46 protein-coding genes and 1 pseudogene (1 of these 47 cut by a window edge) are annotated in these 57671 nt (G+C 43.4%); 11 read left to right on the forward strand and 36 right to left on the reverse strand.

Translation table 11 applies throughout. From position 1 onward, the window contains the following. The 12 genes from CXF60_RS02880 to CXF60_RS02935 all read right to left on the reverse strand — a co-directional run. Nucleotides 1-612: the 5' portion of a GNAT family N-acetyltransferase gene (locus CXF60_RS02880; RefSeq protein WP_057760177.1), read on the reverse strand. The gene continues 15 nt to the left of window position 1, outside the view; 612 of the gene's 627 nt are visible here — the first part of the coding sequence; it begins with the start codon at nucleotides 610-612; its stop codon lies off the left edge, out of view. 71 nt (nucleotides 613-683) lie between these two features. Next, nucleotides 684-2537, reverse strand: a complete 1854-nt coding sequence (locus tag CXF60_RS02885; protein WP_102090703.1) for an ABC transporter ATP-binding protein — start codon at nucleotides 2535-2537, stop codon at nucleotides 684-686. Between the two features lie 38 nt (nucleotides 2538-2575). Beyond that, nucleotides 2576-3829 carry a 2-methylaconitate cis-trans isomerase PrpF gene (prpF, locus tag CXF60_RS02890; protein WP_102090704.1) on the reverse strand — a complete coding sequence of 418 codons (1254 nt, stop codon included), beginning with the start codon at nucleotides 3827-3829 and terminating at the stop codon, nucleotides 2576-2578. 80 nt (nucleotides 3830-3909) lie between these two features. Then, complete coding sequence (locus CXF60_RS02895) at nucleotides 3910-4170, reverse strand: Txe/YoeB family addiction module toxin (protein ID WP_180958073.1); 261 nt, start codon at nucleotides 4168-4170, stop codon at nucleotides 3910-3912. Between the two features lie 35 nt (nucleotides 4171-4205). Further along, nucleotides 4206-4493, reverse strand: a complete 288-nt coding sequence (locus CXF60_RS02900) for a type II toxin-antitoxin system Phd/YefM family antitoxin (RefSeq protein ID WP_102090705.1) — start codon at nucleotides 4491-4493, stop codon at nucleotides 4206-4208. A gap of 258 nt (nucleotides 4494-4751) precedes the next feature. Then, nucleotides 4752-7385, reverse strand: coding sequence for a Fe/S-dependent 2-methylisocitrate dehydratase AcnD (acnD, locus tag CXF60_RS02905; RefSeq protein WP_180958079.1), 2634 nt, complete (start codon nucleotides 7383-7385; stop codon nucleotides 4752-4754). Between the two features lie 57 nt (nucleotides 7386-7442). Beyond that, nucleotides 7443-8075 carry an MltR family transcriptional regulator gene (locus CXF60_RS02910; RefSeq protein ID WP_102090707.1) on the reverse strand — a complete coding sequence of 211 codons (633 nt, stop codon included), beginning with the start codon at nucleotides 8073-8075 and terminating at the stop codon, nucleotides 7443-7445. A 139-nt stretch (nucleotides 8076-8214) separates the two neighbouring features. Continuing rightward, nucleotides 8215-9342, reverse strand: a complete 1128-nt coding sequence (prpC, locus tag CXF60_RS02915) for a bifunctional 2-methylcitrate synthase/citrate synthase (protein ID WP_102090708.1) — start codon at nucleotides 9340-9342, stop codon at nucleotides 8215-8217. Between the two features lie 93 nt (nucleotides 9343-9435). Next, nucleotides 9436-10092, reverse strand: a complete 657-nt coding sequence (locus CXF60_RS02920) for a DUF2059 domain-containing protein (RefSeq protein ID WP_102090709.1) — start codon at nucleotides 10090-10092, stop codon at nucleotides 9436-9438. Nucleotides 10093-10192: 100 nt separating this feature from the next. Then, on the reverse strand, nucleotides 10193-11086 hold the full coding sequence (gene prpB / locus CXF60_RS02925) for a methylisocitrate lyase (protein WP_102090710.1): 894 nt from the start codon (nucleotides 11084-11086) through the stop codon (nucleotides 10193-10195). 372 nt (nucleotides 11087-11458) lie between these two features. Then, nucleotides 11459-12745, reverse strand: a complete 1287-nt coding sequence (locus CXF60_RS02930) for an NRAMP family divalent metal transporter (protein WP_102090711.1) — start codon at nucleotides 12743-12745, stop codon at nucleotides 11459-11461. Nucleotides 12746-13029: 284 nt separating this feature from the next. Further along, on the reverse strand, nucleotides 13030-14055 hold the full coding sequence (locus tag CXF60_RS02935) for a LysR family transcriptional regulator (protein WP_102090712.1): 1026 nt from the start codon (nucleotides 14053-14055) through the stop codon (nucleotides 13030-13032). A 234-nt stretch (nucleotides 14056-14289) separates the two neighbouring features. Between CXF60_RS02935 and CXF60_RS02940 the strand changes: the two genes are divergently transcribed. Both CXF60_RS02940 and CXF60_RS02945 read left to right on the forward strand, forming a co-directional pair. Then, entirely contained in the window at nucleotides 14290-15264 is a 975-nt protein-coding gene (locus CXF60_RS02940; protein ID WP_102090713.1) for a hypothetical protein, read from the forward strand. A 162-nt stretch (nucleotides 15265-15426) separates the two neighbouring features. Beyond that, nucleotides 15427-15876, forward strand: a complete 450-nt coding sequence (locus tag CXF60_RS02945; RefSeq protein ID WP_102090714.1) for a hypothetical protein — start codon at nucleotides 15427-15429, stop codon at nucleotides 15874-15876. Nucleotides 15877-16029: 153 nt separating this feature from the next. Here CXF60_RS02945 and CXF60_RS02950 read toward each other — a convergent pair whose 3' ends face one another. The 4 genes from CXF60_RS02950 to CXF60_RS02965 form a co-directional block, all read right to left on the reverse strand. Further along, nucleotides 16030-17196, reverse strand: coding sequence for a TauD/TfdA family dioxygenase (locus tag CXF60_RS02950; protein WP_102090715.1), 1167 nt, complete (start codon nucleotides 17194-17196; stop codon nucleotides 16030-16032). 257 nt (nucleotides 17197-17453) lie between these two features. Continuing rightward, nucleotides 17454-20234: a phosphoenolpyruvate carboxylase gene (ppc, locus tag CXF60_RS02955; protein WP_102090716.1), complete on the reverse strand. Its 2781-nt coding sequence runs from the start codon at nucleotides 20232-20234 to the stop codon at nucleotides 17454-17456. 213 nt (nucleotides 20235-20447) lie between these two features. Next, nucleotides 20448-21713 (reverse strand): tyrosine-type recombinase/integrase, encoded by a 1266-nt coding sequence (locus CXF60_RS02960; RefSeq protein ID WP_102090717.1) that lies wholly within the window; start codon nucleotides 21711-21713, stop codon nucleotides 20448-20450. Between the two features lie 1308 nt (nucleotides 21714-23021). Continuing rightward, nucleotides 23022-23513 (reverse strand): hypothetical protein, encoded by a 492-nt coding sequence (locus CXF60_RS02965; protein ID WP_228707021.1) that lies wholly within the window; start codon nucleotides 23511-23513, stop codon nucleotides 23022-23024. Between the two features lie 202 nt (nucleotides 23514-23715). Between CXF60_RS02965 and CXF60_RS02970 the strand changes: the two genes are divergently transcribed. Beyond that, nucleotides 23716-24384 (forward strand): hypothetical protein, encoded by a 669-nt coding sequence (locus tag CXF60_RS02970; RefSeq protein ID WP_102090718.1) that lies wholly within the window; start codon nucleotides 23716-23718, stop codon nucleotides 24382-24384. 155 nt (nucleotides 24385-24539) lie between these two features. Here the strand turns inward: CXF60_RS02970 and CXF60_RS02975 are convergent, their stop codons facing one another. From CXF60_RS02975 to CXF60_RS02995, 5 genes are all read right to left on the reverse strand, one after another. Next, entirely contained in the window at nucleotides 24540-24710 is a 171-nt protein-coding gene (locus CXF60_RS02975; protein ID WP_228707022.1) for a hypothetical protein, read from the reverse strand. A gap of 19 nt (nucleotides 24711-24729) precedes the next feature. Next, nucleotides 24730-24909: a RhuM family protein gene (gene rhuM / locus CXF60_RS14710; protein WP_102090719.1), complete on the reverse strand. Its 180-nt coding sequence runs from the start codon at nucleotides 24907-24909 to the stop codon at nucleotides 24730-24732. Further along, nucleotides 24885-25628: a M90 family metallopeptidase gene (locus tag CXF60_RS02985; RefSeq protein ID WP_102090720.1), complete on the reverse strand. Its 744-nt coding sequence runs from the start codon at nucleotides 25626-25628 to the stop codon at nucleotides 24885-24887. Before CXF60_RS02985 ends, rhuM begins: the two co-directional genes overlap by 25 nt. 174 nt (nucleotides 25629-25802) lie before the next feature. Beyond that, nucleotides 25803-27857 (reverse strand): autotransporter domain-containing protein, encoded by a 2055-nt coding sequence (locus tag CXF60_RS02990; protein WP_102090721.1) that lies wholly within the window; start codon nucleotides 27855-27857, stop codon nucleotides 25803-25805. Nucleotides 27858-28090: 233 nt separating this feature from the next. Continuing rightward, nucleotides 28091-28678: a TetR/AcrR family transcriptional regulator gene (locus CXF60_RS02995; RefSeq protein ID WP_102090722.1), complete on the reverse strand. Its 588-nt coding sequence runs from the start codon at nucleotides 28676-28678 to the stop codon at nucleotides 28091-28093. Nucleotides 28679-28796: 118 nt separating this feature from the next. Here CXF60_RS02995 and CXF60_RS03000 point away from each other — a divergent pair, with 118 nt between their 5' ends. Together CXF60_RS03000 and CXF60_RS03005 are read left to right on the forward strand one after the other, a co-directional pair. Further along, nucleotides 28797-30236 carry an NAD(P)-binding protein gene (locus tag CXF60_RS03000; protein ID WP_102090723.1) on the forward strand — a complete coding sequence of 480 codons (1440 nt, stop codon included), beginning with the start codon at nucleotides 28797-28799 and terminating at the stop codon, nucleotides 30234-30236. A gap of 33 nt (nucleotides 30237-30269) precedes the next feature. Beyond that, on the forward strand, nucleotides 30270-31370 hold the full coding sequence (locus CXF60_RS03005; protein ID WP_102090724.1) for a DUF2855 family protein: 1101 nt from the start codon (nucleotides 30270-30272) through the stop codon (nucleotides 31368-31370). Nucleotides 31371-31545: 175 nt separating this feature from the next. Here the strand turns inward: CXF60_RS03005 and CXF60_RS03010 are convergent, their stop codons facing one another. Beyond that, on the reverse strand, nucleotides 31546-32184 hold the full coding sequence (locus tag CXF60_RS03010; protein ID WP_228707023.1) for a GDSL-type esterase/lipase family protein: 639 nt from the start codon (nucleotides 32182-32184) through the stop codon (nucleotides 31546-31548). Between the two features lie 221 nt (nucleotides 32185-32405). Between CXF60_RS03010 and CXF60_RS03015 the strand changes: the two are divergent. The 3 genes and pseudogenes from CXF60_RS03015 to CXF60_RS03025 all read left to right on the forward strand — a co-directional run. Continuing rightward, nucleotides 32406-33989 (forward strand): annotated as a pseudogene (locus CXF60_RS03015) (circularly permuted type 2 ATP-grasp protein); the annotation flags it as partial. Nucleotides 33990-34843: 854 nt separating this feature from the next. Further along, nucleotides 34844-35629 (forward strand): transglutaminase family protein, encoded by a 786-nt coding sequence (locus CXF60_RS03020; protein ID WP_102090727.1) that lies wholly within the window; start codon nucleotides 34844-34846, stop codon nucleotides 35627-35629. Between the two features lie 42 nt (nucleotides 35630-35671). Next, nucleotides 35672-36412 (forward strand): proteasome-type protease, encoded by a 741-nt coding sequence (locus tag CXF60_RS03025; protein ID WP_102090728.1) that lies wholly within the window; start codon nucleotides 35672-35674, stop codon nucleotides 36410-36412. Nucleotides 36413-36462: 50 nt separating this feature from the next. Here CXF60_RS03025 and uvrA read toward each other — a convergent pair whose 3' ends face one another. The 5 genes from uvrA to yghU form a co-directional block, all read right to left on the reverse strand. Beyond that, nucleotides 36463-39030, reverse strand: coding sequence for an excinuclease ABC subunit UvrA (gene uvrA / locus CXF60_RS03030; RefSeq protein ID WP_102090729.1), 2568 nt, complete (start codon nucleotides 39028-39030; stop codon nucleotides 36463-36465). A gap of 195 nt (nucleotides 39031-39225) precedes the next feature. Then, nucleotides 39226-40470 carry a DUF819 family protein gene (locus CXF60_RS03035; protein WP_102090730.1) on the reverse strand — a complete coding sequence of 415 codons (1245 nt, stop codon included), beginning with the start codon at nucleotides 40468-40470 and terminating at the stop codon, nucleotides 39226-39228. 278 nt (nucleotides 40471-40748) lie between these two features. Beyond that, a complete protein-coding gene (locus CXF60_RS03040; protein ID WP_101205896.1) occupies nucleotides 40749-42416 on the reverse strand; it encodes a DEAD/DEAH box helicase CsdA in 1668 nt (555 codons plus the stop codon). A gap of 604 nt (nucleotides 42417-43020) precedes the next feature. After that, nucleotides 43021-44313: a DUF1176 domain-containing protein gene (locus CXF60_RS03045; protein ID WP_228707024.1), complete on the reverse strand. Its 1293-nt coding sequence runs from the start codon at nucleotides 44311-44313 to the stop codon at nucleotides 43021-43023. A 264-nt stretch (nucleotides 44314-44577) separates the two neighbouring features. After that, nucleotides 44578-45399 carry a glutathione-dependent disulfide-bond oxidoreductase gene (gene yghU / locus CXF60_RS03050; RefSeq protein ID WP_102090731.1) on the reverse strand — a complete coding sequence of 274 codons (822 nt, stop codon included), beginning with the start codon at nucleotides 45397-45399 and terminating at the stop codon, nucleotides 44578-44580. 340 nt (nucleotides 45400-45739) lie between these two features. Here yghU and CXF60_RS03055 point away from each other — a divergent pair, with 340 nt between their 5' ends. Continuing rightward, nucleotides 45740-47116 (forward strand): DHA2 family efflux MFS transporter permease subunit, encoded by a 1377-nt coding sequence (locus CXF60_RS03055; protein ID WP_102090732.1) that lies wholly within the window; start codon nucleotides 45740-45742, stop codon nucleotides 47114-47116. Nucleotides 47117-47297: 181 nt separating this feature from the next. Here the strand turns inward: CXF60_RS03055 and bfr (CXF60_RS03060) are convergent, their stop codons facing one another. From bfr (CXF60_RS03060) to CXF60_RS03070, 3 genes are all read right to left on the reverse strand, one after another. Continuing rightward, nucleotides 47298-47777 carry a bacterioferritin gene (bfr, locus tag CXF60_RS03060; RefSeq protein ID WP_057760255.1) on the reverse strand — a complete coding sequence of 160 codons (480 nt, stop codon included), beginning with the start codon at nucleotides 47775-47777 and terminating at the stop codon, nucleotides 47298-47300. 68 nt (nucleotides 47778-47845) lie between these two features. Continuing rightward, nucleotides 47846-48334 (reverse strand): bacterioferritin, encoded by a 489-nt coding sequence (bfr, locus tag CXF60_RS03065; protein WP_057760257.1) that lies wholly within the window; start codon nucleotides 48332-48334, stop codon nucleotides 47846-47848. A 359-nt stretch (nucleotides 48335-48693) separates the two neighbouring features. Next, nucleotides 48694-48885: a (2Fe-2S)-binding protein gene (locus tag CXF60_RS03070; RefSeq protein ID WP_101205900.1), complete on the reverse strand. Its 192-nt coding sequence runs from the start codon at nucleotides 48883-48885 to the stop codon at nucleotides 48694-48696. A 388-nt stretch (nucleotides 48886-49273) separates the two neighbouring features. Between CXF60_RS03070 and CXF60_RS03075 the strand changes: the two genes are divergently transcribed. Beyond that, nucleotides 49274-49603, forward strand: a complete 330-nt coding sequence (locus CXF60_RS03075) for an ArsR/SmtB family transcription factor (RefSeq protein ID WP_102090733.1) — start codon at nucleotides 49274-49276, stop codon at nucleotides 49601-49603. 166 nt (nucleotides 49604-49769) lie between these two features. Here the strand turns inward: CXF60_RS03075 and CXF60_RS03080 are convergent, their stop codons facing one another. The 5 genes from CXF60_RS03080 to CXF60_RS03100 all read right to left on the reverse strand — a co-directional run bounded on the left by CXF60_RS03080 (nucleotide 49770) and on the right by CXF60_RS03100 (nucleotide 55136). Continuing rightward, nucleotides 49770-50492 (reverse strand): sulfate/molybdate ABC transporter ATP-binding protein, encoded by a 723-nt coding sequence (locus tag CXF60_RS03080; protein WP_082624600.1) that lies wholly within the window; start codon nucleotides 50490-50492, stop codon nucleotides 49770-49772. A gap of 96 nt (nucleotides 50493-50588) precedes the next feature. After that, nucleotides 50589-51539 (reverse strand): sulfate ABC transporter permease subunit CysW, encoded by a 951-nt coding sequence (gene cysW / locus CXF60_RS03085; RefSeq protein ID WP_102090734.1) that lies wholly within the window; start codon nucleotides 51537-51539, stop codon nucleotides 50589-50591. Between the two features lies 1 nt (nucleotide 51540). After that, entirely contained in the window at nucleotides 51541-52425 is an 885-nt protein-coding gene (gene cysT / locus CXF60_RS03090; RefSeq protein ID WP_057760265.1) for a sulfate ABC transporter permease subunit CysT, read from the reverse strand. 223 nt (nucleotides 52426-52648) lie between these two features. Then, a complete protein-coding gene (locus CXF60_RS03095; protein ID WP_102090765.1) occupies nucleotides 52649-53740 on the reverse strand; it encodes a sulfate ABC transporter substrate-binding protein in 1092 nt (363 codons plus the stop codon). A 268-nt stretch (nucleotides 53741-54008) separates the two neighbouring features. Then, the gene (locus CXF60_RS03100; protein WP_102090735.1) at nucleotides 54009-55136 is read right to left on the reverse strand and encodes a sulfate ABC transporter substrate-binding protein; all 1128 of its coding nucleotides are present in this window, start codon (nucleotides 55134-55136) and stop codon (nucleotides 54009-54011) included. A 405-nt stretch (nucleotides 55137-55541) separates the two neighbouring features. Between CXF60_RS03100 and CXF60_RS03105 the strand changes: the two genes are divergently transcribed. Next, nucleotides 55542-56084 carry a hypothetical protein gene (locus CXF60_RS03105; protein WP_228707025.1) on the forward strand — a complete coding sequence of 181 codons (543 nt, stop codon included), beginning with the start codon at nucleotides 55542-55544 and terminating at the stop codon, nucleotides 56082-56084. 133 nt (nucleotides 56085-56217) lie between these two features. Here CXF60_RS03105 and sat read toward each other — a convergent pair whose 3' ends face one another. Continuing rightward, nucleotides 56218-57468, reverse strand: coding sequence for a sulfate adenylyltransferase (gene sat, locus CXF60_RS03110; protein WP_102090737.1), 1251 nt, complete (start codon nucleotides 57466-57468; stop codon nucleotides 56218-56220). Nucleotides 57469-57671: the final 203 nt, after the last annotated feature.

Raw genomic sequence — 57671 nt, forward strand, 5'->3', positions numbered from 1 at the left:
CAACAGACCTAAAACAAATAAAGCGGCCATGATAAACAGCAGGAAACTTAACACTTTGGTCGTGGTTGACGCAGTGTCCGTGCTCTCTTTTTTGATTTTATTTTTCTTAGCAACGTATAGCACCATTTTTACATGCTCGATATTGTCCTCGAGGTAGTGCTCGCCTTCAGGCACAAAACCTAACGACTCATAAAAACTAAGTAAGTAAACCTGTGCCGAGATGATAATCGGACGCTTTTTACCGTACTTTTTGCGGCACTGTGCAATAGCCTGATTCATCATTTGCCGTGCTAGACCATCACCTCTGTGCTCTGATAGCACAAGCACTCTACCGATAGCAGGCATCGCAGTGTGGTTGGTCTTAATCGCAGGATCAGCTACTGATAGGTTGGATTTTAGCTTATTAAACTCAGGTGGGATAATACGGCAATAGCCCACCAATGCTGCGTTTTGATGAGCGATTAGGTGCAAGCAATCAAAATCCACTTCATCCATATCTTGATAGGCACAGTTTTGTTCGACGACAAACACTTGCGAGCGCGCCTTTAAAATATGATAAAGATCAACTGAGGTCAGCTCGTCAAAGGTTTTTAGAGAAAATTCACAAGTCATAATGGGCTAGCTTCTGGCAATAGGCAGTAAAAGATTGGCATTATAACGATTTAGGCAGGCATTAACCATTCCTAACCGTTTAGGGTCTGGCTGATTTTATCTAAGTTTAGGCTATCAGACATAGCGCTAAAGATTTCAAAGTATTTGCCGCGTTGGGCATAAAGTACCTCGTGGGTACCTGTCTCAACCACTTCGCCATTTTCTATCACCACGAGATCGTCGGCATCGATGATTTGGGCAATATTGTGCGAGACCATAATGACGGTACGGTCTTTTTTGATCAGATCAAGGCTTTTTTTGACCTGTTGGCTGGCAATGGCATCGAGGCTGGCTGTCGGCTCGTCCAAAAATACAATAGGTGGGTCTTTTAAAAACATCCTTGCCAGCGCAATACGCTGCTGTTGACCGCCTGATAAGGACTTAGCAGTGCTCTTATAGTCATCAGCTAACCCTATAATCTGCTCGTGGATAGAGGCTTTTTTTGCCGCAATGATGATGTCATCTTCGCTAGCATTCATATCGCCATAACGGATGTTTTCACTGATCGTACCCGAAAAAATATGATTACTCTGTAGGACTAGGCCGATGCGCTGACGCAACTCATGGGTATCACAGTCAGCCAAATCATGCCCATCTAGGCAAATCGTACCAGCGTCTGGGGCATAGAACTTGACCAATAGATTGATAATCGTGCTCTTTCCTGCGCCAGAAAGGCCAACCAACGCAGTGATACGATTAGGCTTGATGGTAAAGCTGACGTTTTTTAGCGCTTGCGTGCCATTAGGATAGGTAAAATCAACGTTTTTAAGCTCGATATGACCTTTGAGGTTTTCGCTACTGATGCCATCGATGTTTTCGACTTGTTTATCGTCTTCTAAAATATCGAAAAAACCTTCGGCATAGGTCAATGCATTATTAATCTGGTCGTAGATGCGGTGTAATTGACGGATAGGAGCGGCGACATTTTGAAACAGCATAACATGAAACAAAATCATGCCAATGGTCATCTCGCCTTGTAGGACAAAATAAGCGGTGAGAAGGATGATAACCACCACACCAATCTGCTCGATAAAGGTTTTGATGGCATCATAAATAAAGCCAATACTACGAATGCGTAGTTGATTGTCGGTCATTTCCTTTTGAATGGCTAGGTGTTTCTCAGCCTCGATAGATTCACGGACAAAGGATTTCACCACACTGATCGAATTAATCAAAGAGATCACCAAACCGCTTTTTGCTTCTCGAAACCCACGCATCTGCCGGCGAAACCCTTGCAAACGGCGTGCTTGCTTTTGGCTGATAAAGAAGTAAATGGGTATGATAATAAGACCGACCATACCAACCCAAAAATTGGTCGAAAACATGATGATAAGTGCCACAATTGCATTGGCAAATAGCGGTAGCATATCGATAAAGAAGTTTTGCACTAGGCTGGTTAAGCTGCTGACACCATAGTCAATACGGGTTTGCAACTTGCCACTATCGTTTTCACTACTGGTATAAAACGCCATGCGATAGGTAAGGATGCGCTCAATGATTTTTTGAGACAGATCACGAGACAAGTTGATACGAATCTTTTCACCAAAAAAACGCTGACCAAAAGAGATAAATATCGACAATATCTCTTTGGTTAGTAAGACCGCGCTAATAATACCTAACATACGCAGACCTGCTTGCCATGGCTCGGCAAGCGTAGCAATTTCAGTCAAGGTATCAACGGTATAACGTAGTACAAACGCATTTACCTGTGCGGTAAAGGAGCCTAAGACGGTCAACGCTAAGGTGGCGATGATAAGCAGACGATAAGGTTTAGCAAATACCGCCAGTTTTTTTAGAATATCCCACAGCAGCGCCCGCCGTTCTTTCTTTTCGACTGGAGGCTTTTTGTCTAATTGCACACGGCGTGGCTGGGGAGATGTTGGCATAAAACCCTATCAAAAATTAAAATAAGCCATGACTACGCTTAAAACGCATCCGCTGGCACAAAAACTTCACCAACCATGATACGCCTTGCTGAGCGGCTCATCGACACTTTTTTGGCCTGCCAGCGGCCATCGACCTGTTCGGTTTTCCCACCAACTAACAATGTGCCTGATGGATGGCCAAAACGCACCTCTGTCAGCTCGCCAGCGCCTGCTGCTTGATTGACGAGCGTGCCTTGTGTAGTTGCCGCAGCGGCGATAGCAACTGCTGCTGTACCCATCATGGCATGATGCAATTGACCCATACTCATGGCACGTACGACCAAATCAATCTCACTTGCATCGACCGATTTACCACTAGAGGCCGTATAGCTCTGTGCGTTACCAACCCATGCGAGTTTGGGAATGTGTTGGCTAGTCTGTGCTTCACTTATGTCTTTGAATAGCCCCATTGCCACGCCGCCTGTGGCACGGATTTTCTCAAGCTTGGCAAGTAGCTCACCATCGCTATTGATATCACCTTGTAATTCAGTACCGGTAAAGCCCAAATCTTCAGCTTTCATAAAGATGGTTGGGATACCAGCGCTAATAAAGGTCGCTTTGACACTATCAGCATCTAGACCGCAGCCTGACACATCAAAGTCATCGACCAAGTTACTAGTAGGGAACATGTCACTAGTGGCATCTACAGGGTCGATAAACTCAATTTTGACTTCAGCCGCTGGGAAGGTTACACCGTCTAATTCAAAATCGCCTGTCTCTTGAACCTGTACTTTGTCATTTGCATCCTTATAGACTGGCACATGGGCAATAATCGTTTTACCGATATTTTCTTGCCAAATGCGTACTTCACAAATACCGCTATCTGCATTGTCATCGATACTATTAGCAATTTTGTCAGCATCGACCAAACCCATATTAATGGCACAGGCACCGACGGCTGCAGTTAAGTTGCCACAGTTTCCTGCCCAGTCAATCATAGGCTTGGCGATATTGACTTGCCCAAACAGATAGTTCACATCGTGGTCTGAGCTAGAAGAGGCCGATAAAATAACCGTTTTTGAGGTACTAGAGCTGCCATTGCCCAAACCATCGATTTGCTTGCCGTAAGGATCTGGGCTGCCGATGACCCGTAATAGGAAGTTATCACGCGACTCACCAGCGACTTGGCAACGCTCAGGTAAATCAGATAACTTAAAGAACGTACCTTTGGAGGTACCACCGCGCATATAGGTAGCAGGGACAGATAATTGCGGGGCGAAAGAGGCTTTTGATTTAGTATTGGTTTGGGCCACTGTATTAAGTCCTTTTTATATTGTTATAAGATTGGGTATGGTGCCATCAGCAAGTAAACATGTACGATTAAAAACGCTCGTTAATAATGATAGCGACAAGAGATAATCGTAAGATAATTATCATCGACGGCATATACCAACCGATTGGCATCATCGATGCGTCTTGACCAAAATCCAGATAGATTTTCTTTTAGAGGTTCAGGTTTGCCAATGCCTTCAAACGGATTACGCTTGCATTCGATGATGAGTTTGTTAATACGTTTGAGTGTTTTTTTGTCTTGCGTTTGCCAGTATAGGTAGTCTTTCCACGCAGCGTCTGTCCATGCTAGTTGTTCACTCATTATCAGACCCTTTGCATTGATTAAAGCCTTTGAGTTCAAGCGTTCTCAGCGTTGACATCATTATTTTCTGCCGTATCAATTAGCTCACGCGTAACCGTCTTGCCAGCTTTATATTGGGCAATAGAGTCCGCTAAGTGCGCTGCATTGGCAGGAGATTTTAGCAGATAGACGGTTTCCATCAGGCTATTGTAGTAATCAAGCGACATCACAACGGCATCATCAGCGTCACGGCGGGTCACGATAGTGGCGTTGGCATCATCATTTACCGTGTCTAGAACGGACTTTAGGTGCTTTCTGGCTTCTGAAAAACTAACGACTCTCATGGCTTACTCCCTTCATGATATTCTGCATAACTTGTACAATATATCGTACATATTACGCTATTGGTGAAGTAAACTCAATATTTAGCTATTTTTCAATATTAAGATATAAGTAAGAAGGCTCAGTGTGTAGCTTGCAAACCATGTTTTGAACCAAGCTTTAACATTAGCAAATAAAAGCCGATGTCATATAAACAAGTTATACAACATCGGCGATTTTTATACTTTACTGCTTATCACACTAAAAACTACAGGATAGCCTTAGACAATATCAAGTGTACCTTCGATAAACTCTTTAGCAAAGCGTTGTAGCATACCGCCTGCATTGTACATTTTTACTTCGTCAGCAGTATCTAAACGGCAGATAATTGGCGTCTCAGTGGTACTACCATCAGCACGATGGATTACCAACGTCATTAACCCGCCAGCAGAGACTTCGCCTGTGACATCAAAGGTTTCCGTACCATCGATATTTAGCGTATGGCGAGTCGTGCCTTCTTCGAACTGTAGAGGTAGGGCACCCATACCGACTAAGTTTTGACGATGAATACGTTCAAAGTCTTCAGCAACGACGGCTTCCACGCCAGCGAGACGGACGCCTTTGGCAGCCCAGTCACGGCTTGAGCCTTGACCATAGCCATCACCTGCGATGATGATCAGCGGCTGCTCCCGGTTCATGTAGGTTTCAATCGCTTCCCACATACGCATGACTTGACCTTCTGGCTCTACGCGCGCCAGTGAGCCTTGGATGACTTCACCGCTGTCGTCGAGTACCATCTCGTTCAATAGTTTAGGATTGGCAAAGGTGGCACGTTGCGCAGTTAAATGGTCGCCGCGATGGGTCGCATAAGAGTTATAGTCTTCAGCAGGCAAGCCCATAGTATCGAGATACTCGCCAGCTGCCGATGCACCAAGAATAGCATTCGACGGTGACATATGGTCGGTTGTGATGTTGTCACCCAATACTGCTAATGGACGCATACCTTTTAGTTTGTTCATCGCTGCCATTTTACCTTCCCAATACGGTGGGCGACGTATATAAGTGGTCATTTCACGCCAGTCATATAGTGGGCTTAACGCTTTACCTGTGTCTTTTTTGGCTTCATCAAACATTGGGATATATACGGCACTGAACTGCTCAGGCTTCACGGCAGCAGCGACGATGGCGTCAACCTCATCATCATCAAACCAAATGTCTTTTAGATAGACATCATTGCCGTTCTGATCTTTACCCAATGAGTCTTTTTCGATATCAAAACGGATGTTACCAGCGATGGCATAAGCAATAACCAGTGGCGGCGATGCCAAAAATGCTTGCTTAGCATACGGATGGATACGACCATCAAAGTTACGGTTACCAGATAGCACTGCCGTGGTAAATAAATCATTGTCGATGATTTCTTTTTCGATATCAGGGTCTAGCGCACCGCTCATGCCATTACACGTCGTACAGGCAAAACCAACCACATCAAAACCGATTTCTTGTAGCTCAGGCATCAGGCCTGCTTCTTCTAAGTACATTTTGACGGTTTTTGAGCCAGGCGCTAAGGATGACTTCACCCAAGGCTTACGTAATAATCCTTTAGCATTGGCGTTACGAGCGACAAGACCTGCTGCTACCATGTTGCGTGGGTTTGAGGTGTTGGTACAGCTGGTGATAGCAGCGATAATAACCGCGCCATCTGGCATGAGACCATCTTTAGGTTCAGGCAATTTTTCGTCAGCGCCATGAGCAATACCTTTGGCAACCAAGTCCGTAGTCGATACACGGGCATGTGGGCGCGATGGGCCTGCCATATTACGTACCACTGATGACAAATCAAACTCAAGGACGCGTGCGTATTCGGCTTTTTCCATGCCGTCAGCCCATAGGCCCGTTTGCTTGGCGTATTGCTCAACCAATTTAATCTGCTCTTCAGAGCGACCAGTCAGGCGTAGATAGTCAGTGGTTTGCTCATCAATATAGAACATCGCGGCAGTGGCACCATATTCAGGCGTCATATTGGAGATAGAAGCGCGGTCACCGACACTGAGCTGGCGTGCACCGTCACCAAAGAATTCGATATAGGTAGAGACCACACCTGCGTCGCGTAAAAATTCCGTCATCGCCAGTACGAGATCCGTACCAGTAATGCCTTTTTGCAATTTGCCTGTTAATTTAACACCAACGTAATCAGGCAGGCGCATATATGAGGGGTTACCTAGCATGACGCTTTCGGCTTCTAGACCGCCAACACCAATTGAGATCACACCTAGTGCATCGACCATCGGCGTGTGGCTATCAGTACCAACTAAGGTGTCGGCAAACGCGACTTCTTCACCGGATTTATTGTGCACGACCTGTACGACAGGTGACATTTTTTCTAGGTTAATCTGATGCATGATGCCGTTACCAGGCGGTACGACATTCACATTGTCAAAGGCATACTGACACCAGTTGATAAAGTGAAAACGGTCATCGTTGCGGCGCTCTTCAATCGCACGGTTTTTCTCAAACGCGTCATCTTCGAAGCCTGCGTGCTCAACGGCCAATGAATGGTCAACGATAAGCTGAGTTGGCACGATAGGGTTTACCTTAGACGGATCACCGCCTTGCTCAGCGATAGCATCACGCAATCCTGCCAAATCAACAAAGGCCGTCTGACCCAAGATATCATGACATACCACGCGGGCAGGGTACCAAGGAAAGTCTAGATCTTGCTTGCCTTCGATATGCTGCTTTAGCGCATCGGTTAACTCTTCTGGTGGGCAACGGCGTACTAGGTTTTCACACAATACTTTTGAGCAAAATGGTAGCTTGTCATACGCGCCAGCTTCGATACTCTCGACAGCCTCGCGGGTGTCAAAGTAATAAAGATCAGTACCGGGAAGTGGCTTTTTGAATTGTTCGTTCATTGGTTGTACTAGGGCGTTGTCCATAAGTCACCTTTGGCTGTTAGCTGTTTCTAATTTTTAAGAATTGTCTTTAGTTGTCTGATCTAATAAACCTTTGGAATAGTTGAAAATCGCATCAAAACCATCCTTTCTCTCTTTTATATTGACGCTTTCTAACTCTTCAAATTTCTTTGATTTAATATTAGCTCCGTATAGAAGTCCAGAAATCCCTGACACTACATTCATGAATTTAATACGAGATGATGAATTTTCAGGTTGAACATTCAATTGCAAACTATTGCATAAGTTTTTGTTCTTTTTAGTTTCAAAACTAAGAGGTTGATTAGAGTGAGCAAACTCATTTCTTATCTTTCTCAAAATATTAATGTCATTCATTGTCACTTTACTAATTAAACCTAAAGAGTAGGATAATTTAATTTTAGATGAGAATGTGCCAAGTGGACCACTAAAAGAAAAAAGCTCATTTAAATGTTGGTTACTTCCAACAAGTATATTTCTCAAAATATTTTCAAGCTCATTATCAATATGAGCAGTAGCATATAGTGCTAATCCTCTATCAGACTCCTTAAGCATTTCTCTTCTTAGTTTTACAAATTCATTTGATGAATCCTTAGCAAGCTTAGGAAGTGGAAGCCCATCCATTACTTTTTCTAAAACTTCCTCAATAGTTAAATCTGTCTTGTCATTCATTTTTAAAAACTCATGTCAGTATAGAAGTTAGTGAGAGTAGATGAGATAAATTTTAAAAATAACCAAAACAAGCATAAATTCAGAGAATCGCTCATTTTGGTTAAAAGGAAAAAAACTCCTAATATATAATTTCGGTAAATTAACGAGCACTCATATCTGGTACAGGACGCAGCTCTTCACCAGTATATTCTGCACTTGGGCGAATGATACGGTTGTTAGCACGTTGCTCAAACACGTGAGCAGCCCAACCTGTCAGACGTGAGCAGACAAAGATAGGGGTGAATAGCTTGGTTGGAATACCCATAAAGTGATAGGCAGACGCATGGAAAAAGTCAGCATTACAGAAAAGTTTTTTCTCACGCCACATGACTTCTTCACAGCGTACCGATACTGGGTATAGTACTTCGTCACCAACGTCAGCGGCTAGCTTCTCAGCCCAGCCCTTAATCACCACGTTACGTGGATCTGACTCGCTATAGATCGCATGACCAAAGCCCATGATTTTGTCTTTACGAGCCAGCATACCCATCATCTCTTCTTCAGCCTCATCAGGTGAGCTAAAGCCTTCAATCATATCCATCGCCGCTTCATTCGCTCCGCCATGTAATGGGCCGCGTAGTGAACCGATTGCACCAGTGATACAAGAATGAATGTCAGATAAGGTAGATGCACACACACGAGCAGTAAAGGTCGAAGCATTAAACTCATGCTCTGCATAAAGGATAAGCGAGACGTTCATTACTTTTTCGTGCAGCTCGTTTGGTTTTTCGCCTTTGAGCAAATGTAAGAAATGTCCGCCAATAGTGGCATCATCTGTATCGGTCTCGATACGTACATTGTCGTGGGTAAAACGATACCAATAGTTGATAATCGATGGGAAGGCCGCTAGCATACGGTCAGTTTGATCGTTTTGCTGAGCAAAATCAGTTTCGGTCTCAAGGTTGCCAAGCATAGAGCAGCCAGTACGTAGCACGTCCATTGGATGCGCATCAGCTGGGATACGTTCAAGTACGTCTTTTAATGCTTGTGGTAGGCCGCGCAGGCTTTTGAGTTTGGCTTGATAGGCGTCAAGCTCGCTTTGAGTAGGCAAGTTGCCGTATAACAGCAAATACGCCACTTCTTCAAAAATACACTTATCCGCCAGCTCTGATACATCATAACCGCGATAGGTCAGACCAGAGCCTGATTTGCCAACGGTAGATAGAGAGGTTTTACCAGCGACTTGCCCGCGTAGACCTGCGCCTGAAAGTTCTTTTTGTGCTGCCATGTTTACATTCCTTTTGTTGGTAGCTTTTTTTGAGTGAAAACGATGTTTCTGATAATAAATTTATTGATTAATGACTATAGCGCTAGTTTAGCGTTAAGCAGGCTGTTCAGGCTGTGGACCGTCTAAATCGACGTTACAACGCTCAAATTCAGCTTCAATAGGGCCATTCAAGACTTCCATTGCACTGCCTTCACCTTCAGCATTGTTGATCTCCATATATTTGACACCAAGCGGAGATTCCATGAAAGTCTGAATTTCAGCCATTTCTTCTGGAGTAGGGTCAGCCATTGGCGTTGCCACTTCTTCACCATTCATGACGCGTAATTGCTCATTTCCAAAAGCAAGCATCTTTTTTCCTACATCCGACGTATAAAAGTCATCTAACTCTTTTAACTCTGCATCGGTAAACTGACTCTTATAAAAACGATCGACTTCGGCTTTACCCAAGTCTTTGTCGCGAGACTCAAGGCAGCTGACTTGCTCTGCACTGAGCGCACCGCTATTGATAATTGGTGCAAACAATAGGCTGTTGACGGTATCTAGCGTAATCGTTGTCATAATCAAGTCATTTTGAGCATCAGTTCCTGATGGCGCAGTTTCGCTTTCGCTAACCACAGTTTCGGTCGTATCACTGGCAGTATCGTCAACGGTTTCTGGTGTTTTATCACAACCTGTCATGAATAACAGCGCCGCTAGCGTGCTACTAAGTAGTGAGGATTTGACAACCGTATGAGCAGTAAAAAATGGCATAAATAACCTAAAGGTAAATAAAGACGGGTTTTGAAACGATAAAGCACACAGAGGTGGTTTATCGTTTCGGCGTTGCTAATTGGCAATTATTAGTTGTTAACTACTTATTATCAGCAAATAGCTTGTCTAGTGTCTGCTCAAACTCATGATAGTTCAAGAAATCATATAGCTCTATGCGAGTCTGCATGGTATCGACGACTTTGTCTTGTGTACCATCATCTAATAAATGCTGATAAACGTTCAATGCTGCTTTGTTCATAGCGCGGAAAGCGGATAGTGGATATAGCACCATCTCGACACCCACACTATACAACTGGTCAGTGGTATATAGATCTGTTTGACCAAACTCTGTCATGTTTGCCAGTACTGGAATATCCAACACATCAGTGAACTTACGATACATCTCGATATCAGTTAGCGCTTCTGCAAAGATCATATCTGCGCCTGCTTCTTGGAATGCGACGGCACGTTCAACAGCAGCGTCCAAACCTTCTACTGATAGGGCATCTGTACGAGCCATCACTACAAAGTCAGGGTCAGTTTTTGCGTCTAACGCCGCTTTTAGACGATCAACCATCTCTGAGATACTAACGATTTCTTTGTTAGGGCGATGACCACAACGTTTTTGCGCGACTTGGTCTTCAATATGCACCGCAGCGACACCTGCTTTTTCCATCTTTCTGATGGTTTGGGCGATGTTAAACGCGCCACCAAAACCAGTGTCGATATCGACAAGCAGTGGTGTATCAACGGCATCAGTGATACGGCGCGCATCTTCTAATACATTATCTAGGCTGGTCATACCGAGATCAGGTAAACCAAACGAGGCATTGGCCACGCCAGCACCAGAGAGGTACAACGCTTGATGACCAACTTGGGTCGCCATCATCGCTGTATAGGCATTGATAGCGCCTGCAATCTGTAATGGCTGGTTGTTATTATTTTTTTGAGTGAGAGCACTGCGAAAGCGCGCGCCTGCTGAAGATGAAGTCATGTGATTGTCCTTACATGGAGGGGAAATATTCTAATTGTTGTAGCTGATTATACTCAATTATTCATGCCTGAAAAGTTTGGGTTATCAATTAATATTTAATTTAAATAATAATAAAATGTAGTATTTTTAATAGTATTCATTATTCAAATAGCATTATGCAGTTATTGGTAATTTCTCACAATAAGTATTCATATTGCTTAAAATCACAGCTTTTAGAATCTTCTATTTTTTACATTTAGTTACAATTACTAAAGCTGCCTTGCCTTATTGATATAATTACACTCATTAAAAAGCCCCAACAGCTAGGCTATCAGGGCTTATGTTTTGCTTGAATAAGATTGTTAAGTGCTGAGTTTTAAATTAAGCAAAAGCTTAAGAAAATAGACCTGCCATATTGGCCAAGAACAATAATGCGAAACCTGCCAAGAATATCAAGCCCGCGATAGACAGAGCATTCATACCTGCTGACAGTTTCTTATGCTTTTTAACCAATGAGTAGTTTAACCAACCAAAAATAGGCGCAGAGACGAACGCCGATATCATGGCAAACTTAAGCATAGCGCCTAGTTGTCCTGTGAAGAAAGTGATAATTACTAGACCACCACCGATGGCATAGGTCGTCCAAAAAGCGATTTGCTTTTTATTGATCTCGCTTTCACCTTTTAGCAGGCGCCAGCATTCAGCATTAGCGCGTCCATAGCCATCAGCACAGGTAATGGTCGTGCCGAACATACACATAAAGGCGACGAAAGCGACCAGCAATCTCGACCATTCACCAATGGTTGCGGTATACATATTGATCAACTGGTTGATATAAGCACCGCCGACCAACTCAATCTCTTGTCCTGATCCGTACTGGACAAACACGCCTAACGATAAGAAGAACAAGGCCAATATCGCTGAGACTGCATAGCCAACATTAAAATCTAACAAGCCTTGGCTATGCGTGGTGTGATCTGCTTTGACTTTGGCAGAGGTCCACATAGAGGTAATTGCTGCAAACTCTAGCGGTGCTGGCATCCAGCCCATGAGTGCTACGATGAAGCCCAACGTGGCTAAATTCCAAGGAGAGGCCGCCACAAAATCTACTGCCATAACGGTTGGCTTGCCAGCAGCAATGATAACTGCAGCAACAGTAGCCGTGGTAAGCGCAATCATAATCCACTTAGTCACACCATCGAGCAACTTATAATGCCCTGCAATCAAAAAGAACCAAGAGACTGCGACGATAATGAGAGATAACGCCATTGTCGACAGACCAAGTGATGCTGGCAACATAAAGCCCAAAATTACGGCCGCAATAAGTGAAACCGCACCCGTACTAATAACCGCTGACAAGATAGAAAGAATAAAATATACCCAAAGATATACCTTTGAGCGTTTGGCATAGCCTGCAATCAAACTCTCGCCAGTATCGTAGACGTAGTCAGTTGCAAAGCGAAAAAACGGGTACTTAAACACGTTGGCCAATACAATCATAATAGCCAATTGCCAGCCATAGATAGCACCCGCCTGTGTTGATGAAATCAAATGCGAACCACCAATGGCAGCAGTCGCCATCAAAATACCTGGGCCAAAGATGCGCCAGCTAAAGCCCTCTTGTTGCGAGGCAACGCTATCGTCAGGGGCGCTTGGGTTATTGAGTTGTTGTGTGGACATGAATACCTCGAAATGGTTAAAACAGCAAATTATCACTTACCTGTGTCAGCTTGCCAATGATCATGAAAGAACGTCCTATAAACCGTCTGAATATAAAACGATTTACATCGTATCGACTTTATCACACCAACACTGTCTAGGAGAATGATTATTCTAGTTATTATTACTATTTGTTTGCATTGCTATTCTTGTTAGTTAGCATACTTATAAAATAATATCAATATTTAAAATGAATTATTTTTGGCGGTTCTTTATAACACAATATTCATCGGATATCTGCCCATTTAGGCCTGTGACACAAAATTTTGCTGCCGATAAGTGATGCCGCGCTGTTCGTAGACGTGATAAATGGCTGTGAGCAAGTCAGGTATTTTGGGATGTACAAAGTCTTTGAGGGTGTGTAAATAAATAGGGGAGGTAACATTTTCATGAACCAAACGTTGGTAGCTGATCTGTTCCATACGTACGGTTTGCAAACTGGCAGGCACCAATGTAATGCCTTCGCCTGCCGCGACCAGTCCCAATGCTACCTGCAAATCACTGACTGTCGTGGTCATAAAAGGTGAGATGCCATACTGGGCAAAAAGATGTAATAAAGGCTCAGTAATAGGCTCGCTAGATGCTGCTTCGTGAGTAACAGCACGGTTGACTCTGCTTGTAGACAGCTTGTCGTTTGCTTGGGTCGCTATTTCTGTCGTCACCGTGGACGAGACTGGCAAATGTGTTTGATGATATAAAATTAAGCGATTGTTCGCTAGGTCTATCAAGCGTTGCTTACGTACATTGGCAAGCGGGTGTGATTTTGGCAATGCCACCACGTAGCGTTCATGACGTAGCAGAATCTGCTGAATCCATGGATCTTGGTGTGCAAATCGGCCAAAACCAACATCAATCTCACCAGACTTGAGGGCATCCATTTGTTGATATGAGCTAATGTCTTTTAAATTAACATCGATATCAGGGCTGAACTGTTTAAGCGTGGCAATGATTTCAGGTAACAGGCCATATAGTACTGAGGGCACAAAACCTATATTTAAAACGCTGCTAGGTGCTGATAGACGCTGAGTCATACTGGTTACAGTATCAATCTCGGTCAGTATGGTGCTTATTTTATCGTAGAAAAAACTGCCCGCTTCTGTCAGATGTAGTGGCCTGTGGTAGCGATCAATAAGCACCACGCCCATGTCAGTCTCTAACTGTTTTAGCAAGCGACTCAGACTCGGCTGTGACAGTCCTGTTTTGGTGGCGGCAGCGCTAAAGCTGCGCAAATCTGCAACCGCGATAAACGCGTTAAGCTGTTTTAAATCCATACTATTGAGCCTGTCATAGTCTATGCTATCTCTACATAGAACAGTTCTTAAGGTTGATTTATCATATTATTTAGAATAGTTCTTATCTATATTAGCGCTATCCCATAAATTGTGCTTGAAGATAATAGGTCGAGCAACTATATTGTTGGCTAATAACACTGTTACACTATAGTAAGAAAATTCATTCTAGCAATCATTTAACACCAGTAGAGAAAACTGGTTTGGTATTATTCTATGAGCGACGAAAAAGAAGACGCTGGCACCGATTTTGAAGAAAAATTGGCTAGAATTATTGACCAAAAGTCGCGTAAGCGTAATAACAATGATATCTATGAACGCTTTATTAATCGAGTCCATGGCTCCGAAGAGAACGATCAGGCTGAGTTTGAAACACTAGAAAGTGCAAAGAACCTTGCCGCTTTCGAACCCTTGAGCACAGAAGAGTTGCAACTGTTTGAAGATCAAAGCAGTGAGCAAGAATTATTGCTAGAAACAGAAAATGCTACAGTAGCAAACACTACCTCTGAAGCTTCAGATACAAATGTTGAAAATATATCTGAAAATAATGTGCTGAATATCGCTAACGATAGCGACAGTATTAGTATTGATGTCAATGATGTAAGTGCAGATACAGAAGCCTCAGAATATATAGATCGCAACAATATAGATAGTAGCAATCAAACAGAGTCATCCTCTACGATTGACCATAGTGAATCTAACATAAATGAGATATCGGATGATGATTCTTTAAACATCTCTTTAAAAATTGAGGATGTGCCTAAATCAGCTATCGAAGAGCCAGTCATAGACAATAAAGTGATCAAAAGCAAGAAACCTCTCATGATGGCTATGTCGATTGGTTTAATCGTATTGGTTGCTATTGGATTAATGCTTATATTTTCAGGAGTCTTATCTACTTCTGCGGTTGATAGTATAGACAACAGCACTGATGGTAATGTAGAGATAGACAGTACACCAGCTGTTAGTGCTGATCCAGCACTGTCTACTGATAGTCAAACAACTACGGATAGCGTTGACCCTGTAAGTACGCAACCAGCCACTACTCAGCAAGATGCTTTGGACAACAATAGACAGGACCTGCCAGCTGCTAATGATGCCACTGTTATAGCTATTGAAGAAGCTGCCATAACTTATGAGGACTTTAGGCAAGAGTCACAGACCACCTTATACCGCGAAACCAACGATTAAAGGGGCTATGTTGTATACCATTTCAGAAAGTTAAATAACCGTCTATCAATTTATTCGAGACGTTCGTACTAAAAATTGTTGCAACACAATATAAAATTCGTATCATTATGTAAAAGGCGCGGTTATGTGCCATTGATGATATGAATTATACGGTACGCAACTATGAATGAATCAGAAAACGTGAATAATAATATTGAGCCAAAAAGCATCAGACCACGTAGTCTTGTTTTTGCTATTATCAGTGTCATCTGTACTGTTCTAATATCCGCCTTCTATATGTCTAACCGTATTTCTTCCACGCTATCTCAAGCATCGACTAATAACGGTTTAGCAGTAAGCAACATTACTAAAGAGGCTAATGCTAATCAGACTGTACAACAGCATTCGAATAGCCAAAACCAACCTAACAAACCTATAGTTATTGATGGTCATGAAGATGACACCGCAATTAGCTATTATGACTTCAAGCAAGAAGCGCAAAATGTGCTATTTCGTGAGGAAGAACAGATCATACAAGCTAAGTACAGTGCACACGGTATAATGCCTGCTGTCAGCGCTGAAGACTTTAGAATAGAAGCACATAAAACCTTATATCGTGAATCCAGTTATTAGGGCCACTATTAGTGCTATAAGATTATGTTGATAGCTATAAGTCAGTAAGTGAATAACATGAAGCCCCATTTCTCCTCTCTAAACATAAGAGAAGAGGAATGGGGCTTTTTTGTGGAGTCAGTGCTCCATGCTTTAGCTAGCTTGTGAATCGTCTTAAGCCAGTTGCTTTTTGAGCGTTCTTAAGCGGCTTTTAAATTCTGAGCGGTCAACATAACAGCCTTTGAGACGACGTTCACCGACGTTTTCATCAAATGCGTTACGCCCATGCAGGACTCGGCGGTTATCAAAAACGACCATTTGACCCGCTGCTAATTTTAATTCAATCTTATAGCGACTGTCTTTTAGTCGGGCCATTAGCTCTCGATAAGCAAGGTAGTAGTCGTACATAACGTCACTTGGTAAATCGAAAACATCTGCAAGATGGGCGTTGTATTTGATTTCTACAATATTGCCAAAGTTGTCTAGATTGATGACAGGGTGGTGCTCACGGATATCATGGGCAGTGTCATGAAAACGAAAGGGGATGGCATATTCGGCCAGCAAGCGAAAATACTCAGGCTGTTCTTCTCGTAACCCTTCTAACACCTTTAATCCGTCTACGAAAGTAGATTCGCCGCCTATGCTTTCATTACTCAAAAAATGCAAAAATTGATAGCCTGGAGGTAACTCCTGATTTGGCAAGTCGGTATGCAAAGGTAATGAGAGCGAGGTATAAGCTAAATTGATCGGCGACTTCTCTGATATCACATCAAAGGTCATGCCAAAATTAGTCTGCCGCAGGTAATCAACTCGCATGGCGGTCTGTACGCCAGCATCAGCGTCATCTGGCATATTATCAATGATAGTAAGCCCATATTTATCCAGCGCACTCATCCACTCATATAAAGCGCTGTCACTGGTCATGATGCTCTGCTGGTCATACATGGGGATGTGGTCAATAAACGTGCCATCCCAACTTTCATAAGGACTGCTATGGTCCTTGGTCAATGCACTAGAATACCCAAACTCACGTAACCAGCTTTGTTCAAAGTGGCTGATATGCGCCTGTTCTGACCATTCAATCGTCAGCGTTGTCTCATCAAAAGAGACAGAGAGTGGATGGATATCTTTTGAGATACTCAGCAAATCAAAGCTACGCTCGCCAGTTTGCGGATGGAAAGCCGATGGGCAGTTATCACGCAGCCAGATATAGTGATAGGTGCTGTCGATACCATCATTCCAGCGTATTTGAATGGCGCGATCAATGAGCGCAACGGATTCTATTTGATAGTCAGTTGCTACGGCGATGTCTAGAGCTGGCGTTGCTTGAGGCGTTTCCATTGGAGCAGACCCTACATATACATGAAGTAAAAATATATTTTACGGTATCTTGTTCGGATCGGTTATTCAAACAATGAATTACGAATCACCTAATAGGCAATATCAATCAACGCAGTACTAAACTGCGATTGATATCTGGCGAGATATTTTTTGAAGGGTTTTGAATAATATTAAGGCTTCGCGAACGAAGCCTTAATATTTGCGACAATTGGTATAAGCTTTTTATTTATCCGAAAGCTACTTATCGAAAAGCTACCCTAACCAGTATTACGTAAACCCGCTGCCAATGCATTGATACTACGGATTAATGGGTCTTCTACATTAAGGTCGTCATGTGCCGCATCGTTCGGGATATCCTGTTGTCTAGCACGCTTCAACAGCTCAATCTGGATATAGTTAATAGGATCTAGATAAGCGTCTCGCCACTGCAGGGATGAAGCAAGGTTTTGCTGATTGGACAATAAAGAGTCTTGCTCAAGCAGAGAGTTTAATCCTGAATTGGTCAGCGTGTATTCATCGGTGACCGATGTCATGATTTTTTCGCGTAACGGCTCATCATCACACAGTTGGCTATAAGCCTCGGCAATATTCATATTGGCTTTGGTAAAGGCCATTTCGATATTACTGATAAACACGCTAAAAAACGGCCAGTGCTTATTCATCTCTTTCATTAATGCCTCGTCAGCTTTGACACTATGCAGCGCACTACCGACGCCATACCAAGCAGGTAGGGTAAAGCGTGCCAATGACCAACCAAACACCCAAGGAATCGCTCGCAAGGTGGTTTTACTTGGTAGGCCTTTTTTGCGATGGGCTGGACGTGAGCCGATGTTTAATAAAGAGATTTCTTGAACAGGGGTGACCTCGGAGTAGAATTTATAAAACCCTTCGGTATGATCGGTTAGCTCGCGATAGCGCTGCTCACCTGCATCCGCTAAGCGTGCAAACAGCGCTTCATAATTTGGTAACTCAGTAGGTTGCACCACAAATCTGGACGAGCAGGCTTTGAGTGTGCCCGTGATACCCATGGTAAGCTCAAATACAGCGGTGTCAGTATTGGCGTATTTGGCATATAGCACTTCGCCTTGTTCAGTCACTTTAATCTGACCATGTAGCGTGCCAGCGGGCTGTGCGGCGATGGCATTATGCGTTGACCCACCACCACGGCTCACAGATCCGCCGCGACCATGGAACAGTCGTGTTTTTATACCATATTGCTCAGCGATATGGTTGATGGTTTGCTGTGCACTATAAAGCTGCCACGCCGAGGTGATAATGCCGCCATCTTTCGATGAGTCTGAATAACCTAGCATGATCTCTTGCGTGTTGTCCGTGTTCTGTAGCAGTCCACGATACAGCGGATTGTCTAGCACAGCAGGTAATATTTGATCGATGTTTTTAAGATCTTCGATGGTCTCGAACAACGGTGCGACAGGTAGGTCAGCAGACAATTGACCGTCAGCATCAATCGTACATAAGCCTGCAAACCGCATCAATAGCAATACTTCTAGTAACTGGCTAGCATTATTGGTCATGGAGATGACGTAACTGCCAAAGGTGTCTTGACCAACCAATTTGCGTAGAGTAGCGACCGAATTCATCAGTGACAATTGCTCACGCGTTTTGTCTGTCAGGTTATCAGTATAGATAAGCGGCGTGCCTGGTTTTTCTAGCAATCGTGTGAGCCATTCCTGACGTTCGGTTTCGCTTAGCGTTTGATAATCAGGCAGGTTGGAGGCACTAGCAAAGATATCGGCAATCACCTCACTATGATATGAGGACTCTTGACGGATATCGAGCGCCGCCAAATGAAAGCCGCAGGTTTTGACCAGACGAATCACATCGAGTAATAACCCATCGCTATGTGCCGTATCGTGTGTATTGACACTTTGACGGATAATGCGCAGGTCTTCTAGTAACTCTTCTGGATTGCGATAAGCATCTTTTTCGGCCTCGATATCCGTACCTTTGCTTTGAATGCGGCGATTGGTGGCTTTGACTTTAGTGAGGATTATCGAGAGCAGGCGACGATAAGGCTCATTGCCATAGTCATCGAGATTGTAATCAAACACACGTTGATCGAGCTCATCGTAACTTTTGATTTTGGCATATACGTCAGGTTCGACCGTCACAATCGTATCGCTATGAATGAGCTGGCGTCGCAGTTTTTTGAGTAGCACTTGATAGTGACGTAACACGGTATCCGCATGCATCAATACGGCAAGCTCTGTGGTCTCAAAAGTCACAAAAGGATTGCCATCTCTGTCGCCGCCGATCCAAGAGCCAAAACTCATGAACGCTGGTAATGGGTAATCCGTCAGCTCTGGATAGATATCAACGATGGCTTTTTTGATATTACGATATACTTTAGGAATGGCATTGAACAAACTGGCATTAAAGTAATGCAAGCCATTGTTAATCTCATCATATACCAACGGCTTACGGGTGCGCACTTCGTCAGACGACCATAATAGATCAATCGTTTGCGCCGTTTGTTCTTTAGCTTGCTCGTAGGCGAAGCTGTTTTCAGACACGTTATTTAAAGCGTCGCTATGCGTGAATAGACTTTGTAAGATATTCATCGTAGTACGGCGACGCGCTTCGGTAGGATGCGCCGTAAATACAGGTGTAAACTTCAGCTGATCAATCAGCTCTTGCATTTGAGCAGGCTCAATATTGCGTTCACGACACTCAAGTAAAGTACGACGAAATGATCCTTCCCAGCTTTGCTCAGATTGCATACGCTGCGCGTGACGCTGCTCACGCAAGTAATTCTCTTCGCTTAGATTGGCTAGGAAAAAATAGATAGAAAAGCCGCGTATGACGTTTTTTAAGGTTTGATTGTCTAAAGAAGCAATAAAATCGATAAGCTGCTGTTTATGTGCCTCATTCGGCTCACGACGCTGTTGAATAAAGCCTTTGCGCAGCGTCTCAATCGTATCTAGCGTCTGCTCACCAGATTGGCGAGAAATAGCATCACCTAATAATGAACCCAACAAGCTGGTGCGTTTACGTAGTACGTTGTTATCTAGTGTCATCTTCAACCTTCCTATCAAATGAATGGATACAATACTATGGTTATCTTATACGTAATATCCTTATGGTTTTTTGCAATTTAACATAAATAGGTGAGGCCTGCTTGATGTTGATAACAACTTTTTTTGCTAATCAACCTTTATGACACTATTACTAATATATGGCGAAGTCTGTTTTTCAGCAGTTATTAGAAAAAACTTATTTAGATTATTTCTCTAACGACTCCGAAGATTATCTATATAATCTGCCCAATCTTGCATCATCTGTACCCTAGTGTCGATTTCATCGAGTCTGTTGTAAGCCCCGCCATGTGTGTCTTTTATCCTGTGACCTAGCTGTAATTCTGTGACGATATCTGAATAGCGTAGCTCAGGCTGTTCCATGAGCAAGGTTTTAGCCGAAGCTCGAAATCCATGCGCACATTGCACGTCTTTGTATCCAAGTCGGTGGAATATCTGCACCAACGTCGCTTTACTAATATAAGCATTGCTTGAACCGCGCATCGACGCAAATACATGCTCTTTATGCCCTGTAATTGACTGAATGTTTCGTAATCGAGAAATCACTTGCGTGGCCAAGGGGACAACTAAGTGAGAGACCATATCGTCACGACCTTCGCCTTTGGTCGGGGAGAACGCCCATGTATTATTATCCCAATCGATGTCATCCCAACGCATCGAGCGCAGATCGATACTACGTACAAATACATAAGGCAATAAGTTCATCGCCTCTAATGTAATCTTACTTGCACCTCTAAAATCAGACATATCTTTTAGAAGCGTCGCAAATTGATCTGGTTTGGTGATGGCTGGCAAGTGATTGCCTGAGTTGGCAGGTGCAAGCTCACCACGGGTATCAATTGCCACATTTCTATCGCACAACCCTCGAGCAACAGCGAATGAAAAGACTTTTTCAGTATACAGACGAGTGCTTGCACCAACGAAAGTCGCTTGATTGCCATTGTTTTGAATCGACTCGCACACACTCAGTATCATCTCACTGGTGATATCGTCCATTCTTAAATCACCAATCTCTTGGCACATATATCCTAGACATAAATCCCAGAACTTGAGGGTTGACTCACTGTATGACGGTTTTTTAGATTTACTTTGATTGCGACCTGCTGTTTTGTGTTCTCGCCATGCTTTTGCAATCTCAGAAAATGGTGCGTTTTTTAGGTGAGTATATTTATTGGTTTGTTCTTTTTGCTGGATAGCTTTAGGGTCAGAGCCTTTTGCGACCATATCAAGAATGGTGTCTGCTTTATACTTAACCTCATGGAGACTGACATCCTCAATCTTACCCAACATCATCCTAGGGCGTTTGCCCTCGATATGCGGATGGGAATAACGTAAGTAGTATTCCTTTTTGCCATTTGGATAAATACGCAGACTTAGGCCAGCCACACCTGAGATACTGACAGAATAATCTTTGTCTCGGCATTCAAGCTTATTGATATCGTTTGCAGTGTCGATAGCCATAATGTACATCCGTCATATGATAATTAAGGTTAATGATAGGTTTATGATTAATGACTTATAAAAAGTCTCTTCTGTAGAAAACTATAGAATTATTGGACACTGTCATGGACACTGGTATTCGTTATTATTATTAGTAAATCCTTATATAATAATACTTTTAATATTAAATCATCCCCAAGGTTCACTTGGGGATAATTATAGCATAGTGGCCAAATAGTGAGTAGGCCATACGCTGAATGGGTTACACGGCATTTCTACCAGTTATTTCGATACATAGTTAAATGCGATTATCGTTTCCATGATTGATTCGGCAAGGAGTTGAGCATATTCTCTACAAAACACATGCTCCTGTACTCGCACAGAATATAAAAATCAGGGTCATAGTACTGTTCTGTGCAAATTTAGAATGCACCAATTTTGAGGGGTTTATAGAAAATATATAACGAAAGGCTGAATATATTAAAAAATATCAATAGATAGCTCATTCATCTTAAAAATAGCTTGGTAACAATAAATAGAGGGCTACTGTTTATAGGTAGATAAAATTCATCACTCTGCAAGAATAAATAGCGTCAGTTCTAATGATTTAACAGTCTGTCTATGATTTAAATTTAAAAGGTTATACGTGATGACTTGGGTATAGCGTTTGAAGGCTAGATAAGATTAGAAATATTCGAAGGAGTTATATCGTTTGGCTGAGTTTTTGCAATTTAATCTATTTTGGCAAAATTAGAAGATATCTAACCATACAAATGATGGTTATCAAAAATAGGCTATTAGCATATCTATATTAAAGACTTAGCCGGTGGACACGGATAATAAATAAGCTATCGCAGACGAATAGCCATGATCATATCGAAGAAAAAGCTAATGATGGGTTTGGATGTAGCCATTCGTATTATCGCAAATCATAAAATATTAATAACCAGTCATACAGAGCATTCAAACCTTAACGTCTAATAAAACGTTAAATGATTGACGTAATAATATACCTGTCAGAGATGTTTAGAAGTAAAACTGATCAAGCGTGAACTATCATCCAAAAGATTCGGTTGAATTAACAGGACAGAGTTAGTCGGTGAGAGCTAAATAGTTTGGTAGGATGTTTATACCTAGCAGTATCAGAAATGTATGATCGTCATGATTCTATAGTTAGTAAGGCTTAAACCTACGACCTAATAGACCTTATTTAACATAATATACATTATGCGAAAACAAACCAACGGTTTTAGTAGTTAGGCGAAAAACCATTTACACCATGTCATTCTGATACCTTAACTCGGATTTGATATTAGTTATAGACTTTTACTAACGACAAGTTTCAAGCAAATGCTGACGTAACGTTTTGTCATCCTGATCTAAAACCACATCTGCAACTTGGCAATTTTTATCATTATCGTCACATGACAGCTCATAATAAATATCGCTACCTTGTGCCAAGCTAACCTGAACCAATCCTTGATCAGTTATTGAAAACTTTTTGTCTTGCTTATAGTCAGGATCTTGCGAGTTCCAAAGTACATCGTAATCTATATTGCAGGACGTCTGAGTTTTATCAAAATATGCTTGCTCAAGTTGCATCGCTGCTTGCAAGTCAGCATCAGCATATTGCTGCAGCACTACAGGATTACTCATACCTTGGTCATCAATATCTTGTTGGTACATTTTCGTGATGGTCGCAATCTTTATATCAGCCATGGCATTTTGTTTCTGATCTACTTTTGATACATCCGTTATAGCGTGACCGACAGGCATCAGTCCTATGGTCAATAGTAATGTCAGCGATTTATATGTTGGCATCTTATTCTCTGCGAGCTTTTATCCTATAAGTGTTACCGACTATTACATCATACCTATATTCGGACTCTGCTGTATTATCGTATCATTCAGGTTTACTTACTAAAATATCGATTACATAACGCTTTTATGGTATTTTTTACCAGTTCCCATGACAATTTATAGTGATGTTTCTTTCGCTAATAACTGTGCTAAGGATAATTTTATGATGACATTACCTGCTTTTTTTAAGGAAAAATCTGCAACATTAGTCTCTAGCGGCCTTCTGTTATTCACGCTAGCTGCTACGGGTTGTCAGTCTGCTTCTGAGTCCAGTGAAGCCATTGTATCTCAGCCAACCAGTAGCTCATCAACACCTAGTAATGCTGATATCAGCCAGCAAACCCTTAGGCAACAAGCGTTACGTATACAGCGCGCACTGGCAAATAAGGACTTTTCTAGAATCACTAATGATATCCATCCAACACGTGGCGTTCGTTTTTCGATGTACGCTTATGTACGGCCTGAGTCAGATAAAGTCTTTAGCCGCGGGCAATTTGCACAGTATTTACAGCAGCCTAACATTCAATTTACTTGGGGCGAAAAAGACGGTACTGGCGATCTATTGGTCACGCCGTTGCCTGCTTATCTGGATACTTGGGTGGATGGCAAAAAGTTCAATAATGCTAGTATCAATGTCAATGAATTCAAAAATAATGGTAATTCTATCAATAATTTAAAAGAAATATACCAAACATCAGATGTTATAGAATTTTATTATAAAGGCACGGATGAGTATGATGGTATGGACTGGCGGGTACTACGCTTGGTATTTGATGAGTATCAAGGCAAGCGTTACCTAGTGGCTATCATTAATGACCAATGGACGGTTTAAGGTGTAAAGAAAGATTGCCCGACAACTTTTATAAGGCTTGTTTAAAGTGACAGCTTACTCTATCTGGATATAAATGCTATATATATTCAATTAAAGATATATAGCGGATTGTGCTACATGGTTTTTGGTATAGTTTTTAATGACAAGCTTTGTTACTAGCCCTCTAACGACAACATATTCATAATCAATTTGATCAAAGTTTCTTTTTGGTTGGGGTCAGACTCAGCGACCAGTAAGATTAAAGCTGCAAGCCCAGTATTATTGATGACCATGTCGCCTTTATTATTCAGCAGTCGGTGGTTACGGCGTAAAAAATCCACGAACAAAAAAGCGCCGCTGCAGTGCTCAACGTCTAAATTGCACGCCTTGAGGAGATTTGATGCGATAACCGACTGATATAACCACGTCTAAGTCATAAAAAGTCACCGGACGGTCTGAATTTGCAATATGCTTATGCTGTCTTAAATACAGCTTACTATCACCATCCCTATAAATATCACTTATAACGGCGTCTGACGAAAAAATTTCACCATAATCTCATAAATATCCGGATAAGCATCAACTAGCTTTTGTGGGGTCTCAAAAAACACTTCACTGAGAACGGCAAAAAATTCTGCAGGATTGGTTGCGCCATACCGATCAAGCCCTGACTTGCGATGTGTTTGAAAATCTTCAAAATCGCGACTCATAATCTGAGTCCAGTTTGCAGGATCCATATCAGGTTGCATCGGTGGAAAACCATTGGCGCGGCCGTTCATCATATCGAGCTTATGTACAAATTCATGAATGACAACGTTGTGTCCGTCACGTTCGCCTGAGTACTTAGCGTCCTTCCATGAGAGAATGACAGGCCCTCGCAGCCATGCTTCTCCGCTACGGTGCTGAGTGCCCTCATGGACGATACCAAACTCATCCACCGTGGTGCTAGCACTCTTGTACGAGCCAGGATAAATGATGATGGATGACCAACCAGCATACCAATCAAGGCCTAAGTTTAAGATCGGCAAACATGCTTGCAGTGCAATCGACTGTCTGACAGCATTCGTAATTTCAAAGCCTTGTGCGCCTGTGATGGACTTATCAGCCAAAAACAATGTCGCGAGCTCGAATAAATGCATCATCTCGTTAACACTTAATCTGTCGAGTATCACGATACGCTCAGCCGCTTGTATCCAATCGGCATGGGTAAACTCGCTATTATCTAGTATGCGCTGCTCACGCCAATCTTTTATGATGCCAAACATATACGCCACCCCTATTCTTTTAATATTTCACATACATTGGCATTACTGAATCTGAAGATTATATCGGTAATCAACAATATGCCCTTATAAGTAATATATTGACATGTATAAGCAAAAAACGCTGCTCATAAATGAATTATTGAGCAGCGCAGTCTGACATTCATACATTAAGCTTTAAAATTGATATTGCAAGCCTAGTTGTACTGAGCTGTCTTTATCATCACGTGCAAAGGTGGTATCGCCATTCAGATACGCATAAACGTTCTTATGAACTTTGTTACTCACACTCAGCTCAAAACGTCCATAGTCGTCATCTTTATCTGTTTGGGTGATGCTAACCTCTCTTGTTTGATCATCAGCTAAAGACGTTGTCGATAAACTGTCTGTTAAACCATCGTCGATAACATGCACGTAAGCGATTTTTCCTTGAAGTTTGGCAGGCGTGCCCATCAAATCAAAACCATACTGCAACTGGTAACCAAGCTCTGAATCCCATGCCTCTCTAGACGTGCTATCAACCTTTAGTGCAGTGCGAGAGTTTGCATTGCCACTGGTATAACCATCTATGTCTGTATCACTGTAATTCAGACCCAAAAAGGCACCATGCGCGACGTTTTTCTTGATAAGAAAATTGTAGCCAAGCTCATTGTATGCGCTAAACACATCGGCATCCGCATCACCACGTTCGCTATTGTTGATAATATTGATACCATCATTGCCATCCAGTTTTACCGTTCTATTAACGTCCAAATCATGTTTAGATAAGCTCAGAGATGTGGTGTTCCACCAAGCCGTGTCTTTACCGCCCAGTAACGAATAGGCTTGAATGCCATAGCTCGTATCTTTTTTAATGCCGTTTTCTACGGTGTTATTGTTTTGATTGGCGGCTTGCACACCTGCGCCAACACGCCAGCTCGGCAGTACAGTATATTCGCCATACAGACCAATATTGGCGCGAGTGCCCTCTTGTACCTCATTAGCATCCACGTAGCTTTGGGAGCCATCTACCCAAACCTGAGTACGCGACTCAGAATCCAAAGGCTCCGCATCATCGAGAGTATGCAATGCCAAAGCATTGGCGCGCTCAAGCACCGCTGAGTGCGAGTCGGTAGCATTGTCTTGTAAAGCTAAGCCCATCGTATTTTGCAGATTAATAGCGCTCTTGGTTGAGGCGATGATATCAGCATTGGTTTGTTCAACAATCAATCTGCTGATGATACGAGAGTAGTCACGCATTCTTTGCGCTATGCGCTCTTCACCAAAGGCCGCAGTAAGCACTTCTTCGTTATCTAATGCAGGGTTATGCCACGTATAGCCACCTGGAATATCCGGGTTTTCAGTTTGTGTGTAACCATCATAATCAGGCCCAAGGCCCCAGTTAGTTGCCTCAAATCCGACGACCTGCATGACACTATCAAAAGATTCCTGATCGCTGCAGCAGCCAACGCCATAAGGCTCGTATGGCTCTGTCTCACCTGGTGCAATAATGGCTGTATTGACTTCTAGTGTAATACCAAGCTCTTTTGCGATGCGCAGTGCGTTTTCACGCAAACTTACATTGGCAGCCACTTCATTACCGTCATTGTCATAAGCGTTTCGCCCTGCGTTGGCGTACATTTTGTCGCCTGTAATCAGACTGTCTAGGTTAATCATGCCCAACGCTGTTGATTTTTCTGCGTCCGTTAGTTGATCAACAAACGCCTTTGAACCATTGAGACCGCCCTCCTCTGCACCAAATGCCACGAACTGAATGTCATGCTCTGTCTCAATGCCAGTCAGGTTTTTTGTCAACTCAGTTAAGACGCCGGATCCAGAAGCATTATCGTCCAATGCTTCTAGATTTGCATAGTTTGGATAGGCTACTGCAGAATCATAATGTGCACCGACAAATAGCGTTCTGTTGGTATCAGCACTGCCTTTTTGGGTCACGACAACGTTATTACTCGTTAATGTTTGACCTCTGAATAAACCACGAGGCGCTACGAAATCAAAAGTTTGACGATTGACCTGGTTGTTACTGCCATCGATGGTCATACGCTGCTGCATATAATCAGCAGCTTGGACTTCTTTATCGGAACCTGTATAACGACCAGCATAGTCACGGGCAAGCGTCAGCGCCGTTTCTGTACCATAATCTCCATACTTGGCCTCTGCAAATACTTGCGAGCTTGTAAGCAGTGTCAGCGCCGCAACCACTGAAATCTTAAGCGGTGATAAATTAGTATCCAAACTGCTTCTCCTTGGTTAAAAAACGGTAATCAACAGTGAAAAATAACCTAAAATAATGCTGTTTACAAGATAAAAGACATATGTCTATTTATTTACTTTTTAAGCAGAATGGTGGCTCATCAAAACGCTATGTACCTATGTAGTTGCTTATCCGTGATCAGTACTTACGAATCGCTGTTTAATATTCATTGTCACCTTCATACTGCTGATTTATTGGGTCGTTTAGGAAGGCTTTATTGATGCTTAGCTTTAGTTAGGTCAATGGCATCCAACTGTACTCCAACCACACGAAGTGCCATCGTCTTCCAATCTAGCTCCAGTTCATCGGCGAACACTACATGGTGACTAATACTGACGTACCCATGCACGATTGCCCAGATATCTAACGCTATTTGCCGACGTTCCGTCATGCTAGCATCTTCTGATAAATAAGAACCTGCCACCCGAACCAACTTCGAAAACGCACTATCTCTTGCTGCAATGGCCTCGATTGAGGGCTGATATCCTGCATCAGATTCCCCAAAAATCAGCCGATAGTGCGCCTCATATTTCTCGCCCACATTGAGATACCCTAGGCACGCCTCTAGCACTTGCTCTTTGTTTGCTCTACCCTCTGGAATGACATCCATGGCTTCACGAACGAGATTAAACCCTTCTATGTACAGCGCATCTAGTATGCCTTGCTTACCTTGGAAGTGACTGTATATACCGATGGTGGACAGTCCTGCCCGCTTGGATATGGCGCGTACACTCAAGGCTTCCCCACCCCCTTCTAAGAAAAGCTCAGATGCAGCGTTTAGTATTTTGGTTCTGGCATCCATTAGATTCTCACTATGTCTTGACAATTATAACAGTGTTATTCTGGTATATAACACTGTTATGCACAAACAATTATGAATTGATTGTGTTGATAGAAGCTCAACTTAGAGTAAGGACACTATGAGTATTCAACAGCTAGAAACGGATTATCTAATCATTGGTAGTGGCGCGGTGGGCATGGCTTTTGCCGATGTGCTGCTCACAGAAACAGATGCTAATATTATTATCGTCGATAAACATCATAAGCCAGGCGGTCATTGGAACGATGCCTATTCGTTTGTCACCTTACATCAGCCGTCGTCTTTTTATGGCGTTAGCTCACGTGAGCTTTGCGGCGGTATGATTGATAAAATTGGTTTAAATAAAGGCTTGTCCGAGCTGGCGTCAGGCGCAGAAGTCATGGCGTACTTTGATAAAGTCATGAAGCACACGTTTTTACCAAGTGGCCGCGTGAAATACTTCCCGATGTGTGAGTACAAAGGCGACGGCAAGTTTTCATCGTTGCTGTCTGATACTAGCTATGAGGTTAAGGTCAATAAGAAAATCATTGACGGTACTTACTTCAAAACCTCAGTACCAGCGACCCATACCCCAAACTTTGAGATTGCTGATGGTGTTAAGTTTGGCCCATTAAATGATTTGCCGAGTCTAACCAAACCTCGTGACGGTTACGTGATTATCGGCGGCGGAAAAACAGGTATTGATGCGGTTTTATGGCTACTAGAGAATCAAATTGATCCAGACTATATTACATGGATTATGCCAAGAGATGCTTGGCTGATCGATCGTAAAAATACCCAACCCTCTCGTGATTTTTTCACCCATACTATTGGAGCACAGGCTACTCAGGCAGAAGCGATTGCTGAGGCAGAAAACATCGAAAACCTGTTTGATCGTTTAGAAAAAGGCGGCGTATTAATGCGTATTGATCCAAATGTACGCCCGCAAATGTTCCATGGCGCTACCATTAGCAGTGAAGAGCTCAAGCAGTTACGCCGTGTTAAAAACATTGTACGTAAAGGTCGCGTGACCCGCTTAGATACTGACAAGATTTATTTTGGTGAGGACAGCATTTCTACCACCCCCAACACCATGCATATCGACTGCTCTGCACGGGCAGTACCAGTGACAGAGACGTACGATGTATTCAAAGGTGATACCGTGGTGGTGCAAACCGTACGTACCTATCAACCTGTATTTAGTGCCGCATTTATCGCCCACATTGAAGCCAGTTATGATGATGAAACTATCAAAAACGAGTTGTGCCAAGTGGTGCCAATTCCAAATCATGATACGGACTTTTTGGTTGGCCTGGTTAAACAAATGCAGAATCAGATGCGTTGGTCAAAGGAGCCTGTGCTACGTGAATGGATGATCAACAATCGCTTAGATGGCTTCACCAAATTGGTACGAGCCAGCGAAGACATGCCACCTGAAGAGCTTGCTATTCTTAAGCTTCTAAAAGAAGCAGGACCAAAAGCCGCTGCAAACATGCCCAAACTCATGGGTGAAATCATGCAGATTACGGCAGGGCGTCAAGCCAAAACTGCTAATGCTTAATTCGATAACTATAAAATAAAAAAGGAAATAACCATGCAAGAATTTCAGACCAATAAAGCAAACCTAACTCAAGCTCGCCTGCAAGAGACGCCTGCACATACCCTAGGCAATGGCGAAGTACGTGTCAAAGTCGACCGCTTTGCCTTTACCGCCAACAACATTACTTATGCAGTCATGGGTGACCAATTACGCTATTGGCAGTTTTTTCCGCCAAATGGTGACGAGCCTGAAAAATGGGGTATTATTCCAGTATGGGGTTTTGGCGATGTTGTTGAGTCCAATAGTGATGCACTACCTATCGGTGAGCGCTTATTCGGTTACTTCCCGCCCGCCAATGAGTTAATCATAACACCCAAGCGAGTCACCCAAACCAGTTTACTTGATGATAGTGTCCATCGTGCCGAGCTACCACCCGGTTATAACCTATATCAGCGTGTCAATCATGAACCTGGTTATGACCGTGCCAATGACGATCAGCGCATGCTGTTGTTCGTATTGCATTTGACCTCATTTTGCTTACATGATCTATTGAAGAGTAATGACTGGTTTGGTGCAGAGCAAGTGGTGATTATCAGTGCCTCTAGTAAGACCAGTACTGGCTTAGCATACGGCTTGGTTGATGATAAAGACGCACCGCACGTTATTGGCCTCACATCAAACCGTCATATAGATTTTGTTAAGTCAATTGACGCTTATAACAGTGTGCTTAGCTATGACACGCTTGAGCAGATTGACGCCAGCAAACCAACGGTCATTGTCGATATGTCGGCCAATACTGACGTGCTTAGTCGTCTACATAGGCACTTAGGCGATAACATGCGTTACACCAGCAATGTTGGCCTCACGCACTGGGACGAACCACGTCATACCGAAGGTATCATTCAAGCACGTAGCCAGCAGTTTTTTGCGCCCAGTCATGTACAGCAACGTATGAAAGAATGGGGCCCTGAAGAGTTCAATAAACGCTCTATGCACTACATCATGAATAGCACTGCAAAAACTAGTGCGTGGTTAAAGATTCAGGAGCTTGATGGAGTCAGTGACTTACTAGAGGTTTATAAAGATATCTGCGAAGGTAAGATAGCCGCTGACGAAGGTTTGGTAGTCGTCATGGGTGACAATGAAAGAAACTAGGCTATAAAAGTCTGACTATAAAATTTATCGACTATTTGTCATTAACAAAATAAAAATTAAAAAGCAGAGAGCCTATTCAGTAAGCTCTCTGCTTTTTTTGTACGTTATACACTGACTACAGACAGACACCTTACTCATAACTTTTAAACTTAAAAACTGTAGTTTACATTGCGGTCTAGCGTACCCACCCTTCGTCTTTTAGATAATCATGCAACCCTTCAGCGAACTGTCTATAGCCTGCAGCATTGGCATGAATTTTATCAGACTTTAGAGCCTCATCTGATAGTACAGTGGACCAACCATCAGAATACAGAGGTATGCCTTCAGCTTCCGCAATATCTTCATACAATGGATTATCACTTGCCTTTCCAAATAATGCACTGGTACTAAGATGCGGCTCAGCGATTAGGACAACATCAATATTGTTGGATTGTAAGGTGTCTATAGTCGCGATGATATTAGCCCGCGTCGTATCAGGCGCAATGCGCTGCAATACATCATTACCTCCCACACCCAGTAAAACCAAATCAGGGTTTTGCTTAGTGATCTCATTCACTCGAGTAAGCACATCTGCAGAAGTATCACCATTGACGCCTGCATTAACGACGTTCCATTTGCTTAGCTCTGCTAGCACCGTAGGATACGCTGTTTCATCATTTGCGCCGTAACCATAGGTTAGAGAGTCGCCAAGTGCGACCACAGTACTACCAGCGGGTAAGGCCGTCTGTGTCGGCTCGCTACCACAGCCAGTCACACTGATAGTTGCTGACAACCCTATACCTGCCAGCATGAAGAACCTTCCACGTAGCTTCACGTCTTCTCTCCTCCTGTTTCTATTGAGTTAAACTTATTGGAATTAGGTTCAAGTTTTTAAAAATCTATTATTTAACTCTTGTTGTATATTGCTCAGTAACCGTTGTATAGTCCATACAGGAGATAGACTACCTGTTGGGCGCAGTACAAGTGCTACTCTACTTAGCATAGACAGTGTATTCATCATAAAGTATAACTTTACCAAGGATACGTGAGGTATTTATGAATAAAACAGCATCTCAAAGTCAGTCTAAGGATGGAAACCCAGACAAAGAAAAAACTGCAAATCAAAATCAGAGTCAATCCATCAAAGTGCCCAATGACAATACTAAAAGTCCCGCGTCCACACCGACCGAAGATACCTTAACAAAAGACACTTCAGAAAAACCTGAGCAAAAATCACAAAGTTTCGATGAATTGCAGATCAGTAAGGGTAAGTATCGCCCAGTGGCACAAGCTGTTGGCCATTGGCTTGATAACATCAACATGGATGCCCTCAATTATCTAAACGAACAAGCAGAAAATATCTTTTACCGTAAAGGCGTCACCTTTACCGTCTATAGCGATGCCAAAAACATCGAGCGTATGATTCCGTTTGATATCATTCCACGCATTATTGCAGCGAGCGAATGGAAACAAATAGAAGCAGGCTGTAAACAGCGTATCACCGCTCTCAATGCATTCTTACATGATATCTACCATGACCAAGCCATCATGAAAGCGGATATTGTCCCTGCCAGCTACGTCTATGCCAGTGGCTGCTATGAGCCGTGGATGATGGGTATTGAGCTCGACAAACCTATCTATTCGCATATTAGCGGTATTGATTTGATTCGAGACGAGACAGGTAGGTTTTGTGTGTTAGAGGATAACTTGCGTACCCCATCAGGCGTCTCATATATGCTTGAGAGTCGCAATATATCAGAAACGCTCTTGGCTGATATATTTACTGAAACGCCTATTATGGGTATTAGTGATTACCCTAGCCGTCTTAAAGCCTGTCTAGCCAGCTCAACATCCAAATATGATCCACAAGTCGTCATTCTAACGCCAGGTCGTTTTAACAGTGCCTATTATGAGCATGCTTTCTTAGCGCATGAGATGAATGTACCACTTGTCCATGGTTATGATTTGGTCGTTGAGGACAGCAAAGTCTATATGCAAGGCATTCGCGGCAAGGTACAAGTCGATGTGATCTACCGCCGCATTGATGATCCCTATATTGACCCGTTAGCCTTTAAATCTGACTCCATATTGGGTGTATCAGGGCTAATGAGTGCTTATCGCGCTGGCAACGTGGTAATTGTTAACGCCCCAGGTACGGGTGTGGCCGATGATAAGAGTTTATATCCTTTTGTGCCAGATATGATCAAATTCTACTTAAATGAAGAGCCTATCCTACCTAATATCGAGACATACCAGTGCCGTAAGCCCGACGATCTCAAATATGTACTCGATAATCTAGACAAGCTGGTGGTAAAAGAAACGCAGGGCTCAGGCGGCTACGGGATGCTTATTGGTCCAACATCAACCAAAAAAGAAGTCGAAGAATATCGCCTGCGTCTGCTTGAAAACCCAGCCGGCTTTATTGCCCAGCCGACTATCTCACTATCTACCAACCCTACTGCCGTAAGCGACGGTATCGCACCGCGTCATATTGACCTGCGCCCCTTTATCCTCAGTCATGGTGATGGCACAGTAGATATTGTACCCGGTGGTCTGACACGAGTGGCCATGGTTGAAGGCTCTTTGGTCGTCAATTCATCACAAGGCGGCGGCATCAAAGACACTTGGATTATTGATGACAGTGATTTAGACAGCCAGCAAACCGACAAGTGCTCGCCTTTATCATCAATAGGTGTCAATGCTTCAGGGCACGCAAACTACTATGATCGCGTCCAACCCTTAGAAACAGGTTACGAGAGTTTAGATGATGCGCCCATGATACTGCTACTCTCTACCGCCAGTCACTTAATATGGCTAGGCCGATATAGTGAGCGTCTGTATTACTACGACGATGTTATGAAACAACTCATCAAAGGCGATCTTAAAAAATCACAGATTAGGCATTTAATCAGTCACTTAGGGTTTGCCGTTGATGGTGAAGTGTCACTGACCACCATGAAGGCACAAATGATGGCTGATTTGGAACAAAACATCATACCCAATATCGTGCAATCGATTGAGGATAATGTCCAAGAGGCCAAAGGTGTTATTGGTAAAGATACTGCTGAATTATACAACTTGATCAAGCGTTTATCGAGTGCTGGCACGTATCGAGCGGCGACTTTGCAGCTACACGCGTGTAACGCTGCGATGAAACAAGAAAATCCGACAGTGACTTGTTTTTGGCAATTAGGGCGTCACTTTGAGCAGCTTGAGCGTGCCGTCTTGTTGGGAGAGGATTCAACAGAGATCAGTTTTGAATTCAGACATTGGATTAATGAATTGCCGGAAAATACGCGCTGGCGTGAACTTATCCGCTTGACCAATCAGATGATTAGGTCAAAGAAATTTAGTGATTTTGCGCTGATTAGCAAGGAATTCAATCTCATATTGCGTCAAGGTGTATAGAAGGTGTCTAGCCAAAAACCAATAACAACAGCTTATGAGACATATGGAATAAACAGAAAATAGAAAGACGCTATAAGGAAAATGCCATGAAACTTCAAATCAGTCATCAAACCAACTATTATTACGATGAGCTGGCGCAGCGCAGTGTACAGTATATACGCATGACCCCCATGCAAATGCCGCACCAAACCATTCATAAATGGGATGTCATGCTCCCTAAAGTGGCGACCAATCAAAAGGACGGCTTTGGTAATGCATGGCTCACGCTCAGTCGTAACGAAGCACATAACAACTTACAAATGCAGGCGTCGGGTATTGTTGAGATCAATACCGAAACCGAACGACTAGAAGATATGGATCATGTCCCCTACCTATTATTTACCGTACAAACCCCGTTGACCAAATGCTCACAAGAGATGCGAGAATTTGCAGCGCCATATCTAAAAACCCCTACTCATGACAGCTTAAAGGCAATGGCAAATGCCCTTATTGTGAAAATGCCTTTTGTTAAAGACGTCACGCATGTGGGCACGACCGCTGCTGAGGCGTTTGCGACAAGTGCTGGGGTGTGCCAAGACCATACGCATGTATTTTTAAGTATATTGCGCGATCAACAGATTCCAGCGCGTTATGTGTCTGGTTATCTATATGACGACACCGAAAATCACATGGCCAGTCACGCATGGGCTGAGGTTTGGTTAGATGGTTACTGGTATACTTTTGATATCTCAAATCAGGCATTTACTCCAAGCTCACATGTGTATGTGGCTATTGGGCGAGATTATCTAGATACCGCGCCTGTTCGCGGCGTGCGTATGGGCGGCGGTTACGAAAATCTTTACAGTTTGGTATTAGTCAAAAAGCTATCATAGCGTTTGCTATTTTTTATTACGTTTATTCATCAAGGGTATCTTATGACTTATTGTGCTGCCATTCGTCTAAAAGACGGTATGGTCTTTGCCAGTGACACGCGCACGAATGCCGGTGTTGATCACATATCGACATTCAGAAAGTTGTATCAATACGGTGTTGAGGGCGAGCGCTTTATGGTGTTACAGACAGCTGGCAGCTTAGCGACATCGCAGGCAGTGTTCAATAAACTACAAAGCGACATTGACCAGCGTGCTGAGAGTAACCTTAATACAGTAGCGACGTTGTTTGATGCCGCGCAAATGGTTGGTGAATGTATGCGTGATGTTATGAACCATGCAAAAGCAGTCGCTAACTCTACTCGCGATGGTGCATTTACCAGCTCGTTTATGCTTGGTGGTCAAATAAAAGAACAGCCACCTGAGCTATACCTGATTTATCCTGAAGGCAATTGCATCAAAGCCACTGAAGATACGCCCTTCTTTCAGTTAGGTGAAAGCAAATATGGCAAACCTATTTTGGATCGTTCTGTCAGCTACAACACGGATGTAAGGCACGCGGCACGTGCGTTGATGCTGTCATTTGATTCCACGATTCACTCAAACCTATCAGTCGGTATGCCGATAGATTTTGTACTTTATAACAATGACAGCCTAGCTCTGCCAAACGGCCGACGTATTGATGAGCGTGATGAATATTTTAATACCATCCGTCATCAATGGTCAGATGCGTTACGTCGCACGTTAGTTGAATTGCCTAAATGTCCTGATGGTTATTGGGGATAGTCCTTCCACCTTCGAACCCAATTTGAAGACTTGTCGTCACTTCAATAAAATCATACCGATAAGAAAGGTGCAGTACGGCTGTCTTTTGATTGGGCAACGTCATATGGCGTACCTTGTGCGACAATCATCCCGCCCGCATCCCCTGCCCCTGGCCCAATATCAATGATCCAGTCGCTATTGCTTGCCACCTGCATATCATGTTCAACCATGATGACAGTATTGCCCGCGTCGACAAGACCGTTCAGCTGCGTCATCAGCATAGACACGTCAGCAGGGTGTAGGCCAGTGGTTGGCTCATCCAATATGTATAGCGTGTCGCCTCGCTGCGTGCGTTGCAGCTCGGTAGCAAGTTTAATACGCTGTGCTTCGCCGCCTGATAATTCGGTGGCAGGCTGACCCAGACGTAAGTAACCAAGTCCAACTTGTAGCAATGCCTCTAATGCACGCAAAATAGGTGCTTCATCAACAAAAAACTCATAAGCCGCTTCAACCGTTAAGTTCAATACTTCAGCGATGTTTTTGTCTCGATAAGTGATTGCTAGTGTTTCCTCATCATAACGTTGACCATGACAAACCTGACAAGGTGCATAGACGCTTGGTAAGAATAATAATTCAACACTGACAAACCCTAAACCTTCGCAATTTGGGCAGCGGCCTTTAGTCGTATTAAATGAGAACCTGCCAGCATCATAGCCTTGCGCTTTTGCTTGCTTGGTCGCTGCAAACAGCTTGCGTACATCGTCAAACAAGCCCGTATAGGTTGCCAAGTTAGATCGCGGTGTACGACCAATTGCTTTTTGATTTATATTAATGAGACGACGGACGTGCTCCATGCCAGCGACGATCTCACCGCCAGTTACTGACTCAAGCTCCTGCTCAAGTAAATCTGCTTCACCAACAGGCGCTTCTGTAACTGTCTTCTGCCCCAACGCTTCACTGACAAGCTCTACCAATGCTTGGCTGACGAGACTTGATTTGCCTGAGCCTGAGACCCCTGTGACGCTGGTCATCACCCCAAGCGGAAACTCAACATCTAATCCTGTAATATTATTTCGCTCAATGTTGGCAAGCTTAAGCCAGGCTGCCGGCTGCCTTGTGTTAGATTTTGACTGTGCGTTAGACGTAGCATTGGCAAATAGATATTGACCAGTATGCGACTGCGTAACTTTACGAAGTCCATCTACAGGGCCACTATAGACAATCTCGCCACCATGCGTGCCTGCCTTTGGCCCGACATCGACTACCCAGTCGGCATGTCTGATGACACTCACATCATGCTCAACGACAAACACCGAATTACCAGTGGTAATCAGCTCATCCAACGCACCTAGCAATGCTTGAGTATCAGCAGGATGAAGACCTGCCGATGGCTCATCAAGGACATATACCACGCCAAACAACTGCGAGCGAATCTGGGTTGCCAGCCGTAGTCGCTGTAGCTCACCAGGAGAGAGAGTCGGTGTGGTACGCTCAAGCGAGAGATAGCCTAACCCTAACCTTGTCAGCGCTTCAACACGAGAGAGAATATCACTGGCGATACGCTGGGCGACGATGGCTTTTTCGCGGTTTGGTGTGTTATCGCCTACCTTAGTACGAGCGGTTGCTTCTAATTTTTCCGCCATTTCAGTCAGTGTTAACTGTGATAGCTCACCGATATCGAGTCCTGCAAACTTAACCGATAGCGATTCTTTCTTTAGTTTCTTGCCATGACATTCAGGGCACTCAGATATCTGCATAAACTGCGAGACGCGTTTTTTGGTACGCGGGCTCTGAGTGGTAGCAAAAGAGTGCAAAATGAAGTTTTTGGCACTGGTAAAAGTACCCATATAGTTTGGCTTTTCGCCCTTCTCAATCGCATCGCGTGTTTGTTCGATGTTGTATTCAGGATAGACAGGTACCGTCGGTGTATCATCTGTAAACAAAATCCAATCACGTGTTTTTTTCGGCAGTGTGTGCCATGGTTTATCGATATCATAGCCTAATGTGGTCAATATACGACTGAGGTTTTGTCCTTGCCACGCTGGTGGCCAAGCCGCAATTGCCCGCTCGCGTATACTCTTAGTGTTATCTGGCACCAACAGCTCTTCAGTGACCTCAAATACGCGGCCGATACCTGAGCAAGTCGGACAAGCGCCATCTGGCGTATTGGGAGAGAATGCATCGGCATATAGTATTCCTTGACCCGCCGGATACTCTCCTGCGCGTGAGTAGAGCATACGCAGACCATTGGATATCGTCGTTACACTACCCACAGATGAGCGCACTGAAGGCGTACCCCGCTTCTGCTGCAAAGCAACGGCTGGTGGCAACCCCTCTATAGAATCAACATCTGGCTCATCGACCTGATCAATGAGCCGTCTTGCATAAGGGGATACCGAATCAAGATAGCGGCGTTGTGACTCGGCAAACAACGTACCAAATGCTAATGACGACTTTCCTGAGCCTGAGATACCGGTAAAGACCACCAAAGCATTGCGAGGTAAATCAACATCAACGTTCTTCAAATTGTGTACACGCGCGCCTCTGACCTGAATATTGTCTTGATCAGGGTTATAAAGGGCATTTTTTACTGTGTTTGTTTTACTTGTTTTTTCTTCTAATTTTTTTGGGTTCGCCATAGCGTTATTGTTCCTATGAATCGTTGTTTATTCCTAATTAGCAGAAAGGTTAACACGTACTTATGCAAGGCTGTGGCTAGGCTTACGTATCAATAGCATAGATAGACAAAACGATAACTCAAGTCATCCAATCATTAATAATAAAAAACCCGCATCAAGGCGGGTTTTGTTTAGCAAGAACTGAAAATTTAGACATTAAGACACAACCAAGCGCATCAATTGGGTGCTGATATAACCACCAAATGTCCCTACTGCGTAACCTAAAATACCCAAGAACACGCCAACAGGCGCTAGCGATGGATGAAAAGCTGTGGCGACAATCGGTGCAGAAGAAGCACCGCCCGTATTGGCATTAGAGCCAACTGCCAAAAAGAAGAACGGTGCTCGAATGATTCTAGCAACGGCAAATATGATAACGACATGGATGCTCATCCATAGTAAACCGATAAGCAATAGTCGCCACTGTGAGACGATTCCAGCCAGATTGATTTGCATACCAATCGCGGCGATTAATACAAAGATAAATACCGTGCCGATTTTTGATGCGCCAACATGATCTAACCTACGTATCTTAGTAAACGAAAATATAACACCTATTACCGTAATAATTACCACCATCCAAAAGAACGAGCTGGCAAAGCTATATTGAACGGCCCAACTATAAGGGGCAAAGAAATCTGCAATCTGGCCACCGACAAAGTGCGCCACTCCGACCATCGCAAAGCATAAGCCAAACATCACCATCAAATCATTGATAGTGGCTGGGCGGGCATGATCACGCTCATAGCTCTCGACTGCTTTGACGACTTTATCAATACTACTCGTATCAGCTCGCAAAAAGCGGTCTATCTTATCGCTATGTTTTGCCATTACTAAGATAGCTAACAGCCACAGCGAGGCATTGGTGGTATCGACCAAAATCATCATACCAAACAAATCATCACTGACCCCAAACAGCTCCTTCATCGCTGCTTGGTTGGCCGCGCCGCCAATCCAACTACCTGCTACAGCAGAAAACCCACGCCATAAAGTATCATCGGTAAACATGGCAGGCGATACCCATTTAGCCACGCCTAAACTGATTGGACCACTGATGACGATGGCGATACTGGCAGCAAAAAACATAGCGATCGCTTTCCAGCCTAAGCCCAGTATTTTAGGCACATCCATGGATAAGGTCATCAATAGCAAACTTGCTGGCAGTAAGTAAGTGGCAGTAAAGCCATATATCTGCGAACCAACACCATCGGCAAACACGCCCAAACTGTTTAAAGTGGCTGGTATAAAGCAGCAAAGCACAATACCAGGTAGTACGGCATAAAACCGACGCCAAAACTTACCCGGCAAGCCTTGGGTATAAAAAACCAGACCAATAATGGCCATGATAATGCCAAAGGCTAATGGCAAATTATCAATTGCTAAATTTGAGGTGGCAGGCATCAAGGCGCTCCAAGAGTTACAACGGGCAAAAGTAAATCAGTATAGACAAGGCAAAAAACTCCTGCAAGCAGCCATCAAATATTAGCTAGGATTTGCCGAGTAGTATTTGACAGGATAAATGGCAAGGTGACGGCTAGACACGTAACGTCATACGCCCGTTATTGAGCAATATAAAACAGGTAAACGCAAAAAAAACCAGATAACAAGTATCTGGCCTTTTTAGTGCTATCTTTAGACGATTAATGAATCAACGATTTTAATCGTCAAATATAGCTGTATTACGAGTTGTTACCACGGTTGCCGCCGTTTGGACGACCTTGGCCACGGCTGTCAGAACGACCAGCTGGACGACCTTGGCTACCGCTTGGACGACCGCGACCAGTTGCAGCGCGCTCACCACGTGGAACGCCATTGCTATCACCGCGGCTTGGGCCACCAGTGCGCTTGCCTTGATACGGCTTGCCACCTGAACGCTCATTCGGTTTGCCTGACGTGTCACGTGGCTTACCTTGATAACCGCTGTCATTGCTAGCGCGTTGACCAGTGTTGCTATCGCTTGAACGACCACGACCTTGACCACCACCGCTAGATTTACCAGCATAGCCACCGCCTGAACGACCACGGCCTTGACCGCCACCGCCGTTAGAACGACCACGACCACGGCCACGACCATTACCTTTGTTTTCGCTAGGTACGTAAGTTTTCTTAGGCTCCATACCTTCGATAACACATACTTCCATTTTGCGATCTAAATAACGGTTGATAGCGTTAAGCTGTGGACGATCATCCATGCTACATAGGCTGATAGCAACACCAGTACGACCAGCACGACCACAACGACCGATACGATGGACGTAATCTTCAGTCTGACGCGGCAAGTCATAGTTGATAACGTGCGAGATAGCTGGGATATCTAGACCACGAGCAGCAACGTCAGTCGCTACTAGGATTTTTACTTTACCATTACGCAAGTCTTGAACGATACGGTTACGCTTGCTCTGTGGCAAATCACCATGTAGGAAGCTTGCTTTATGGCCCGCTTCTTGTAGCTGCTTAGCCAGTTTTTCAGTGCTACGTTTGGTAGCAGCAAAGATAATGATCTGTTCCATATCTTGCTGGCAAACGATTTTGTCAAGTAAACGGTTTTTGTGATCAAAATCATCACAGTAGTACACTTTTTCTTCGATGTGTGCAGATTCTACTTTGATTGATACGCGCTCAGGGTTCTTAGTGAAGCTAGCAGCGATTTTACCTACTGGGCCATCCCAAGTTGCTGAACACATGATCGTTTGACGATCGATTGGCGCTGCACGAAGAATATCACTGATATCATCAGCAAAACCCATGTCTAGCATACGGTCCGCTTCGTCAAGTACCAATACTTCTAGGTTTGACAAATCAACGCGACCTGCATTGATATGGTCAAGTAGACGACCAGGAGTTGCAACGATTACTTGAACGCCCTTTTTCAAAGCAGTGATCTGACCGTTGTATGGTGCGCCGCCAACTAATGGCACACAAAATAGACCGCGCATGTCTTTAGAATAAGTGCGAACGCTGTCATGTACTTGCTGAGCAAGTTCACGCGTTGGCGTTAGGATAAGTGCTTTGGTTAGTTTGTCAAAGCTAGTGGCACGGCTCAAACGATCAAGTACAGGGATAACGAAAGCCGCTGTTTTACCACTACCCGTTTGCGCTGACAATAAAAGGTCACGACCTGCTAGAGCAAAAGGAATAGCTTGTTCTTGAATAGGTGTTGGATTGGTATAGCCACTGCGATCAAGCGCAGTAAGAATTGGCTTAGCAATGCCAAGATCAGTAAAAGTGATTTTGTTTTCTTCAGTGGCGTCAGTAGCAGCCGCTTGAGTATTGTTATCAGTATTTGGAGTGTCAGTGCTTTCGATGATGCCGTTTTCAGCGGCGATTGCAGATAAGATGTCAGTCATAAGAATCCTTGGTAAGTATAAGTTGCTGTAAATTCAGCAAACTTGATGCATACCACTGATAACCGTTCACCACGCTGCTCTTATTAGCATTACCGAGCAACATAAAATTGTCGATAATTAGAAACCAAGCCAATAGAGCTTAGCGTCTTTATAATAAATGCGTTCGTGCTGTCTGACGTATTTTGGTGGTAGTGCCGAGTGTCTTATCCTTGCTTGATATACGCTCATTATCAATGCTTTGTCCAAAGCAGATAAAGGCAAACAGCAACCAATCTAGACCCTAGTTATAGGCCAGTAGATAAGATATGAGTCAAAAATAACGGATATTTTTAAAGGTTATTTAAGTACACAAAATCATCGGCAACAATTACTTATGGTCATCCTAGACCCAAAATCGCAGGCGATGTTATCAATCTCATAATTCACGAAAGCCTAAGCTAACGTGGCGACGCAGTATAGCACAATAAAAAAATATATGTACCTATTTCTTCAATTACTGAGCAAATAAGCACTGACAGTGTTGATAATAAACAAGTTTAGTTGTTTTATTTAATAACTACAGCAAAATTTAATAGCTAAAGCAAATGAGTTACTCGTTATTTATCTATCGTACTACTTTGACTTCTGTGACATAGGTAGGTAGCTGCCATGCCCCGCCTGCCTCGATTAAGCGGCATAGTCCAGTAGTGCTTTCATGACTTTTTTCAAATGCACGGCCCGTCCATAGCCAATCGGTTTTGCTCATACAATCACCGATGCCGCGCCCTTTTTGTACAGAGGTAAGCTTACCTTTATCGTAGCCAGTAGCATTGGTCGTTACCAACGTTGGCTTATAAGGTTTACTGTCATTGATTACCCAAACCCCTGCTCCAGCGTTATAAGCGCCTGTCCAGCACTCATGCTGTGCCAACAGTTGCGAACCATTTAGACGACTGATACGCCAAGGTGATTTGTCTGAAAGATTGGGACAAACGCTGTCTGCATCTTTCATTGTGCCTTTTACTAACGATGCCAACTGAGAGGATCTCATCACAAACTTTTTATCATTACCATCGTCCGCTTTGGCACTTGGTACGACAAAACGTAGTACTGGCGCGGCTTTAGGAGGTAATATACCGCCACTAGATTTAACAGCATCATCATTTTTAATAAAAGCACTGGATGTACCAACGCGACCTTGGAACTCATCGGCTTTTAGCATGGCAGCACTAGCACCTTTGTCAGAGAGCTGCCAACGTGAGTTGCGCAAGGCCAACGTAATCTTACTAGATTTAGTCAACGCCTCTAACAATGCAGTTACCTGTGCTTGAGTAAGCTCAGCGTTACCTGCAGCGGCTGAATATGGTTTCGTCTCGCCATAATCCTTATCATTAATAAACAACGAGATACGATGACGATTACCGAGCTGCATTAAGGCTTTAGACGAGCTATCCTTTGCCCCGCCAAGCTTTACTTTACCATCCACGCCAGCATTCGCACCTGCACGGCGTACGAGCAATATAGAAACCGGAAACTCGCTGTTATTCTCTGCTTGATAGCCTGCTAGCCGGCACGTACGCGTATTATCACAAGCGACTTGCCAGTCTTGACTGGTAAACTCAGTCGATGTACTGGCCATACTGGTAGTACTGAATAAAGCTGTGCTAAGCGCTGCAAGTACAGGCAGTAATATTTTATTTTTTATCATATAGGTGGGTTGTTCTTTTATTTTTTTAGGTATGTTTTCTGAATAATGCTCTACAGTGAGGTTTTTGGGATTTTTATTAGACTGGGCACTATCTTTATAGCTATTGTCATCATACTTATTATCGTCATAGGTAATGCCTGACCTACTAACACCAGTTAAATCAGCGCCTCTTGATAGCGACATATCATTTATATAATTATTGTCTTTCATAATCATCACCTTTCAGTAGAAGAAGTATAAACACCTGTCTATTGTAATGGTGCTCGGCTATCTTAACGCACTAGTGTTTCTATCTGTTGTACTAATGTATCATTGTGTAAAGACAAAAGGAAGACATAACATAGTTAATATTCGTTTTTATGAATATAAATAAAAAGGCTGATAAGCTATTTGCTTATCAGCCTTGCTGCTGTGTTTAAGATTTATTTATATTTAAACTGTACTGCTAGATCTAAACTATATTGAGTACTTAGTTTAGTCGATTGGTTTTAGCTCTAGCGCTACTGCACGTTTAACCGCAGGACGTTCAGCGATTTTCTTAGCCCAGCGCTGCAAGTGTTTATAGTCTTCTACTTGCAAAAACTCTGCTGCGTCATAGAGCTTACCTAGTGCCAACTGACCATACCAAGACCAGACGATCATATCCGCAATGTTGTAATCAGATTCATCATTGCCGCACAGGTACTCATGATCTTTTAGATGCGTATCTAATACATCCAGCTGCCGCTTGGTTTCCATCGTATAGCGATTAATTGGATACTCTAGAGGTTCAGGCGCATATGCATAGAAATGTCCAAAGCCGCCACCTAAGAAAGGCGCGCTACCCATTTGCCACATAATCCAAGACAAACAATCTGCTCGCGCTTTGCCAGTAGCCAGTGGTAGGAACTTATCAAATTTTTCTGCTAGATACATTAAGATTGCACCCGACTCAAACAGTGCTATCGGCTCGCCTGCTGTATCAGTAGAATGATCGACCAAAGCTGGAATCTTTGAATTGGGGTTTATCTCTACGAACCCTGAGCCAAACTGCTCACCTTTAGAAATATCGATTTTATAGGCATCATATGCTGCTCCGTCAATGCCAAGTTCGGCCAGCTCTTCTAATAGTATGTTTACCTTGACACCATTTGGCGTATTCAACGAGTACAGCTGTAACGGGGCATTGCCAACAGGCAGCTCTTTATCATAGCGAGCTCCAGACGTTGGACTATTAATACTAGCAAACTTGCCGCCATTATCTTTATCTTGTGTCCAAACTTTTGGTGGTACGTATTTATTATTATCTTGACTCATAATTTATCCTCGGTTTGTATTTATGACTGCCGCGAAGGTTTACTATAACGAGAACTCGTAACGATATTAAAGTCCTCTCTTGTAATCAATGTTGTGTTTCTACTGCTAAAGTAAAGAGAGATACACTATTAGCACTGAGCAACTTCTTTGTCCTGTTTCGCCTCTTTGCCTTTTTTAGCAATCCTTTGCATCGTTGCTCTTATATAAGTTATTTTATATCAGTTACTTTGAGTCACTTTTATTATGAGCTAGGCTTTCTTATACTACTCAGCTTGCATAGTGATCTGCTCGCAAATCCGCTATTTTCTTACTTCATAACGAGACGTTCAATGGGACTCACATGGTAACGCTCACCCCAACTCAAGAGAAATACCTACCTTACGTACTAGCGGTAGCGCTATTTATGCAAATTTTAGACGCTACTATTTTGAATACCTCGTTGCCACAAATGGCGCAAGCACTGGGTGAGTCGCCACTAAAGATGCAGTGGGCAGTCATTAGCTATGCATTGACCCTAGCGATCTTTATCCCTATCAGTGGTTTTTTAGCGGATAAATATGGCACACGCCGCGTATTTTTATCAGCGGTCATCATTTTTTGTGTTGGCTCATTACTGTGTGCGGCGTCGCAAACACTAGATTTTTTGGTTGCTTCACGCGTGGTACAGGGTATCGGCGGTGCCATGATGACGCCTGTCGCTCGTTTGATATTGGTCAAGTCTTATCCGCGCAATAAGCTACTCACTGTGATGAACTTTGCTGTGATACCAGCATTGGTTGCACCACTAGTCGGTCCGGTATTGGGCGGCTATATCGTGCAGTATGCCAGCTGGCATTGGATATTCTTGATCAATATACCGATGGGCGTGGCAGGTTTTATCATGGGTAAAAAACTGGTTCCAGCGCTATTTGAAGATACCAAGCGCCTTGACTGGACAGGGTTTGTATTGTTTGCCGCCGCTGCTTGCGGATTCACTCTCGCTGTCGAGTTTGGTTCACAGACAGGTCGCGGGGTTTATGGGCTATTACTCGGGTTAGGCGCAAGTCTATTGATCGGTGCGTACATCTGGCATGCCAAACGGCGAGCAGCTCCCCTGTTTCCACTGAGCTTGTTTGATATTCGTACCTTTCGAATCGGTATTACAGGCAATTTGTTCACGCGGCTTGGTATCAGTGCAGTACCATTTTTGCTGCCCTTATTACTACAAGTGGTGTTTGAATATTCACCTTCGCAGGCTGGTTGGTTACTTGCCCCGATTGCAGTGGGTGCTATAGGTATTAAACCTTGGGTTAGCAAGATTATTCAGCGGTTTAGCTACCGTAAAGTACTGGTCTACAATACCTTGTTTATGGGCTCACTTATCATTGTACTGGCGCAGTTTAATGATGCGTCGCAGTGGCTATGGTTTATACCTATCCTGACCATCATGGGTGCCTGTAATTCCATGCAGTTCAGTGCGATGAATACGATTACTATTGGCGATTTACAGGGCACACAGACTAGTAGCGGCAATAGCTTAATGGCGGTCAATCAGCAGTTAGCGATTAGCTTTGGTATTGCGTTCGGTGCTGCTGTATTGAATTTATTACGTGAGCGTCTACAGATGGATACGTTAGTGGCGTTCCAAACCACTTATTGGATATTGGGCATTTTGACCATTCTTTCGGGGCTGTATTTTTTACGTTTAAAACCTGAGGATGGCCGCGGTTTATACTAGGGTGTGTCTTCAATCGAGATAAGCTTTCTATTGAGTGAGATTTTACGTACGACAAGTCTCTATTCTGTATAGCCAAAATGTTAAAAACAGCTTATCTATAGAAAGAAAAAAGCCAGTATGTGATTGGATTATCAATCTTATACTGGCTTTTTATTACGACTTACATCAATAATAAATACTATTATGCGTCATCATCACTCATTTGCGATTGGATGTAGCGCTCTACACCAATACTTTCTATCAAGTCCTGCTGCGTCTCCAACCAGTCTTCATACTCTTCATTGCCATCTTTTAACGTGACTAATAGCTGGCGAGAGACATAGTCAGACTTTGTCTCACATAAGGTGACGGCATCAGTAATAATATCGAACTTTTGTCTCTCAAGACGTAGATTGCACTCAATGATTTCTGGTACATCTTCGCCAACCAATACTTTGCCCAGTTCCTGCAAGTTTGGCAAGCCGCCCAACAGTAAAATACGAGCGATCAGGTCGTCTGACCATTTCATCTCAGCAATAGATTGCTTATATAATGAGTCATTAAGCGCCTCTAGACCCCAATGACGTGCAATACGTGCATGCAAAAAATACTGGTTGATGGCAATCAATGACTGCCCAAGTACTTTGTTTAACGCGCGAATAACTTCTTTATCCCCTGTCATTACCTTTCTCCCTTAATCTCTGTTATTTATGCTAAATACTGTGAATGCTACTTATATGTAGGATGATATCAGACAATATTAGGAGTGACTTCAGCCATTTGGCTTTGTAGGTAATTCGGTAGACCAATCATGTCGATGAGACGGAGCTGCTGCTCAAGCCAATGCGCATGATCTTCTTCGGTATCTTTCAACTGCTCGACCAACATCTCACGCGTGACATAGTCATGCTCTGCTTCGCAAAGTGCGATGCCTTCTTTTAGATGCTTTTGTACTTGGTACTCTAAATCTAGGTCAAACTGCAACATCTCAGGGACAGTCGCACCAATATGGATAGCGTCGACCGACATCTTTGGCGTGCCACTCAACATCAAGATACGGCGAATGATATTCTGTGCGTGTAGCGTTTCGTCTTCCATTTCATGATGGATACGGTCGTATAACTTGCCATAGTGCCACTCAGCGTACATCTCTGAATGAATAAAATATTGGTCACGAGCGGCAAGCTCACCACCTAGTAAGAAATTCAAATAATCAATGACTTTCTGGCTACCTATCATAACGCGTACTCCCCTATTTATTTTTACCGATCACCATACATCCACAATTTATCATATAAGGATAGCATAATTGGCAAACTGATCAGTAAAATCAAAATCAATAAAATGGCTTCTAATCTTAGGTAAATATAGTAGCATACAGGCGCAGTATAGGGTGTAACGTTATGAACTAAGAATAAGATGCTAATTGAGAATCATAATTAGCTACAACTAGTATTGATATGTGTTATGTAACATGTTGGCGTTTGAGTGAGATTATATGGACGCTTGCACCCGACCCTTTAGGTATAATAAAGTTAGATCCAGAATATTGAATATATTTTATCGTATTATATTACAAGGTATATAATTGATAATATTTAAACAGCGTATGCTAGATTGTCGAGTTTTGCATGGTGTTCGTCTAGGTAGTCATTGACCATCGGCTCACAACAGCCACAGCACGTTGCTACATCGAGCGTATCTTTTAGACCATCGAGCGTATCAACACCTGCAGCAATAGCTGCTTTGATTTGCTTTTCTTTTACGTTGTTGCAGATACATACGTACATGGATTGGCTCCTCGGAATACCACTATTCGATAATGACAGCATACGACACTTATATAAAAACCTTTGTGATAAGTGTCATTGATAAACGGATAATTTACTGTTTTTTAGCAATGAAAACTTAGTCGTTGAAATCACGTTTATCGCTTGCAGTATAATAACGATAATTATTATCATTTTCAATCACATTCGATATATTTATTTTTCGAGACAGTATCCTTATATTACAGGCAGTTCATTTATGTAAGTGGATATAAGTGTGCGTGTAACCGAATATTGTCAAAGGTAGTGAATTGACGATGAACTGTAAATTTGCTTATTTTTTAATCGATTTTGTAGATAACTGCTGTTATATTGAACCCCTATTAACGAAGCCCATTGGAATTCACCTATGTCTGATAATAATTTTACGATACGACCTATCGATTTATTCAAAGTCCTATCTGATCCGACACGTCTAAAAATATTTCAAATTCTTTTCAAAAAAGAAGCACGTTGCGTGGGTGATTTGGTAGATATGCTGGACCAGCCACAACCAACGATATCACGTCACCTAAACCATTTGAAAAAATTGGGTATTTTGAGCTGTGTACGTGATGGTACTTGGATGTGGTATGAGGTCGCTGATGATTTACCAGATTGGTGTCAAGATATCTTAGACATCACCTACGAGCAAATCACTCCTAGCGGCACTAGTAGAGATGTATCGGATCTTGCGTAGATACTATTGTCCGCTTAGATTTTTGGTTCTTTGACTGTGCTTTATAAAAAGCGCTTAAGACAATAAATCTGCGGCAATGCTCCAGACCAAAAAAGACCTACTTTCGTAGGTCTTTTTTTTTGCTCAACTATTGATAATTTGACTTAAATTGCGCTAGGTCAAATAATTATACAAGATCTAAGAAATCGCTGATAAAGGCGTTGGCTGGCTGGTGTATCAACTCCTCTGACGTGCCTACCTGCTCTACTCGGCCCTGATTCATCACGACGATCTCATCTGATACCGCACGTGCTTCTTCTTGATCATGCGTTACCATGATACTGGTGATACCAAGCTCGTGGTGAATGTTTTTTAGCCATGTGCGCAGCTCTTTACGGACTTTGGCATCTAGTGCACCAAACGGCTCATCTAGCAGCAGTAGCTTTGGTTTGACAGCTAGTGCACGTGCTAGCGCTATGCGCTGACGCTGCCCACCTGATAGCTGATGCGGATAAGCATTGGCAACTTGTGGTAGCTGTACGAGGTCTAACAGCTCTGCCACACGCTTATTGATATCAGCTTTGCTCGGGCGTTCGTTTTTTGGCAACAAAGTCAATCCAAAGGCCACATTGTCCGCGATGTTCTTATGGCGAAACAGCGCATAATGCTGAAACATAAAGCCAATGTGGCGCTTTTGGACTGGGGTATTGGTCACATCCAGCTCATCAAACAATACCTGTCCAGAGTCGGCATATTCCAGACCCGCGATAATACGTAGCAAAGTGGTCTTACCGCAGCCTGACGGGCCTAGTAACGTCGTCAGTTTGCCAGTCGGCACGGTGATATTGATATTGTCCAAAGCCGTAAAATTGCCAAATTTTTTATTAACGTTGCGAATCTCAATGCTCATAATCGTATCTCTTATTATATCTTTTGTCGTATCGTGGCAAGTAGCTGAGTAGCGACTGCATCCGTAGTATTAACATCATTTATCAGATAATGGCAGTTATACCTTGCCAGTACTGTCCGCACTCGTCGATTCAGTAACGGCAGTGGCGTTAGCACTTACTGGCAGCTCAGGTGCGCTGGCAAGCCGCTCAGACTTGGCAAATTTACGCTCTTGTATCTTGGTCATGACTTGCTGAATCAGTAGCGTCACTAAGGCCAATGCAGCCAAGATGCTCGATAAGGCAAACGCAGCGGTAAAGTTATAATCGTTATAGGCAATCTCAACCAATAGCGGCATGGTGTTGGTCTCGCCGCGAATGTGACCAGATACCACGCTGACGGCACCAAACTCACCCATCGCGCGGGCATTGGTCAAAATCAAACCATATAGCAGCGCCCATTTGATATTAGGCAGTGTCACATGCCAGAATGTTTGCCAACCAGTTGCGCCTAAGGTGAGCGCTGCTTGCTCTTCAGAGTCGCCTTGAGTCTGCATCAATGGGATCAGCTCACGCGCAACAAAAGGAAAGGTCACAAACAACGTTGCCAAAATAATACCAGGCACCGCATATATGACCTGAAAACCCATACTCTCAAGCCAACCGCCGATAGTAGAGTTCAGTCCAAACAGCAGCACAAACATCAAACCTGCAACCACTGGTGATACCGAAAATGGCAAATCTAGTAAAGTGGTGACCAGCTGCTTACCTTTAAACTGATAGCGCGTGACCAACCATGCAATTGCGATGCCCATTACCATATTAATTGGTAAGACAATCGCCGCTGTGATCAATGTCAGTTTGATCGCTTGCAAAGCTTCAGGGTCTACTAATGAAGCAATATACAACTGCCAACCATTTTTAAAGGCTTCGTAAAACACTGCCAGTAATGGAATGACCAACATGACAATCATGAATAACACTGCAATGGCAATAAAGGTACGGCGTATCCATGGCGTATCTTTGGTCGCGGCGTTGCTTTGGTAGTCGTAGCTATTAGATATTTGCATATTAGCGAGCTCCTACACGGCGCGACAGTTTCCACTGCATGATATTAATGGTCAACAAGATAACAAATGATATGAGTAGCATAAATAGTGCAACCGCAGAAGCCCCTTGAATATCAAATTGCTCAAGTTTACTGATGATGATGAGCGGCAAAATCTCAGACTGCATCGGAATATTGCCCGCGATAAAGATAACTGAGCCATACTCGCCTGTGGCACGAGCAAACATCATACCTGCACCCATCAGCAAGGCTGGCAATAACTCCGGCAAAATCACTTTACGAAAAGTCGTCAGACGATTGGCACCCAATACCGCAGCCGCTTCTTCAAACTCAACCGATAGCTCAGCGAGTACGGGCTGCACTGCACGGACGATAAAGGGAAAGCTCACCACAACCAGTGCTAGCCAAATACCTATCGGCGTAAAGGCTACTTGAATATCGAACTTGGCAAACCATTGACCAATCAAGCCATTAGGCGCATACAAAGTAGCAAGCGAGATACCTGTAACGGCCGTTGGTAGTGCAAATGGTAAATCAACTAAGGCATTAATCAGTGACTTACCCCAAAACTCATAGCGGACAAGCACCCATGCGACCAGTGTGCCAAATACCATATTGGTCAACATCGCTAAAAACGACATCCATAAGCTTAGCTTGATAGCGGCAGTGACTTGTGGCTGGGTAATGGTTTCCCAAAAGCCCGTCCAACCCATCTGCGTCGTGGTATAGGCCATCATGGCAAACGGTAGTACCACCAATAACGACAAGCTAAAGACAGTGATGCCCATGCTCAGACCAAACCCGGGTAGCACATTGCGCTGACGCAAACGGGTCAGCCAACCTTTTTTATTGCCGGGCTTACTGGCAGAAGAAGATGTTGCACTCATAGTGATGTCCTATTGCCTAACTGATGGTACTTAGCGAGGGTGCTCACTGTAAGACCATTATTACCATTGTTATCAAAATTATTATTGGTCGGCTTATGATATAAAGGACATAGTGCGTACGACCATGTCCTTTATGGGGTGCTTCATGACTGACTGTACGAATAATTGATTTAATCCGTTTCAGTGGTTAGCGCAGTAGCTGCTCTAAGTACTTAGCAAGTGATTACTGAGGCGCGTTAATTGCCAATTGGTCAAATACACCGCCATCGCTGAAGTAAGTGCTCATGATCTCATCCCATGTACCAAAGGCATCGTTCGGGCGGAAAGTCTCAACTGGCGGTAGTTTGTCACCGTTTTTGTCAAGCACGCTCTTAACGCTAGGACGTAGATATAGATTGGCCGCTAGCTGCTGAGCAGGTTCACTCCATAAGTAATCAAGGTACGCTTTGGCAGCGTCTGTAGTGCCTTTTTTATCTGTTACCGTCTTCACAATTGCCACAGGGCTTTCTGATTTGATTGAGTATTTTGGATAAACGATGTCTACTTGACCTGCGCCAAAATCAGTTGCTGCAAGGTTGGCTTCGTTTTCAAATGTGACCAATACATCACCAATACCGCGCTGTACGAAAGTCGTTGTCGCGGCACGTCCGCCGTTTTCATAGACTTTGACATTTTTTAGCATGTCTTTTACGTAGCCTTTAGCTTTTGTTTCATCTTCATTAAAAGCATGTAGGCCATAACCATAAGCACCCAAGAACGCATAACGACCGTTACCTGTGACCTTTGGATTGGCCATGACAATCTCAACACCGTCTTTGGTCAAATCTTCCCAGTCTTTGATATTTTTTGGATTGTCTTTACGCACCAAGAATACGATCGTGCTGGTAAACGGCACCGCGTTGTCTGGGAATTTGCTTTCCCAATCTGACTCAACCAAGCCTTTTTTCTCAAGCAGCTCAATATCAGAGCCTTGGTTCATGGTAGCAACATCGGCTTGTAGACCATTAGCAACAGACAATGCTTGCTTACTTGAGCCGCCATGTGATTGTTTGATTAAGATATTGCTGTCTGGATGCTCAGCTTTGTAGTGCTCAACAAACAACGGGTTGTAGTCTTTATAGAAGTCACGTGCTACATCGTATGAGACATTAAGCAGCTCGATATTTTGCCCTTCTGTCGTCGCTGAACCATCAGCTGCGGCCTCAGTAGTCTCACTGTTGCTACAACCAGCTAGACCCAATGTCAAAGCAACGCCAGCAATACTCAAGGCACTAAGAGCTTTACTTTTCTGTTGATAACGAGCTACGTCTGTCATAAATACCTCAAAGATGTCTGTTGTGTAATGCAAGTATGCTAACAGCGCCATCTTATTATGTTTAATGATGAATATGCGTATGTTATTGCCAAAAGGGAATAACCAGTAAACAAAGCCAGATATATCAATAAGTTGTTAAAAGAATCTATATGTATAACTGACTGTTTGTTTATTGATGGTTTTAATACTGGCATGCGCCCTATCTATCTTGTCCGCGTTTCATTGAAAGCGGCTAAGATAGATAGTTCTATAAACTGAGAATTAACGACTAATTCGTGGTTGCCAGCTGATCAAAGCGGCCGCCATCTACAAAGAAAGCATCCATAATCTCTGCCCATGAGCCAAACACAGCCACAGGTTCAAACGTTTCAATATCAGGCAAAGTATCTTTGTGAGCAGCTAGGATTTTCTCATCACTTGGACGCATGTACATTTTTGCCATGAGCTCTTGGGCAGGTTTGTCCCATAAACCTTTCAGATAAGCACTGGCTGCTTCCGTCTTACCAGATTTTTCAGTCACTGCCGTTACGACTGCTACTGGGTTGGCAATCACGATCGAATAGCTCGGGTATACGATATCAACGTTACCCTTTGCAAATTGTTGGGCAGTCAAATGTGCTTCATTTTCGGTCGTGATCAACACATCACCTAGACCACGCTGAGTAAAGCTGGTCGTTGCAGCGCGCGCGCCATTGTCATAAGTGACCACGTTTGCCAGCAACTTCTTGATAAAGTCATTGGTTTTTACAGGATTTTCATTACTGCTTTCTTTGAATTGGTGCAAGCCGTAGCCATAAGCACCCAAGAAGGCATAACGCGCTGTACCACTGGTTTTCGGGTTCGGGATGACTACATCGATATCATTACGGGCCAAATCTGACCAGTCTTTGATATTTTTTGGATTACCAGCGCGAACCAGTAGCACCATGGTGCTGGTGTACGGCACGGCATTATTTGGTAGTGCTTGCTGCCAGTCAGCAGCGACTAAGCCTTTTTCCACCAATAGATTCATATCGCTCTCTTGGTTAAAGGTTACCACATCCGCTTGCAGACCATTGGCAACAGAGAGCGCTTGCTTACTAGAGCCGCCATGTGACTGATTGATATTTACTTTGCTATTTGGGTGAGTCTTCTGGTAGTCGGTACTGAATAAGGTGTTGTAGTCTTTATAAAAGTCGCGAGACACATCATAGGATACGTTGAGTAGATTAATATCCTGTGTCCCACCACTGGCATTATTTGCCGCGTCATCTTGCGTCGCTTCTGTTGGACTGCAGCCTGTCATTATCATCGCTGCTGCGAGCATGCCGCTGGTGGCAAGTACACGCGCTTTTACAGGCTTATTATTAGTTGATTGAATGCTAGCAATGCTGATTTGTTGGAATTTTTTTTGCATGATGCTCTCGATAAAAGTATTAGAAGCGTTTTGTCAAAATCTTGACCATCATCACAGAGCCTACAATCTTTTGAGTTCGGTTGTCGGGATGATGCAAGCTATGCTAGCAGCATAAATAGCAAACGCTTAGTGACGAATTAGCTTATCGACTAGTGAAGTTGGCATAAGTGATAGGAGCAATTGTTTTGCATCATTAAGAATAAAATAGGATGAGTCGTTGCTGACAGGTTTATTAAGTAGACTATGATTTGGGTAGGCTGTACCATTATTTGTACGTCATAAAGTTTGCTGTATCAATGATACTTTCATCATCTCGCTACTATGCAAACCTTACCCTCCTACTTGACCAAAGGCCCTTATATGAATACTTCATACCGTCAATTTCGTTCTATTGTAGGGCTAATAATGATGACCTCTACCCTAGCTGCTTTAACAGGCTGTAATAGCATGTCGCCTACTTCGAATAGCGTTAACCACAGCAAGGTTAAATCAGTTGCCAGTACATCATCTGCTTTGCCAGCTATTGAAAGTAATATCTTGGGTGACAATGTCTCAGCAGACAGATTTTCAACAGATAAAGTTTCAACAAACAAGGTTTCAGCGGATTACGCTACTGCCGACTACGATAAACGAGCACAAGGCTATGATTGGATTGGCGTAATGGTACGAGCAGAAGGTGATCGACAAATTGACATTAAAGTTCGCTCACGCAGCGATATCAAAAAACCTACTTGTCACTTCGATGGTAAGGCAACATTAATGGGCCAAGATACTGCTCATGGTACGATTTTTCAGGCAAAGGTAAATAACAGCACTGCTTTTTTTCAATTTAAGGACGACAAGCTTATCATCGACAGCCCAAATAAATATGCATTGAACTATTTTTGCTCAGGTGGTGGCTCGCTTGCTGGAGAATATAAAAAGCTGGCAGCAGGTTTAGATATTTAATAGTCATCGCTAGTATGCGTTAAGTTGTTTTCCATTTTAAAAATGGTGATAAAAACAAAAAGGTGCCAGACTATAAGTCTGACACCTTTTTTATAACTGGCTTAGTACGAGTTTTTATACTGATGATCTGTTTTTATACAGCAGATGCACCCGTTAATTTAACCTCAGCACGCTCTTCTTTTGCGATGCCAGCATAGTAGTCACGCAAAATTTGTAGTACTTCTGGACGGCTAAAATTATCTGGTACATCTTCGTCTTCTGATAGCGCTTTACGCAGCTTAGTACCTGACACTTTAACGTGCTCAGAGGCGTCATGCGGGCAAGTTTTGTCTGACGCCATCGCGTTACAAGCGTTACACCAGAACGTCCAGCCAATTTTGAGCGGCTGAGTGATAAGGTCGTCTTTACCAACATGTTCAAAAATCGTTTGCGCATCAAACGCACCATAGTAATCGCCGACACCCGCATGGTCACGACCGACAATCAGATGGCTACAGCCGTAGTTTTGACGGAATAGCGCATGTAGTAACGCTTCACGTGGGCCAGCATAGCGCATATCCAACGGATAGCCTGCTTGGATAACAGTATCTTGTCTAAAGTAGTTATCAATTAGCGTTTTGATGGCTTCTTGACGAACTTCTGCTGGGATATCGCCAGGTTTCAATGCGCCTAATAATGAATGAATCAATACCCCATCACAGATTTCAATCGCAATCTTAGCCAGATACTCATGTGAGCGGTGCATCGGGTTACGCGTTTGGAAAGCCGCCACAGTCTTCCAGTTTTTCTCTTCAAAGATTTGACGTGTTTGCGCGGGCGTTTTATAGATACCAGGATAACGCGTTGGGAACTCGCCTTCGCTCAGTACTTCTACGCTACCTGCAATATTGACCTCATCTTGATCCAACACTTGCTGGACGCCTGGATGCTCTGGATCTGTGGTGGTAAATACTTGCTGACACTCGTGTTCTTTATCAATGGTATAGGTCTCTTCTACTGTTAAGATGCCCATAACTTCGCCATCTTGTGCGACCAATGCCACTTTGTCGCCTTGACTCAAACTATCCGCAGTTTCTTTTGGCGCAGACAAAGTGATAGGAATTGGCCAAAACAAGCCAGCGTTTTCACCGCTTTGCAAACGCATATTATCAACCACGCCCTGCCAGTCCGCTTGATTCATAAAACCATTTAACGGAGTGAAACCACCAATACCGAACATGATTAAATCGCCACGCTCACGTGAGCTTAAGGTGATGGTCGGCAATGTGCTGGCAAGCTCTAATGCTTGATCGCGTGCTGCACCGTTTAATAATAGTGGCTTAAGCTCTGCACTACCATGTGGTGGAACAAGTTTTGACTGGGTCGGAGCTTGAGTTTGAGTCATATAATTTTTAAAACCTCTTAAATAAAAGCATGGTCGGAGAAAATAAGTTGCTGTAAAGTGTCGCTTATATAGGCGGCCACTAGCAAAAGCTAAATAAAGCAATAGTCATTAGAAGAGTGATAACAATCAGGCATTAAATTTGATACGCATAGGCTACCTAACTTTCGTTATGAAAATTTATGCTGTGTTTGGATATGGATATG

Origin of the sequence: Psychrobacter sp. 4Bb (genome assembly GCF_002836735.1) — a bacterium.
Taxonomy (GTDB): domain Bacteria; phylum Pseudomonadota; class Gammaproteobacteria; order Pseudomonadales; family Moraxellaceae; genus Psychrobacter.

What these genes read in the sequence shown, in the direction of transcription:
- CXF60_RS02885 (WP_102090703.1), bottom strand. Translation starts at nt 2,537, where the DNA reads ATGCCAACATCTCCCCAGCCACGCCGTGTGCAATTAGACAAAAAGCCT.
- CXF60_RS02895 (WP_180958073.1), bottom strand. Translation starts at nt 4,170, where the DNA reads ATGAGTGAACAACTAGCATGGACAGACGCTGCGTGGAAAGACTACCTA.
- CXF60_RS02900 (WP_102090705.1), bottom strand. Translation starts at nt 4,493, where the DNA reads ATGAGAGTCGTTAGTTTTTCAGAAGCCAGAAAGCACCTAAAGTCCGTT.
- acnD (WP_180958079.1), bottom strand. Translation starts at nt 7,385, where the DNA reads ATGAACGAACAATTCAAAAAGCCACTTCCCGGTACTGATCTTTATTAC.
- CXF60_RS02910 (WP_102090707.1), bottom strand. Translation starts at nt 8,075, where the DNA reads ATGAATGACAAGACAGATTTAACTATTGAGGAAGTTTTAGAAAAAGTA.
- prpC (WP_102090708.1), bottom strand. Translation starts at nt 9,342, where the DNA reads ATGGCAGCACAAAAAGAACTTTCAGGCGCAGGTCTACGCGGGCAAGTC.
- CXF60_RS02920 (WP_102090709.1), bottom strand. Translation starts at nt 10,092, where the DNA reads ATGCCATTTTTTACTGCTCATACGGTTGTCAAATCCTCACTACTTAGT.
- prpB (WP_102090710.1), bottom strand. Translation starts at nt 11,086, where the DNA reads ATGACTTCATCTTCAGCAGGCGCGCGCTTTCGCAGTGCTCTCACTCAA.
- CXF60_RS02930 (WP_102090711.1), bottom strand. Translation starts at nt 12,745, where the DNA reads ATGTCCACACAACAACTCAATAACCCAAGCGCCCCTGACGATAGCGTT.
- CXF60_RS02935 (WP_102090712.1), bottom strand. Translation starts at nt 14,055, where the DNA reads ATGGATTTAAAACAGCTTAACGCGTTTATCGCGGTTGCAGATTTGCGC.
- CXF60_RS02940 (WP_102090713.1), top strand. Translation starts at nt 14,290, where the DNA reads ATGAGCGACGAAAAAGAAGACGCTGGCACCGATTTTGAAGAAAAATTG.
- CXF60_RS02945 (WP_102090714.1), top strand. Translation starts at nt 15,427, where the DNA reads ATGAATGAATCAGAAAACGTGAATAATAATATTGAGCCAAAAAGCATC.
- CXF60_RS02950 (WP_102090715.1), bottom strand. Translation starts at nt 17,196, where the DNA reads ATGGAAACGCCTCAAGCAACGCCAGCTCTAGACATCGCCGTAGCAACT.
- ppc (WP_102090716.1), bottom strand. Translation starts at nt 20,234, where the DNA reads ATGACACTAGATAACAACGTACTACGTAAACGCACCAGCTTGTTGGGT.
- CXF60_RS02960 (WP_102090717.1), bottom strand. Translation starts at nt 21,713, where the DNA reads ATGGCTATCGACACTGCAAACGATATCAATAAGCTTGAATGCCGAGAC.
- CXF60_RS02965 (WP_228707021.1), bottom strand. Translation starts at nt 23,513, where the DNA reads ATGCCAACATATAAATCGCTGACATTACTATTGACCATAGGACTGATG.
- CXF60_RS02970 (WP_102090718.1), top strand. Translation starts at nt 23,716, where the DNA reads ATGATGACATTACCTGCTTTTTTTAAGGAAAAATCTGCAACATTAGTC.
- CXF60_RS02985 (WP_102090720.1), bottom strand. Translation starts at nt 25,628, where the DNA reads ATGTTTGGCATCATAAAAGATTGGCGTGAGCAGCGCATACTAGATAAT.
- CXF60_RS02995 (WP_102090722.1), bottom strand. Translation starts at nt 28,678, where the DNA reads ATGGATGCCAGAACCAAAATACTAAACGCTGCATCTGAGCTTTTCTTA.
- CXF60_RS03000 (WP_102090723.1), top strand. Translation starts at nt 28,797, where the DNA reads ATGAGTATTCAACAGCTAGAAACGGATTATCTAATCATTGGTAGTGGC.
- CXF60_RS03005 (WP_102090724.1), top strand. Translation starts at nt 30,270, where the DNA reads ATGCAAGAATTTCAGACCAATAAAGCAAACCTAACTCAAGCTCGCCTG.
- CXF60_RS03020 (WP_102090727.1), top strand. Translation starts at nt 34,844, where the DNA reads ATGAAACTTCAAATCAGTCATCAAACCAACTATTATTACGATGAGCTG.
- CXF60_RS03025 (WP_102090728.1), top strand. Translation starts at nt 35,672, where the DNA reads ATGACTTATTGTGCTGCCATTCGTCTAAAAGACGGTATGGTCTTTGCC.
- uvrA (WP_102090729.1), bottom strand. Translation starts at nt 39,030, where the DNA reads ATGGCGAACCCAAAAAAATTAGAAGAAAAAACAAGTAAAACAAACACA.
- CXF60_RS03035 (WP_102090730.1), bottom strand. Translation starts at nt 40,470, where the DNA reads ATGCCTGCCACCTCAAATTTAGCAATTGATAATTTGCCATTAGCCTTT.
- CXF60_RS03040 (WP_101205896.1), bottom strand. Translation starts at nt 42,416, where the DNA reads ATGACTGACATCTTATCTGCAATCGCCGCTGAAAACGGCATCATCGAA.
- CXF60_RS03045 (WP_228707024.1), bottom strand. Translation starts at nt 44,313, where the DNA reads ATGAAAGACAATAATTATATAAATGATATGTCGCTATCAAGAGGCGCT.
- yghU (WP_102090731.1), bottom strand. Translation starts at nt 45,399, where the DNA reads ATGAGTCAAGATAATAATAAATACGTACCACCAAAAGTTTGGACACAA.
- CXF60_RS03055 (WP_102090732.1), top strand. Translation starts at nt 45,740, where the DNA reads ATGGTAACGCTCACCCCAACTCAAGAGAAATACCTACCTTACGTACTA.
- bfr (WP_057760255.1), bottom strand. Translation starts at nt 47,777, where the DNA reads ATGACAGGGGATAAAGAAGTTATTCGCGCGTTAAACAAAGTACTTGGG.
- bfr (WP_057760257.1), bottom strand. Translation starts at nt 48,334, where the DNA reads ATGATAGGTAGCCAGAAAGTCATTGATTATTTGAATTTCTTACTAGGT.
- CXF60_RS03070 (WP_101205900.1), bottom strand. Translation starts at nt 48,885, where the DNA reads ATGTACGTATGTATCTGCAACAACGTAAAAGAAAAGCAAATCAAAGCA.
- CXF60_RS03075 (WP_102090733.1), top strand. Translation starts at nt 49,274, where the DNA reads ATGTCTGATAATAATTTTACGATACGACCTATCGATTTATTCAAAGTC.
- CXF60_RS03080 (WP_082624600.1), bottom strand. Translation starts at nt 50,492, where the DNA reads ATGAGCATTGAGATTCGCAACGTTAATAAAAAATTTGGCAATTTTACG.
- cysW (WP_102090734.1), bottom strand. Translation starts at nt 51,539, where the DNA reads ATGCAAATATCTAATAGCTACGACTACCAAAGCAACGCCGCGACCAAA.
- cysT (WP_057760265.1), bottom strand. Translation starts at nt 52,425, where the DNA reads ATGAGTGCAACATCTTCTTCTGCCAGTAAGCCCGGCAATAAAAAAGGT.
- CXF60_RS03095 (WP_102090765.1), bottom strand. Translation starts at nt 53,740, where the DNA reads ATGACAGACGTAGCTCGTTATCAACAGAAAAGTAAAGCTCTTAGTGCC.
- CXF60_RS03100 (WP_102090735.1), bottom strand. Translation starts at nt 55,136, where the DNA reads ATGCAAAAAAAATTCCAACAAATCAGCATTGCTAGCATTCAATCAACT.
- CXF60_RS03105 (WP_228707025.1), top strand. Translation starts at nt 55,542, where the DNA reads ATGATGACCTCTACCCTAGCTGCTTTAACAGGCTGTAATAGCATGTCG.
- sat (WP_102090737.1), bottom strand. Translation starts at nt 57,468, where the DNA reads ATGACTCAAACTCAAGCTCCGACCCAGTCAAAACTTGTTCCACCACAT.